This is a genomic window from Ruegeria sp. HU-ET01832 (genome assembly GCF_040371315.1).
Classification (GTDB): Bacteria; Pseudomonadota; Alphaproteobacteria; order Rhodobacterales; family Rhodobacteraceae; genus Ruegeria; species Ruegeria lacuscaerulensis_A.
The window spans coordinates 1015693-1058704 of sequence record NZ_BAABWL010000001.1 but is presented as its reverse complement, the minus strand read 5'-3'; the positions used below and the strand labels follow the sequence as shown (position 1 = coordinate 1058704).

Genomic DNA, 43012 nt, shown 5'->3' with positions numbered 1-43012 from the left:
TCAAATTGATGCTAAAATATTTCACATTGAAATGTTTGGATTGAAAAGGAACCTCAGGATGCCTTTAGCAATACGTTCGCTTTGTTTTGCCGCAGCAATTTCTTTTTCAGCCACTTGTGCGTTTACACAACAAATTGCCGATCGTATTTATTCAGGCGGCCCCATTGTAACGATGAATGATGCACTCCCTTCCGTCCAAGCGGTCGCGGTCAAGAACGGTCGTATTCTGGCGGTTGGATCTCTGTCTGATCTCTCTGTGCATGAAGGTGAGGGCACACAAACTTTCGATCTGAATGGGCGCGCACTTCTTCCGGGCTTTGTTGACAGTCATGGGCATGTTGTGATGGGCGGGCTGCAGGCATTGTCGGCCAACCTGCTTTCGCCACCTGACGGAGAAGTCACGGATATCGCCAGCCTGCAAGCCACACTGTCGAATTGGGCAGAAGAAAATTCAGAGGCCGTCGAACAGGTGAAAATGATCGTTGGTTTTGGATACGACAACGCTCAACTGCAAGAGCTGCGTCATCCCACGCGAGAAGACCTTGATGTAGTTTCCAGGGACTTGCCCGTCATAATTATCCATCAGTCCGGGCATCTGGGAGTCGCGAACACAAGGGCTTTGGAGTTGGCTGGCATTACAGCCGCTTCAGAAGCTCCTCCGGGTGGCGTGATTCAGCGCGATGAAGAAGGCGAACCCAACGGTGTTCTGGAGGAATATGCCTTTTTCTCGGTTCTTGTGCCGATGCTGGGAAATCTGGGTGAGGAAGGTCTGGTGGCCTTCGCCCGCGCCGGAGCCGACCTTTGGGCCAAGTTTGGATATACGACCGGACAAGAGGGGCGATCTTCTGGTGAGATCGTAGAGGTTCTAAGAAAGGTCGGTGCCACGGAAGGACTTCCCATCGACGTTGTCGCGTTTCCTGACGTATTGGAGGCCCGGGATTATATTCGCGATAACACCTCTGCGGACTACGTTGACCGGGTTCGGGTCGGCGGCTGCAAACTTACAATCGACGGGTCCCCGCAGGGTTTTACTGCTTTGCGGGATCGTCCCTACTATGATCCAGTCGGCACCTATGATGCCGGCTACGCAGGATATGCTGCAATAACAATGGATCAACTGCAGGACGCTGTGAACTGGTGTTATGAGAATGGGTTCCAGATCCTCGTGCATTCAAACGGAGAAGGCGCGTCGGACATGCTGATTGCCGCACTGGAAGAAGCGCAACTCAAATATGACGATCCGGGCAACCGCCCGGTTCTGGTGCACGGGCAGTTTCTGCGGGAAGATCAAGTGGCCAGCTTCAAGCGCCTCGGGGTCTTTCCATCACTTTTCCCGATGCACACTTTCTATTGGGGCGACTGGCACCGTGATCATACTGTTGGACCAGTGAACGCCGACAATATCTCGCCCACTGGATGGCTCCGCGAACGGGATATGATTTTTGGCACGCATCACGACGCGCCAGTCGCCTTTCCAGACAGTATGCGTGTTCTTGCGGCAACGGTGACCCGCCGCACCAGATCGGGTGATATTCTTGGGCCGCATCAGCGGGTTGATGTCTTGACCGCTTTGAAGGCGATGACGATCTGGCCCGCGTGGCAGCACTTTGAAGAGGACAGCAAGGGCTCAATTGAGGTCGGAAAAGTTGCGGATTTTGTGATCTTGTCCGATGATCCCACGTCTGTGAATCCAGAGACTTTGGCGGGCCTCAAAGTGCTTGTAACCGTCAAGGGGGACGAGATTGTCTACGAGGCTGAGGAAGGCGTCGAAGAAGGCAAACTGCAGTTTTTCCCGTTTTCAACAGACCCTGTCATTGCCCATCTTTTCATGCACGCAGTCTATCAAGGTCTGAGGGTCGAAGAGCCTTGGCTTGTAAAGAACTAAGGTATGGTTGATCGGTTTAACTGCAGAGGCGTCAACTCGAGTCTGGTTGCAGGGTAAGACTTGATGGCGCTCTCATTGCGATGACGGGCGAAGGAAGTCATTTCGACAGCGCCCGTATTGATTGTAGTGGTCTTGAGTATGCGGCGGCGCGTACGGGACTAATCGCCGAATAATCTCAGGCCCTGATGTTGATTCAACCGCTTATTCTGCTGCGTTTTGCAAATAGGTTATTTGGGAACGCATATTCCATTCCACCAACGAGATTCCCGATTGTGCTTTGTCAGTCATGGTGTTTCTTTAGCCGTGCCGTCGCATGGGATGCCTTCCCCGCGCATAGGAGAGCTTAAGAATGGACGACACCGAAATACGCTTGACCCGACGTCTGAAACGTCGAGGGTACCAAGTTTCCCCTGACAAAGAGACAGGCAGTTACATCGCAGGTCTGGGGTTCGATGTTGCGACAGTTTTCGATGTCGGTGTCGCCGGTGGGACGGCGCACCTGTACGAGGCTTTTCCGACGACAAAATTCGTGTTGATCGAGCCGATCTCTGAGTATGAGGACAAGCTGAGACGAAATTGGAGCGACAAGATCGACTTTGACTTTCATGCCTGCGGAGTCGGCTCCCAGGCCGGGCAAACGACGCTGCGTATTCCAACAGTCGGCCACCGTTCCATGGGCACGAGAGCTACCATGATGACGTTTGACGAGGCTGCGCGTGCCCAAACTAAGGCCATCGAGGAACGTCAGGTCCCGGTTCGGACGTTGGACGACATTGCCGTGGACTATCAGGGGCCCTATGGGTTGAAGATTGATACCGAGGGTTTCGAAGTCGAGGTGATCAAGGGCGCTTCAGAAATGCTGAAAAACTGCGCCTTTGTCTTGGCCGAGGTCTCGGTCCGGCGCCGTTATGAAGGTGGCTATAAGTTCAGTGATTTTGTAGCCGCTATGGCCGCGCATGGATTTGAACTACACGATTTTATTCGGCCACCTTCGCCCGAGGCGACCGACTGCGATGCAATCTTCGCACCATTTGAAGGCCCGAGATTTGATTATCGAGACGCCAAGCTGTCGCGCATCGTTCAGAAAAGCAAGTAAACCAAGAACACTCGACCGGGCAGGGTGTGGATCTGCTACCTGACTATCAAAATCCGGTCTGCCCCAGCCAAGGACTGGTGCTGTGCTAGATGACGTCAGCCAGCACCAGACGAATGATGTCTTCGCGTTTCAGGCCACGTGCGCGCAGCTCGTCGTCGTTCATCAACCAATATGCGCGAATTCGGCGCACTGAAGACCGGGCCGTGGCGACCCGGTTCTGTAACATGCGCAGTTTTTGGGGCAGGATGCCGACAAACCCGACCGGGTAGGCGGTATACGGGCGGGGTGTGGTTGCTTTAGCCATGGACGTGTATCGCAGGTTTTGAAATGGACCTTCGGCATCTAAACGATTGAAGGATGCTCAGGTAGCTCGGATTGTTCATATCCGATGTGCAGCACGCGCAATGAAGCGCCTTGTTAAAGCGCTGACTCTGCTGTCGCGCGCACATTGCGGATGTTTTCGCCATAGACGTCAGGGTTGGAAACCGAGCCACCCTTGAAGACTGCCGAGCCAGCGACCAGAACATCCGCGCCAGCGGCTGCTACCAACGGTGCGGTGTTTGGGTCGACGCCTCCATCAATCTCGATATGGACAGGTCGATCGCCGATCATCTGGCGCAGGCGGCGAACTTTGGCTGTCATATCAATGAATTTTTGACCACCAAAACCGGGGTTCACCGTCATGACGCAGACCAGATCGGTCAGGTCCAACAGGTGTTCGACCGCTTCGGCCGGGGTGCCGGGGTTTAGTGCAACACCAGCCTTCATGCCCGCAGCGCGGATCGCTTGCAGGGTTCGGTGAGTGTGCGGCCCTGCCTCAACATGCGCGGTCAGGATATCGGCCCCGGCGTCGGCATATGCTTGAATATAGGGGTCGACCGGAGCGATCATCAGATGGACGTCCATCACCGTCTTCACATGTGGGCGAAAGGCTTTGACCGCAGGCGGGCCGAAGGTCAGGTTCGGAACGAAATGGCCGTCCATCACGTCCACATGGACCCAATCGGCCCCCTGCGCTTCGATCGCCTGAATCTCGGCCCCGAAATTGGCGAAATCGGCGGAGAGGATCGACGGTGCGATCTTGATGCTTCGGTCAAAGGACATGTGTGGCCTCGTTTCAGTGTCTAAGAGTCGGCCCGCATATACCTGCGGTAGGCGCAGAAGTGTAGAGCCATCGATCATTGGCGCTGCGTTACAAAACTTTCACCCAAGTTACACATAGCCGTTGAAGATTGCCTTTAGCAGACCGCCAACACGAACTGGGGGTGGCCTGTGCTGCACATCAAGAAACTGACCAAGCGCTTCGGTGAAAACGTCGCAGTCGATTTAGCCACGTTGGAAATAGATAAACCCTGCATGATTGGCATCATCGGTCGTTCGGGGGCAGGGAAGTCGACCCTGCTGCGGATGATCAACCGTCTGACCAACGCGAGCGACGGAGAAATCCTTTTCGGTGGCCGTGATGTCACCAAGCTGAAGGGCCGCGACAAGCGTGCCTGGCAGGCCGATTGCGCGATGATTTTTCAACAGTTCAATCTGGTGCCGCGCATGGACGTGGTATCGAACGTTTTGCACGGTACGTTGAACCGCCATTCTACGCTGGCGACCATGTTCAACATGTTTCCTATGGCCGATATCCACCGCGCCATCGACATTTTGGATCGGTTGGGCATTGCAGAACACGCGCCTAAACGCGCCGAGGCGCTTTCAGGTGGGCAGCAACAGCGGGTCGCCATCGCGCGCGCGCTGATGCAGGACCCAAGCATCATTCTGGCGGACGAACCCATTGCCTCGCTGGATCCGATGAATGCGCAGGTCGTCATGCAGGCACTGCGCCGCATCCATGAAGAAGACGGCCGCACAGTCATCGCCAACCTGCACACGCTGGATACTGCGCGCCGCTATTGCGACCGCGTTGTCGGTATGCGTGACGGTCGCATCGTGTTCGACGGCCTGCCCGAGCAACTGACAACCGGCGTCGCCCGCGAGATCTATGGCGCTGATGCCAGCTTCTCGGAAGAGGCGACATCGACCGAGATTGAGACGCTGGATGCGACTCAGAAGGCCCTGATGGAAGCGGAAGCAACCATCTAAGCCAGCCACCCCTTTCATCGACCGGCCGATGAAAGGCCGGCATATCAAACCGGAGAGAGACAGATGAAAAAACTGATGGCAGCCTTGGTGGCCACAACTGCAATGGCCGCGCCGGCCCTGTCCGCGGATATCAACGAATTCCGCATCGGCATTCTGGGCGGTGAGAACGCTCAGGACCGTCTGAACAACAACGAATGCCTGCGCGAATACACCGAGGAAACACTGGGTGTTGAAACCAAGCTGTTCGCACCGGCGGACTATGACGGCGTGATCCAGGGCCTGCTGGGTGGCACCATCGACATGGCGTGGCTGGGTGCTTCGGGTTATGCGAAAACCTACCTGTCTGATCCCGAAGCGGTCGAGCCGGTTCTGGTCAAGGTCAACACCGATGGCGGTTATGGCTATTTCTCGATCGGTTTTGCGCGCAAAGACAGCGGCATCACCTCGCTGGAGGACATGAAGGGCAAGACCTTTGGTTTTGGCGATCCGAACTCGACCTCGGGCTACCTGATCCCGTCGATCGAAATCCCTGCGGCAACGGGTTCCACCATGGAATCGGGCGACTATTTCGGTGAGGTGAAATTCACCGGTGGCCACGAGCAGACCATCGTTGCCGTGAACAACGGTGACGTCGATGGCGGCGTGACCTGGGCGGACGGTCTGGGCGATTGGGAAGATGGGTATCAGTCGGGCGCGCTGCGTCGCGCTGTTGATGCCGGTCTGGTCGACATGAACGACATGGTCGAAATCTGGAAATCCAAGCCGATCCCCGAAGGCCCGGTTGTTCTGCGCACCGCGCTGCCTGCAGACGTAAAAGAGAAAATGACTGCTCTGATGGCTGGTCTGGCTGAGAAAGACCGTGAATGCTTCTACGGCGTTGCTGCTGGTGAAGCCCGCGCGTTCGAGCCGATCACCCACGAAGCCTACGAAGTCATTATCGAAGCACGCAAGCTGAAGTCCAACTAAGCCTGCACACCCCAAAGACCGGGGTCCGGTGTTCCAAGCCGGGCCCCGTTTTCCACTCAGGAGCATTCCATGACAGACCTGACCGCAGGGTCCCCGACCGTCGACCAGATCCGGGCCGACTATACCGAGATGACACGACGCAAGCGGGTCTACGGTGGTATTCTTCTGATTGTTTTCGTGGCCTTGATGGCCGCCGGGTTTCGTACGGCGGATGACCGCAACGCGGGCAGTTTCGCGGATGGTTGGCACCGTATCTTTGACTACCCGGCAGAGGTGCTGTCCGAAGCCTGGGAAAAGATCGACGCGCTGCCTGCCAATCTGGTCAAGTTTTTCCCGGCGCTGGTCGAGACGATCAACATCGCCGCTGCGTCCACACTGATCGGCACCATAGCGGGTACGTTCCTGGCGCTGATGTCCACACGCGGAATGGCGCTCTGGCCTGCGCTGATCCCTCTGTTCCGGCGTATCGCCGATATCTGCCGCGCAATTCCTGAAATCGTGATCGCTCTGGTCCTGATCTTTATTCTGGGTGGTGGCCCGGTTCCGGCGATGATCGCCATTGCAATCCATACGGCTGGCGCACTGGGCAAGTTGTTTTCTGAGGTAAATGAGAACGCCTCACTCAAACCTGTCGAGGGTTTGGCTTCGGTCGGCGCGAACTGGTCGCAGCGCATGTACCTGGGCGTGATCCCTCAGGTTGGGCCGAACTATGTCAGCTACGCGCTGCTGCGGTTCGAGATCAACATTCGCGCCTCGGCCATTCTGGGTTTCGTCGGTGCAGGTGGTCTTGGCTATGAGCTGCGCAACTCGATGTCCTGGGGGCAGGGCAAGTACGATCAGGCTGCCGCGATTTTCTTGCTGTTGTTCGTCACAATTGTGGTGGTCGACCAAATCTCGGGCCATCTGCGCGATCGCCTGACCCACGGAACCGAGAAAGGAGCGCGGGCATGAGCACCTTCGCCACTGACCTCACCCTTGATGAGTTGAAGGCCGAGGCTGATCGTCTGTTCAGCCGAAAGCGCCTGATCAATTTTGGATTGCCTGCGTTGGTGCTGGTCTATCTGACCTATGTGTTTTTCGCTTTCGACGTGCCCGGATTGGCCGGACGCGCCAACTGGGAAAACGGCAAGACGCTTGTGGCTGACAGCTACAGTTACAAAACCCACATCGAGCGTGACAATCGCACAGGTGAAGTCTCGGCCGCAATCGAAGGTGAGCGCAAGGGCGCTTATCCCGAAGGCCAAGCGCCGGATTGGGTCGCTCTGGGCGAGACCACGGTGATTGATTTGGAAGACGGACATATCGTGCGGTTTGGCCCTGAGACGGTGGAATATGACATCCCAGGGTATGGCACGGTGCGTGCAACGCCGACCCGTTCGGCGGGCGTTCAGGCCGAGCTACCCGCAGGCGACGTGCCCGATTGGATCAATGTCTCAAAGAACCGGATGGCGATCACCACGGATGCGGGCCGCCTGACTGTGACGCGCAACCGGTCCGAAGTGTTCCGCTATTTCAACGGGTGGGAGCTGTTCTTCTTCACCCTCGATAGCCCCTACTATGGCAAGTCGGTCCCGCAACTCATCGGGCTGGCCGCAAATGGTGAGGCGGGCGCGATCCTGAATGATTTCTGGACTAACAAGATGTGGCGCCATCAGGACGTGGCCTGGGCCATTTTCGAGACGATCCTGATGGCCTTCCTCGGAACCTTGGGGGCGGGCATGGTGGCCCTGCCGCTGGCTTTCCTTGCGACTCGCAACTTCAACCCGTTGGGAACGGTTCGGTTCCTCACGCGTCGAGTATTTGATTTTGTGCGCGGTGTGGACGCTCTGATCTGGACGGTCGTTCTGGCGCGGGCTTTTGGTCCCGGTCCGCTGACGGGTGCGCTGGCCATTCTGGTGACAGACACGGGGACGTTCGGCAAGATTTTTTCGGAAGCGCTGGAGAATGTGGATCAAAAACAGATCGAAGGCGTCCAATCGACCGGGGCCAACGCGCCGCAACGTTATCGGTTCGGGGTGATCCCGCAGGTGACGCCGGTGCTGCTCAGCCAGTTGCTCTATTTCCTCGAATCCAACACACGCAGCGCCACTGTGATTGGTGCGATTACGGGCGGTGGGATCGGCTTGTTGCTGACGCAGGCGATTATCACCCAGAAAGACTGGGAAGAGGTTGCCTACTACATCGTTCTGATCATCCTGATGGTGATGCTGATGGATTGGTTCTCGGGCTGGTTGCGCCGCCGATTGATCCAGGGCGAAACGAAATCCAAACGGGTAAAAACCAAGACCGCGTGAGTGTTGGTCCAGAGGAACTTTCATGCCAAGACTGCGAGCGGATCAGCCATTCATCCATCCCGATTGTGCGATCATCAACAGCACGTTTGGTGAATACGTCGAAATAGGTGCCGGGACGCGCTTGGCAAACGCGATCTTCGGGGATTATTCGTATTGCGACCGAACGTGTGACATTGCAAATGCGCGGATCGGCAAGTTTGCGAACATCGCCAGCTTTACTCGGATCGGTGCGACGGATCATCCTTATGCAAAGGCTTCCTTGCATCATTTTTTGTACCGCTCAGCAGACTACTGGGATGACGCCGAAGACGACGCGGATTGGTTCCAGCATCGCGCAAGCCGGGTGACGGAAATTGGCCATGACACATGGATTGGCCATGCAGCTATTATCAAGCCCGAAGTTACCGTGGGTCACGGAGCAATCATTGCTTCTGGTGCGGTCGTCACCAAAGACGTTGCGCCTTACAGCATTGTGGGTAGGGTTACGGCCGATCTGATCCGTCCACGCTACCCGGATGGCGTAGCAGAGCGTATGTTGACTTTGGCGTGGTGGGATTGGGACAACGCGCGTTTACGAGCTGCCTTGCCGGACTTTCGAATGCTCGACGCCGAAGCCTTTTTGGAGAAATACGAATAGGCCGAGGACCTGTTTGACATGTGCTCTCGCGCCCGCGTGCGCATCGGCTTCGCCGACGCGCTCTGGCGGCCTTGGACCGGGCGCCGCGCTTTGCGCGGCGCTACGCCCAACGGGATGAGACCTCCGGAAGGAGGGCGAAGACGGGCGGGAGCGTTCTGGTCGCCTACTCGTTGTCCATCGTAAGTGTGACTCTTTCGCCTGCAAAATAGGTTCGTCCGAATTCAACGGGAATTCCGTTCGTATCTGCGTTTACGCCCACTGAGTACAGGACCGGAGCGCCTTCGCTGAGTTGCAGATGCAGCGCTTGTGTTGGCGTCGCGGCGCGGGCCGTCAGCCGTGTCGATACACGAACGTAATCCTCGACCCCGCATTGCTGCAGCGCTTTGGTCACCGACCGGGTCTCTACCAGTGCGGCAAGAATGCCCGGCAGACGCCCAGCTGGAAAGACGCTTTGAAAAAGCCCGATCGGCTGACCGTCGGCCAGGGAAAGACCATCGTAGACATGAACGGCTTCACCTTCGGATAGTTCCAAAGCTTCAGCTTCGGCCACATCAGCCGTTCGAGTGGTAAGGGTAAGGATTTTCTTGCCAGGAATCTTGCCGCTGGCCGAAATGCTCTTGTGGTAACGTACGCGTTTCCCGATGGGGTAATCCGTCGGGCGCGCCGTCACGAAAACTCCGGCTCCTCGTCTCGAGCGTACCAAGCCTTGGTCAGACAGATCTGACAAAGCCCTGCGGACCGTATGGCGATTGACCCCGTATTTGGCAGCCAGCTGCGCTTCGGTCGGTAGGCGATCACCAGTGTTATAGCGGCCTTCTGCAATGTCGGTTGTCAGGCTAAGAGCGATGCTTTTCCAAACTGGCGATTTGCCCATGTCACTAAATCTTCACAAGTAAGCGGATTGCGGTCCGCGGGGTTAAGATGTATTATTTGTCTAGTTGTATAGTGCAAGTAGACAACCCAGCCAAGAGGGTTTGATGGCAGATCTCGATAAACCAACGGATGCAGAACGTCGGCAATGGATGGGCGTGTTGGCCCGCGCGCCCGAGGACGCGCTGATGGCCCTTTGGGACAAAGTCCAACTGCGCCCGACATTTGAATGGCTACGCGCGCCCGAGATTGGCGGGGTAATGGTTCGGGGGCGCACCGGCAGCACGGGGGCTCCGTTCAATCTTGGTGAAATGACCGTAACCCGGTGTTCGCTGGTGTTGCAGGGCGGTGCCGTCGGTCATGGCTATGTTCAGGGCCGGTCGAAGCCTAAAGCCGAAGTCGCTGCCCTTGTTGACGCGCTGATGCAGACAGCAACGGCCGAGACCATCCGCGCCGAAATTATCGCCCCTTTGTCAAGGCAGATGCAGGACGCACGAGCCAAGCGGGCGGCCAAGGCGGCGGCGACAAAGGTCGAATTCTTTACTCTGGTCCGAGGAGAAGACTGATGAGCGCGCATCTTCAATTCTCAGGTGGTTTTGCGAATGCCCCGATCGAGGCGGCCTACGCCTTTCGGGCCGCAATGACGGTCATGGCGCGACCTGGCCAAATCCGATCAATTGCTGGCGCGCGCCCACCCGAGCCATTGTCTCAAGCAGCGGGTACTTTGTTGCTGACCTTGTGTGACCCGGATACAAGGGTCTTTCTCGCGGGCGCAGCAGACACTGACGCAGTGCGCCAATGGCTGACCTTTCACACCGGCGCGCCGATTGTCGAAGCGTCCAGCGCGGATTTTGCAGTAGGGGCATGGGCGGACCTGCAACGCAATTCCAACTATCGCATAGGCACACCGGAATATCCTGACCGCTCGGCTACTCTGATTATCGAGTTTGAAACGCTTGCGCAGAACGGGGCAATACTGACAGGGCCGGGTATTCGGGACCGGTCAGAATTGTCTTTACCGGATGTCGCGGTCTTTCAGGACAATTCGGCTCTTTATCCTTTGGGATGTGATTTCTTTTTCACCTGCAGAGACAAAGTCGCGGCCTTGCCGCGCAGCACGCAAATAACGGCGGGATCATAAGAATGTACGTAGCGGTCAAGGGCGGCGAAAAAGCCATCGACAACGCGCATTCCTGGTTAGCAGAGGAGCGGCGGGGATCAACGGATATCACCGAACTGTCGATCGCCCAGATCCGAGAACAGTTGAGCCTTGCGGTAAATCGGGTCATGGCCGAGGGCTCTCTGTTCGATCCCGATTTGGCCGCGCTGGCCATCAAACAGGCGCGTGGTGATCTGATCGAAGCAATCTTTCTGATCCGCGCCTATCGCACCACGTTGCCGCGATTTGGCTATTCCAACCCTGTCCAGACGGGCGATATGGCCTGCGACCGTCGCATCTCGGCCACGTTCAAGGACGCTCCGGGCGGGCAGGTGCTGGGGCCGACTTTTGACTACACCCACCGGCTGCTGGATTTCAAGCTAGCTGCAGATGGCAACGACACGGTTGCACCCATGGCCGGGCCGCGTACCGAGCCTACGCCTCACATTACCGAGTTCCTAAAGGGTGAAGATATCATTCAGGACGAACCCACTAGCGACGACCTGCCGGGCGACTTGACCCGCGAACCGATGGAGTTTCCCTCTACCCGCTCGCTGCGCTTGCAATCACTGACACGCGGCGATGAGGGGTTCGTGCTGGGCATGGCCTACTCAACCCAGCGCGGATACGCCCGCAACCACGCTTTTGTGGGAGAGTTGCGGATCGGTAAAGTCGCGGTCGAAATGGACATCCCCGAGCTGGGCTTTGCCATCGAGATTGGTGAGGTTGAACTAACCGAATGCGAGACAGTCAACCAGTTCAAAGGCTCAAAAACCGAACCGCCGCAGTTCACTCGTGGCTATGGTCTGGTCTTTGGCCAGTCCGAGCGCAAATCCATTGCCATGGCTCTGGTCGACCGCGCCTTGCGCTGGAAGGAGCTGGGTGAGGACAATTTGGGCGCGCCCGCGCAGGATGAGGAGTTCGTCCTGAGCCACGCAGATAACATTCAGGCCACCGGTTTCCTCGAACACATCAAACTGCCGCATTACGTGGATTTCCAGTCCGAACTGGAACTGGTCCGAAAACTACGCCGCGAGGCCGAGGAACGGATTACGCCAAAGGAGGCTGCGGAATGAAGGTCGTTGTATTCGATATCGGCGGCGTATTGGTTGATTGGCACCCCCATCTTGCCTGGGTTGACGATCTGGGGTCCGAGGACGCCGCCCACGCCTTTATCGAACGCACCGGGTTCAAAGCCAAAAACGCGCGGGGAGACAATGGCGAGCTGTTCTCCGATATGGCCAAAGAGTTGGCGGACCCAAAGGATCAAAACCTGTTCGCCTCCTACGTGGAGCGATATACCCTCACCGTCCAAAACGCGGTGCACGGTACTTGGGATATCCTCGATCGCCTCAAGGCAAATGGAACCCCCGTCCACGCCATCACCAATTGGTCGGCTGAAACCTGGCCAGAGGGTTTGAAGGTGCACCCCCGGTTGGGTGAGGTGTTCGGCACGTTAGTGGTGTCCGGTCAGGAAGGCGTAATGAAGCCCGACCCGCGTATTTTTAGACTTCTTTGCGAACGTACCGCTGTCAAGCCCCAAGACTGCGTGTTCATCGACGATGGTTTGCACAATGTCGAAGGTGCGTGTGCCGTGGGAATGGACGCTATTCATTTTGTCGGCACCGAAGCACTGGAAGCCGAATTGTCCGAGAGAGGAATACTATGAGCGAGTACAATTTCGCCTATCTCGACGAGCAAACTAAGCGGATGATCCGGCGGGCGATCCTCAAAGGACTGGCTGTACCCGGATATCAGGTGCCTTTTGCCAGCCGCGAGATGCCGATGCCTTATGGCTGGGGTACCGGCGGGGTGCAGGTCTCGGCCGCGACGCTGACGCCGGATGATACGTTCAAGGTGATTGATCAGGGCGCGGACGACACGACCAATGCGGTCTCGATCCGTAAGTTCTTTGAGAATACCGCCGGGGTCGCGACCACCGAAGAAACCGAAAAGGCCACTGTCATCCAGACCCGCCACCGGATCCCCGAGGCGGAACTGACCGAGGATCAAATCCTCGTCTATCAGGTGCCAATTCCCGAGCCTCTGCGCTTTCTGGAACCGCGTGAGACGGAAACGCGCAAGATGCACGCGCTTGAAGAATACGGGCTGATGCATGTGAAGCTGTACGAAGATATTAGTCAGCACGGGGCAATTTCGACCTCATACGCCTATCCGGTAAAAGTGTCCGGGCGCTATGTGATGGATCCGTCTCCGATCCCTAAATTCGATAACCCCAAGCTGGAAATGGACGCGATCCAGCTGTTCGGCGCGGGGCGCGAGCAGCGCATCTATGCGGTGCCGCCGCACACCAAGGTCGTCAGCCTAGATTTCGAGGACTATCCGTTCGAGGCGACCAAAGCAGACCATCCCTGCGACCTGTGCGGGGCCGAAGACAGCTATCTGGACGAGGTGATCATGGATGACGCGGGCAACCGGATGTTTGTCTGCTCCGACACCGATTACTGCCGCTCGCGCCGCGCGGCGGGGCATGAGGGGCGTTTGGCCAAGGAGGATGCAGCATGATGCGTGAACACGTACTGGGAATTGATCATCTGGGCCTGACGGTTTCGGACCTTGAGGCGACCAAGGCGTTTTTTGTCGAGGCGCTGGGCTGGGATGTGGTTGGTGGACGGCCCGAGTACCCCTCGGCCTTTATCAGCAACGGTTCGGCGGTTCTGACCCTTTGGCAACAAAAGGGCGAAAATCAGCACGGCTTTGATCGTCATGCCAATGTCGGGCTGCACCATGTGGCGTTCAAAATCCCATCGCGCGAGTCTTTGGATGTGGTGTTTGCCGCTGTGAAAGACTGGCCCGGCGTTCAGTTGGAGTTTGCCCCCGAACCTTCGGGTGCTGGGCCAAAAATCCATTTCATGATCCGAGAGCCCGGAGGCAACCGGATCGAATTTGCCTATGATCCGAGGTAACCCCATGACCCCGCTGTTAAGCGTTCAGAATATCCGCAAAACCTATGGCACCCGGATCGGCTGTACCGGCGTCAGCTTTGATCTCTATCCCGGTGAGGTTATGGGGATCGTCGGTGAAAGCGGCTCGGGCAAGTCGACGTTGCTGAATTGTCTGGCCGGTCATCTGGAACCGGACGCGGGGCAGGTGATCTTTGACACCCGCGCCGACGGGCCGGTGGATACGGTGACCATGTCCGAACCCGAACGTCGGATGCTTGGGCGCACCGATTGGGCCTTTGTCCACCAGCACGCGCGCGACGGGCTGCGTATGTCTGTCAGCGCGGGCGGTAATATTGGTGAGCGTCTGATGGCCGTCGGTGACCGTCACTATGGTGACATCCGCGACAAGGCCATCGACTGGCTGGGCCGGGTCGAGATCGAAGCGAACCGAGTTGATGACCGCCCCACCGCCTTCTCTGGTGGGATGCAGCAACGCCTGCAGATCGCGCGCAATCTGGTGACCGGGCCTCGGCTGGTGTTCATGGATGAGCCGACGGGCGGGCTGGATGTTTCGGTTCAGGCCCGCCTGCTGGATCTACTGCGCGGGTTGGTGCGCGAGATGGGGCTGAGCGCCATCATCGTCACGCATGATCTGGCCGTGGTGCGCCTGCTGGCGGATCGGCTGATGGTGATGAAAGACGGTCACGTGGTCGAATCCGGCCTGACCGATCAGGTGCTGGACGATCCGCAACATGCGTACACGCAGTTGCTGGTCTCAAGCGTGTTGCAGGTGTGAGAGATGATTGAACTGAACAACGTCAGTAAAAGCTTTACCCTGCACAATCAGGGCAGCGCAGCGATCCCTGTGATGGAGGGAGCGACACTCAGCGTGGCCCCCGGGGAATGCGTGGCTTTGACCGGAGCGTCCGGGGCGGGCAAATCCACTCTGATGCGGGTGATCTACGGCAACTATCTGGCCGCCTCGGGGCAAGTCATGGTGGGCGGCGTGGATGTGGCGCAGGCTGAACCGCGCGAGATTCTGGCCCTGCGGCGGGACACTCTGGGTTATGTCAGCCAGTTCCTGCGGGTGGTGCCGCGCGTGCCGACGCTTGAGGTGGTGGCCGAGCCTCTGCTGGCCGTCGGATGCGACCGTCAGGCGGCGCTCGACAAGGCGGAAGGCCTGTTGGCGCGGCTGAACATTCCCGAACGCCTCTGGACGCTCAGCCCCACGACCTTTTCGGGCGGCGAGCAGCAGCGCGTGAACATCGCACGGGGCTTTGCGCACGACTATCCTGCGATGCTGCTGGATGAGCCCACCGCCTCGCTGGACGTGCATAACCGTGAAACCGTGCTTAGCCTGATCGAAGAGGCCAAAGCGCGCGGCGCGGCCATCATCGGCATTTTCCACGATGTCGGCGCGCGTGAACGGGTGTGCGACCGTGAGATCAACGTCTCGGATTTCACACCGGGACTGGCGGCATGACCCTTGCGCCTGTCATCGCGGTTGTCGGACCTTCTGGCGTTGGCAAGGACAGCGTGATTGAGGCGCTGGAGGCGCGCTCCGCACGCATTCACCGGATGCGCCGGGTGATCACCCGCCCCGAGGGCGAAGAGGGTGAGGATTTCGACCGGGTCTCCGAAGGCACATTTCAGCAGATGGTGGATGAGGATGCCTTTGCCCTGCACTGGCCCGCCCATGGGTTGCTGTATGGGGTGCCCCAAAGCATCCAGCAGCTGCGGGGGCAGGCGGATGCAGTTTTGGTGAACCTGTCCCGATCCGTGCTTTTGCGCGCGCAAGAGGTGTTTGGCGATCTGGTCGTGATCTCGCTGACCGCTGATCCGCAGGTGCTGGCACAACGCTTGTCGGCCCGCGGGCGCGAAAGTGCGACGGATCAGGCTCGTCGGCTTGAACGCGCGCAGATCACGTTGCCCGATGGATTGCGCCGGGTGGTGCAGATCGATAATTCCGGTCCGCTGGACCAGACGGTCAACGCCATCCTGACCAAGCTTCAGCCGGAAAGGGCATAGCGATGGATCAGGTGAAACCGCCCGTCCGCGGCCTCGCCCATCAGCGCCAGATCGGTGATGTGGAACGGCGTGGGCAGCAGGGGCGCAAGCCGCGTGTCCAGCGCATCCTGAACGGTGGCCAGCGTAGGTTTGTCCAACTTGCCGCTGAGGGTGATGTGAAAGCGGAACGAGTCCATCACGTAAGGGTATCCCCATTGCACCAGATTGGCCTCATGCGCGGGCGACAGCCCGGCGGCGCGACGACGCTGCAATTCGGCGTCGGATGCAGGCGCGCGGAAGTTATCCAGATCACGCACGCAGGCGGCGGCCAGTGCGTTCAGCGCCGCCTCGTCGCCTGTGGGGCGCAGGGCCAGGAACCGGCCCAGACGTGCGATCTCAAGCCCCTCCAACGTGATCGGGGCCTGCGCAGCAGCCATCTGGGCGCAAGCCTCGCGCAGCGCCTCAACTGTCTGCCCGTTGCGCAGTCGGAACGGAGGCTTCATCGTCGCGTGCAGCCCGTATTTGCGCGGGACCTGCGTGACGGCGGCCACATCCACGCCGGGGATATCGGGGTGTGCGACCGCAGCGCCGGCCTCTATGTCCCAACCCAGCCAGCTTGTGCCAAACCGGGTCCACTCGGCCCCGGCGGGTGGCGCAAAATAGATCGCGTATCGCGTGAATGTCACATTGGCCTCCTATGCGTGGCCTACCCAATAGCTCAGACCGTGTGAAGTTCAGATGACAGAAGAAATGATCCTTGCCAATGCCACGCTGGTTCTGCCCGATGAAACGGTCACAGGTAGCCTCCGCATCACCGGCGAAACCATTGCCGAGATCGCCACGGGCGGCACCGTGCCGCCCGGCGCAGTGGATTGCGGCGGCGACTATGTCTGCCCCGGTCTGGTCGAGCTGCACACTGACAATCTGGAACGCCATATTCAGCCGCGCCCCAAAGTCGACTGGCCCCACGCGGCGGCGATTCTGGCCCACGATGCGGAACTGGCCAGCACCGGCATTACCACCGTATTCGATGCGATGCGCATCGGTTCGATCCCGTCTGGCAACCGCTACAAGAAATACGCCCGCGAGCTGTCGCGCGAGCTGTGGGATCTGCGCGAACAGGATGCGCTGAAGATCAGCCATTTTCTGCACCTGCGGGCCGAGGTCTGCTCGGAAACCCTCGTGGCCGAGCTGGACGAGTTCGGCCCCGAGGATCGCGTCGGTCTGGTTTCGCTGATGGATCACACGCCCGGCCAGCGCCAATTTCGCGATATGACCCAGCTTGAGGCCTATATGAAGGGCAAGCATGGCATGAACGACGATGACTTCCTGCAGCACGTGGCACAACTGAAGGCGTTGCGCGATCGGTTTGGCGATCAGCACGAGGTCGAGACGGTCAAAGCCGCCAAACGGTTCGGGGCGATGCTGGCCAGCCACGATGACACGACGCAGGATCAGGTGGCCGTTTCGGCGGGGCATGGCATCACGCTGGCCGAATTCCCCACCACGGTCGAGGCCGCCCGGGCCTGCCACGATCACGGAATCAAGGTTATGATGGGGGCACCCAATGTGATCCGTGGCGGGTCTCATTCCGGCAATGTCGCGGCGCAGTTGCTGGCTGATCTGGGCCATCTGGATATTTTGTCGTCAGACTACGTGCCCGCCGCGCTGCTGCTGTCGGCAACCCGCCTGGGAGATATGTGGGGCAATATGGCGCGTGGCCTGCGCACCGTTACCCAGACGCCGGCTCAGGTGGTCGGTCTGGGCGACCGGGGCGAGCTGCGTTCGGGCACCCGCGCCGATGTTATCCGCTTTCGTATCCGCGAAGGCGCACCAGCGCTGAACGGGGTATGGTCGCGCGGGCGGCGTGTCGCCTAATAGGGCGCGTTAAATCACTACCAATTAGGCTCGGTAGAAAAGATATCGGTCCGGGGCAATGGTTTCCGGCCCTGCAAACTGATCAAAACCAACCAGTGGCTGACCCGATATCAATAGCCCTCCGGGCAGCATGACCTGCGCGATCAGCGGGCTGAGGCGAGCTGCCTCGGCCACATCGTCTTCCTTGATGCCACGCCCGAAATCATAATGTGCCAACGCAATTTTGGGGCCGCCTTGCGCCAGCTTTTCCAACATCGGCTCGGCCTCGCCTTGCAGGAAATCCTCGGCCGGCGGAGTGCTGGAGGGATGGCATTGTAGCACCCGGTCCATCACCCAGATTCGCCGGTCGGGCAGGATCTCGCGCAGGTGGTCATAGGTGCGGCCATTGCCCAGGCCCATGTCCAGAACATCGCCGGGGTGATCCGCGATCTGTTCTACGGCCCAGTTCAACCCATCGCGTTGGGCGGTCAGGCGGCGCAGCATTGAATCCAGTCGGCTCATTCGGGTCTCCGTATTTCGTTGGTCGCGACCCAGGGGACGCCGGGTCCATCCAGAAGAAGGTGCAAAAGGTCGTGGGTAAAGGCCCAGATCGCGTCATCATGCACGAGGTGGTGGGTCAGAACGCCGAAGGGTTCGGAATTATCGCTGCGGCCTTCTCGTCGATCTCGCAATAACGCGGTTGTCGTGTCAATCAGACGCTCGGGCGACACAAGCCCTCGTGTGCCGCGCCAATCAATCGGATCAAGATGCGTATTGACCTGGTGCAACTCGGGCGCGGCGTTGGGCGTAGCCCGAGGCGTGGCGGTGGACAAAATGCGATAGCCCAGTGCAGGCAGTTCCGCGACGACCTCGGGCGCGATACGGTTCCAGGGCGGCACGAACATGGGCGCCAAACGCTCGCCGAACAGATCCTGCAGCCGGTCCAACCCCTGCTGTGCGTCGCCAATGATCGTTGGCATCGACCGGTGCATCCGAAACTCGGATTTCTTTTCCTGCTTGGGCGCGTGGTTCAGATGCGCCCATCCATGCACGACAGGGATCAGGGTGCTGCTGTCGACCCGGGCGACAAGGCTTGTGTCGCAGGTTTTTGGAATGACAGCCAGGTGAACTGGTACCCCAAGTGTATCCGACAGGGCGATCAGTCGGTCAAGCTGCGGCGTTGCGGAGATAGCATCATCGTCACGCCACCATAGGGGCAAAGACAGTCTGTGCTGTTCCCACACGGCCAATTCGTCCTGTAGTGGGCGCCAGTTGGGTATCATATACGGCCCTCCAACAGCGTCTTCGCGATCTCGACGGTTTTGGCAGCCCCGTCAAACCCACGGTCGGGAACGGTTCGTTCAGGGCCCGATGTCGCACTTTCTATCGCCCGAGCCAGCAGTTCTGCATCTAGCATCTGGCTTGGAATGACTTCGATGGCTGGAAGGGCGGCCAGTGTTCGCGCGCGCAGTGTCTGCTCAACTTCGCTGCCGTCGTCGAAAGGGACGAACACGGATGGGGTTCCGGTCTGCAGAATATCCAGGGCGGTGTTGTATCCACACATGCTGACCGATGCGGCAGCGATTGGCAGCATTTGCCGAAAATCGGGCCTCACCGGTTCCAACGCAACCGACGCATCCTTGACCAAAGGCGTCAGCTGTCTGATGCGCGCTTGGGCATCCTGGCCTCCGACCAGCAGGCGCCAGCGCCTGTTGGGCATCTTTCGGGCAGCCTCGATGGCTGTCTGAAAGATCGGCTGTCCAACCGACCCTCCGCCTGCACTGACAAGGATTTCACCTTCACCGGTGCGCTGTGGGTGTGCGGTCGGCGCGCCAGGCGCAACGAACCCGGTATAGTGCAACCGCTTCTGAAGTTGCTCGGAAACCGGCCAGCTGACCTCAAGCGGGATGACTGTTTGATCCGAATGCACAAGGACACCGTCGTAGTGTTCGGATATGATCTGATCTGTCCGTTCAGCCTTGGAGGGCTTCGAGGGCGGCGCAAGAATGTCTCGGACCGATCCCAAGATGACAGGAGGCCGGGGCAACGCGCGGGCCGCGTCCAAGGCGGCGGTGAACTCGGCCGACAACGACCTGCGCCCGAACGGGTACAACTCGGTGATCAGTACGTCCGGTGAGAAGCTTCTGACAGCTTTGGTCAGGGCAACACTACGAGCGGACATGTAATCCGCATCTGCCACCTCACCTGATTGCGTCAGCAGGCGCGTAAAGTTGGTACCGTCTGACCGCAGTGGGGGCAGCCCCAGCAAAGACATCCCAGAACTGTCCAGTTGGGGCGCAGGCATGCCACCAGATACGGTCAGAACTTCGTGCCCCGCTTGCACAAAAGCGCGTCCAAGGGTCAAGGCGCGACTTAAATGTCCGGTGCCCAGCAGGTGGGTGACCACGATCATCACTTTCATGCGACGGGCTCCGAGCGGATCAGGCGCACGGGCTCAGGCCACGCGCGCAGAGGTTGTGTTTCAAAGATATACAGTCTGTTGCGCTTGATTTTAAAGGGGGGCGGCCCGTCGAAATTCCAACCCCATGCGCTGGCGAGAATGACCCGCATGATGCCTATGTGACAGACGGCCACCGTATCGGCCTGTAAGCCGTCAAGCCAGGGGCGCACGCGGTGCCAAAGCTCTGCGGGGCTTTCTCCGCCGGGTGGGCGAAACTGCCAACTCCAATCCTCGATGTGGCGATAACCGCTGTCAGGGTCCGCGATCAGGTCGACCCCGCGCAACCCTTCCCATTCGCCCCAGTTCATCTCAGTCAAAGCGTCGTGGGTGTCTGGGGTGCGCTCAGAGACCAGACGCGCTGTTTCAACTGCGCGTTGCAGCGGGCTGGACCAGAGCTCGGCTTTATCCCAAGGTTCGGGCAGGGCATAACCCGCAAGATCCTGACGGGCATCATCGTCCAACGGAATATCACTGCGTCCCTGAATCCGGCCTGCGCGGTTCCAGGGTGTATGACCATGGCGGAGCAGCGCAAGTCTCGTCATCCCCGACCCTCGATCAAGGGGCGGACAGCTTTCCAAAAAGTCTCGGTTGCGTTCGGCAAAAGGTGACGGGCAGCGACGTAGGCGCGCGCCTCGGTTCCGGTTTTCAGGCGCTGCGTGTGGTCACGCAGCAGGCTTTGTAAATGTGCCGCTAGCCCTGCTGGCCCTGTCTCGGTCGTGGGGTAGGTCGAGGGTAGCAAAACATCCCGCACGCCGGGTCTATCCTGCGCAACAACTGGAATACCACTGGCCTGCGCCTCAAGGTAGATCATCCCATACGCCTCATTCACGCCCGGCCACAGCAGGACCGACGCGGTGTCATAGCACATCTGAACGGCAGCACGGTCAAGTTGCCCCAGAAAGCGCACTTTGGACCCGAACCGGGCCATCATGGCCTCAACTTCGGGTCTGGCGGGCCCATCGCCGACAATGTTCAAAGCCCATTGGCCTTCCACATGCGCCAATGTTTGGGCCAGTATCTCGTAAGAAGCCAGCTTGTCGCCGTGGCGCATCATCGCGACCGTCAACATCGGCCCGTCACAAGAAGACGCCTCTGGCAAGTCTTCTGCGGGCAGAAACGGGGGCAGCTCGATCAGTTTCTGCGAGCCGAACCTTTCGCGCTCTAGGGTAATCAGGTCGTTCGCGGTGTGGTAAAAGATCGCGTCGGCCGCGTCACAAGCATTGTGTGCGGCTTTGGCGAAACCCGCCCAAGGGCCGGTCAAGCGGCTGGTCGCGCGCGTGCTTTCCAACTGAACATAGGGAATTCCTCGGGCGGCGCTGACACGTGGACCCAGCAAATCGGGGGCCTTGTAATAGTTGTGGTAGGTCACCCAAAGCGCGGTGTTTGTGGGCAATTCTGTTACAAGACGCTCTGCTTCGCGTTCCGCGGCTTCGTGCAATTGCGTCTGAACCAGCGTGTCCCCGGTTTTGTCGTAAAGGCGAAGGGACGAGGCCAGCTCGACCGTATCACCTTGCGCCGCGATTGCGGTCATCAGGTTCCGGGCCATTTCCCGATCGCCGGATGGCACCGGGCTGTCCGGGGATTTCATCGGAGCGTAGAACGCAACCCGCGCCATCAGCCCCGGTCCGCCCCCAGAGCGGTCAGACGTTTGGACAAAAGTGCGATTCCTGGGTCCATACGGAAGTCAGCGATCAACCTGTCATAGGCCGCTTTCGCCATGTTTTCAGTTGATTCAGGGTCGGCTGCCATGCTGGAAATGGCCGCCGCCAGCGCGGTGGGGTCATCGCTGGACAGCACACCGTGAGTTCCTGTTTCGATGAATTCGGGAATGGCCGAGACCGGGGTCGACAGGATCGGCAGCCGCTGAGACGCAGCCTCCATCAGCACATTGGGCAACCCGTCGCGATCTCCGTCCGTGGCAATGCGGCTGGGCAGCACAAACAAGTCCGCTTCGCGCATGGCGGCAATCACCTCGGGTTGGTCGCATGCGCCTTTCCAAGACAGGCGGTCCGCGATCCCTACATCTTGTGCGAGGGTGCGTAGCGCGTCTCCCAAAGCGCCGCTGCCGATATGGGTCCAGTGCCAGTCCAGGGTTGTGGGCAATAAGGCGAAAGCGTTGAGCAGGCGGTCAAAGCCCTTTTTCTCGACCAGACGCCCTACGGAGAGCATGTGGAAGGGTGCATCGGGCGCGCGTGGGTTACGTTTCGGAGGAGACGGAAAACGGCTCAGGTCCAACCCGTGATAGATCAGATCAACGCGCGCGGGGTCATCGGCAAGGCTGCGCAGATGGTCTGCGCCAACGGCGGTGCATGTGGCGCCAAAAGATGCACCATGCGTTTCAGCGTGCAGTTTCTCGGCCTTTTCCCATTCGGGCGAGGTCCAGATGTCTTTGGCATGGGCGGAAAAGCTCCACGGTAGGCCTCGCATGATGGCGGCATAACGTGCGACCGAGGACGGGGTGTGCATAAAATGCGCATACAGGACACGCGTATCCTGCGGCAGTTCGGCGGCCAGAACGCACGCCTGCCCAAAGCGTCGGATGCGGTTATGTGTGGGGTCGCGGCGCAGATCAGCGCGCCAGATTCGGTATGCTTCGCCATAGCCGGGCATGGCGCGTGCAACAGCGCGGGCGGCCCAAACGCGCTGGGGTTCCTGATACAGGTATTCGGGCAGGTAATGGACCTGCCCTGTTAACCTTTCATGCAGGGGATGACGTTTGACGTCAGTAGGATGGCGAAGCGACCAGATGTCAAACCGGTGGCCCGCATCCTGCAATGCTACCAATTCTTGCGCGATAAACGTTTCCGACAGGCGCGGCCATCCTTTGACCAGCACCGCTAGTTTCGGTTGTGTAAGGCTCATCCGGTGGCCCGTTCCTGCTCTCCGGTCAGCAAGGCGTGTACTCGACTTGTGACATAGTCCAGACCGTCCAGCAGCCCATCGCAGATGACCTCGGATGGAAGGGACTGATTGGGCAATGCTCGGATGGCATTGATCATCGCATCGGTCGTCAACCCATCGCGGCTTTCGTCGAGCATTCGAACAAGGCCCAGTTCTTCGGCGCGCGAGGCCCGGATCCATTGCTCCAGCCGGGGCGTGGTGCGGGGCACGATCACGGCACGCTTGTCAAATGACAGCACCTCGCAAAACGTGTTGTAGCCGCCCATACAAACCACACCCGCCGCACCGGCAAACAGGGTTTCGATCTGGGATTCAAATCCGACGGCCGTTACGCGACCGTTCAGGGCTGCGACGCGCGTTTCAAACTCTTCGCGCAGTTCTCCTGACAGGAAGGGGCCGTAAACCAGAACAGCTCGAGGCGAAAGCGTCGGGTCGTGCTCGTAGGCGGACAACACAAGGTTTACCATCGCCTTGCCATCGCCACCGCCGCCGGGCGTGATCAGGATGTAAGGCTGCTCGGGCGGTTCTGCGACCGGTCCCAGATCGCGGCGCAAATATCCGGTCCAGTGCATACGCGCTTGGGTGGCAGGGCTAAGAGGCAACCCCTGTGTTGGATCATAGATCGACCGCAACCCATAGACCCAAATCTCATCATAATAGGTCTCGGTGGCATCCAGGGCTTCTTTTCGGTCCCATTCAGCGGCCAGCACTTCGGGCTCGTCTAACACGTCACGCAAGCCCAGGACGATCTGGGTTCGTTTGGTTTTCAAAAGGCAGTCCAGCGTTGGCAAAAGTTCCCCGCGAAATCCGGTGGGTTCTTTGTCAACGATCAGAACATCAGGATCGAATTGTTGAACGGCAGTTTGGATAAGGCTCGAGCGCAACTCCGTCACGTCTTCAATCCCCATCCCCATCGTCTGCGAGGCATAAGACCCGTCGGCGCGCTTGGTAACCCCCGGCAGGCGTACGTGGTCGACGCGATGGGGAAAGGTGAAGCGGCCTGCAACTGGAGACCCGGTCAAGATCAACGCCGAAGCCGAAGGATCAGCCTGAGTTATTGCAGCTGCCAAAGCACGGGATCTGCGCAAATGCCCCAATCCGAACGTATCATGGCTGTAGAACAGGATGCGAGGCGCACGGCCGGTTTTGTCGTTTTGTTTTCCTAGGCTCATTCTTTCGCCCGTCTTAGTGTCTGAGTGCAGCTCCGCGCGCTTGCACGTCTATCGTATTTGTTTTTCGGCTGCTTGTAAAAAACTCTGCTTTGACCTGCCGAAACCGACAAACATGGCGATTTGGCTACATGTTGTAGATCCTTTCTGTGGTTCGCCGTGTTTTCCACCAATGGATACAACCATCTAAGCCGTGCAACGCACCGCGCTCCTCATATTCAGTTTTTGTCAGATTGGAAACACTCGACACGTGCCCATTGTACCGCGCACCCAGTAAAAAACCGTTCCCGAAAACAAGCGGTTGATGATTTGAACACGCAAATGTGCTTTTGTATTGTGCGTTGCAAATGTCGAACTGGATAGAATCCCCTATGAAACCAAGATTTGGTGCCATCCTTGCCCTGTTGATCTGGGCGACTACTTTGGTGTTTGCAGTCGGGGCCACAGCGCAGACCTCGCTTATACCTGGTTATACAACGAACTCTGATACTGCGGCATCTACGACCGAAGAGGGCGACCTGGCTACTGCTATCCGGTCGGCCACCGAGGCCGGAGCCAGTGTCATCGTTATCGACAGTGCGGGCAAAGTAGTGTCTTCGGGTCAACAAACAGTAGCGGCTGACGGTGCGGGCCCTTCAGACCCGATGTCTGATGGCTCTCAACTTATGAAAGCGCAGGAGAGGTTCTCTAAGTTCCGCGAGTCGATGCAATCCCGGCTCGAGGCGCTTCCCTATTCGATCTTCGAGGTCAAATACGTCCTGCGTCAGACCAGCCCCGATGGTCGGATACAGACCTATGTCGAGGTGCTGTTCTGGAACATCCTGTTCCTGCTGCTGGGGCGTTGGCTCTCAACCGAGATTTACGGCAAGCGCATTGCCAAAGGGATTGTCGTCGCGCGGTCCAAGGAAAACCCGCAAGGTTATCGCGAAAAAATGCCGTTTCTGGTGTTCCGCTTCCTTATGGGGATCGGGGGTACGATCTTTGCCATGCTGATGGCCCTGATCGTCGGGTTCCTGTTCTTTGGCGAGGCTGAGGACATCTCGATCCAGTTCACGGTAACCGCGATTTTCGCGGCCTTCTTCCTGTCGCGCACGGTCTCTGATCTTTGGCGCATGGTACTGTCACCTTATCTCAGCCAGTATCGGCTGCCGCCCTTTTCCGACCGGGACGCCAAGCGGCTTTATATCTGGGCATCGGCGATCGCGACTTACGACATTTCGGTCGTGATGTTTTCGACATGGGTTGCGGATTTCGGGTTGAACTACAACGTCTATGCCATGGTCTATGGCGGCCTGACTATGCTGGGCGCGTTGGGTAATGTTCTGATGATCCTGTTCAACGGTCGCGCAATCTCCAATGCCATCCGGGGCGGGCGAGCCAAAGAACAAGTGTCATGGATACTGCGCTTTATCTCGTTGGCGTGGGCACCAGTTTTGATCCTGTATATCGTTTTCAGCTGGTTCAAACTGGCCGTCGATCTGGTGCTGGAGAATGAAAACTCGATCCCTATCGTTGCCAGCAGCTATGCCATCTTCATGTCGGTCGTGATTGCTTATGGCGCAATGAACTATCTGCTCGAACGGTATTTTGACCGAAACCGTCAGATAGAAGAAATGAACGCCGAGGGTGAGGTCAGCCCAGTTGAGGAGGTTATAGAGACCCCTCTGGCCGAAAAACGCGCGCATTCGATTGTGACCTATGAGGATCTGGCCCGTCGTGTCGCGGGTATCCTGGCCTTTGTAGTCGGCCTTTATGCGCTGGTTGTCATTTGGAACCCGGATGCCAGCTGGAGCGAGGAACTGCCCATCGAACGGTTCCTGGATGTGATGGTCATCATGTTCATCGGCTATATCCTGTTCCATTTCTTCCGCATCTGGATCGATACGAAGATCGCAGAAGAGATTGACGATGGCGGTGCCGAGGCTGAGTTGGGTGATGAAGGAGGTGAAGGTGGGCAGAGCCGCCTTGCCACTTTGCTACCCCTGTTCCGGGGGGCCATATTGGCTGTGGTCGTTGTCACCATTGTCCTGATCGCACTGATGGAGCTGGGCATCAATGTCAGCCCGCTATTTGCTGGCGCGGGTGTCGTTGGTCTGGCCGTGGGATTTGGCTCTCAGACCCTTGTGCGCGATATCTTCTCGGGGGCGTTCTTCCTGATGGATGATGCGTTTCGCAAAGGGGAATATATCGACATTGGCGATGTGAAGGGCACGGTCGAAAAGATTTCGGTCCGGTCGTTCCAGTTGCGCCACCACTTGGGTGCGCTGAACACAATCCCCTTTGGCGAGATCAAAGTGCTGACGAACTATTCTCGTGACTGGGTGATTATGAAGCTGCCCTTGCGGGTGACCTATGACACCGATGTCGAGAAGGTGCGTAAGCTGATCAAGAAGCTGGGTCAGCAATTGCTGAGTGACCCTGTGATCGGGGACAATTTCATTCAGCCGCTCAAGTCTCAGGGTGTGATCGAGATGCAGGATTCAGCGATGATCATCCGCGTCAAGTTCATGACCAAGCCTGGCGATCAGTGGCTGGTACGCAAGAAGGTTTACCAGGAAATTCGCGAACTGTTCGCGCGCGAAGGTATCCGCTTCGCCCATCGAGAGGTGACAGTGCGCTTGGCCGATGAAAAAGTTACCGAAGATCTGACGCCGAAACAGCGCGAGGCAGTAACGGGCGCTGTTCAGGCCGCGATTGACGAGGACTATCTGGACGATATCGGCCCTGGTGGAGGGGATGACAGGTAGGACGCGCTCCCGCCTCTTTTGGACACGTATCTGACGAGACGCACTCAAAAGCGTTGGGCCGGGCCGCGCGTTCCGCGCGGCGGTTGCGCTATGGTTTAAGCGAAGGCCAGATGGGATCAGACGTTCCCAGTTTGGAGGCAGGCCGGGACCAGATCATATCCGTGCCACCCACGCGAAGGGCTGGTTTGAGGCGATGGCCGACACCCCAGTCGGATTTCTCAGGGGCCGGCGCATAATCGGTTGGGTTGGCGCGAGTGATTTCATTTGAGGTTTCGGCTTTACCCAACACGGCCAGCAACTCGGCCGTTCGGGCCAGAGACAGTCGCGCCTGCATGATCGAATTGCCCAAGGCTGCCTCGGACAGCGCCGACAGCGCTGCGGCCGCCATCAAATACCCAGTCGCGTGATCCAACGCCTGAACCGGCAGCGGCGTTGGTTTATCTGCTTTGGCCCAGCTTCGCCCGGCATCCGCGATGCCCGCGCTCATCTGCACAAGGCTGTCAAAACCGCGCCGATTGGACCAAGGTCCTTGCCAGCCATAGGCATTCAAGGTGACTTCAATGCGATTGGGTGCCAGCGCATCCCGTTTCGTCTGTGTCAGGCCAAGCGCGTCCAGTGCGCCGGGGCGATAACCATGCACGAACACATCCGCCTGAGAGAGAAGGTCTTGCACGGCTTCAAGGCCGGCGGGTGTTTTCATATCCAGATAGGCGCAACGCTTGCCCAGCGAAACATCGGGAATCACGCCGGGTTCGTCCCAGCTAGGGGGGTCGATGCGTAGAACTTCGGCGCCAAACCCCGCCAGGGCACGCGTCGCGATCGGGCCAGCCAGAACGCGGGTCATATCCAGAACGCGTAACCCGGCCAACGGACGTTCGGCTGTCGCTTGCGGTCGGTCGCGTAACGTAACTTGACGCGGATTATGCCAGCCGATCAACGGATCGCGGGAGACAGCCCGGCCCTGTGGATGTTCCAGCCATTCCGAGCGGCTGCGCATTGCGGCTGTTGCTCCTCCCTCGGCCACTATGGCTGCTTCTAAATCGACGATAGACCATGTTCTGACTACTTGGGTCACGGCATCCCTGTCAGGCTTGACCCTGAGAATTTTCAGGGCGGCCTGCCGATGGGCGGGCAGGTTCGTATGCAACCTGATCCAACCGTCGGATGCCTGATAGTCTCCGGCGATGGCGTCCCAGAGGCTGGGCATTTCCCACCCTTCCGGTTTGAACGAGAAACCGTACCAAAGCGAGGCCAAACGGTGATCAACCGTTAATTCGGGCGCGTCGCTGACAAGGTTCAGCGACTTCATCAATCGGATGAGTTCCTGACCGACGGCCGCAAAGCTCGCGGTTGCCAGCTCGGACACGGCAAAAGCGCTGGGCCGCGCCCCGCTGCCGGTCACGCGGTAGCTGTCGGAAGCGGGAAGCGCGGAGAGCAGGGTCATTGTTGATAGGGGTCCAAACTGTCACGCAGCCCGTCGCCAAGGAAGTTGAAGGCCAAAACCACCACGATGATTGGTAGCATCGGAATCGCTGTCCACGGGTAGATCTCGATCGACGCGAGGTTCTGGGCATCGTTCAACATTACGCCCCAACTGACGGCTGGAGCCCGCAAACCAAGTCCAAGGAAGGACAGTGCTGTTTCCCCAAGAATCATTGCAGGTATCGACAGCGTGGCCGACGCGATCAGATGGGACATGAAGTTCGGCAGTAGGTGCTTGCGGATCACGCGGCCCGAACTTGCGCCCATCATCTCGGCCGCGCGGACGTATTCTTCTTCGCGCAGCGACAGGAACTTGGCGCGCACGGATCGGGCAAGGCCGGGCCAGTCGAGTATCCCGAGGATGATTGAGATGATGAAGAACACCGCAACCGGGCTCCAATTTGAGGGCACCGCCGCAGACAAGGCCAGCCATAATGGCAGTTCGGGCAGGGACCGCAGAACCTCGATAACGCGGTTGATGACCCAGTCGATCTTGCCGCCGAAATAGCCCGCCATCGACCCGAACAGGATGCCCAGGAAGAACGACACCGAGATGCCGATGAGGCCCACGGTCAGCGACAGTTGCGCGCCATAGAGAATGCGGCTGAAGACATCCCGACCCAGACGGTCGGACCCCCACAGAAACAGCGTTGCCCCTTCGGGCGCACAGAACAAATGCGTGTCCGACTTGATCAGCCCCGCCAGCCTGTACTCGGCCCCCTCACAGAAGAACTGGAGCGGGCGCGGATCGCTGGTGTCGGTCACGGCTTTCCACTGGAAGGTCTCAAGGTCGGCCTCGATCACCGTCGGGTAGACAAACGGACCGACGAATTCGCCTTCGTGGAACCAGTTGACGCTTTGGGGCGGGGCATAAAGATGCTCGTCATTGCGTTCATTCGCACCATAGGGGGCAATGAACCCGGCAAAGGGCAGCATCAGGTAGCACAGCAGCAGGAAGATGCCCGAAATCAGGCCCAGTTTATGGGTGCGGAATTTGCGCCAGACCAGCAGCCAGTTGGGGGCGTCCAGATCGGCGCGCTCAAGCTGTTGCAGGGCGGCGTCTGGATCGAAGGGGGCATCGTCGACATAACGATCGTCAGAGCGTTTGGTCATGCTTCACGCCCCTCATACCGAATTCGCGGGTCCAGCATGACCAGCAAGATGTCTGAGATCATGGTCCCAATCAGCGTCAGCAGGGCCACAAACATCAGGATAAAGGCCGACAGGAACTGATCCTGCGTCTTGAGCGCCGTCAGTAGGGTCGGGCCAATGGTCTGCAAACCCAGCACCACCGAGACCAGGACCGACCCCGACACCATAGAGGGAAGCAGGTTGCCGATATCGGCCACAAACGGGTTGAAGGCCACGCGCAGGGGATACTTGGTCAACATCCGCGACGGAGCCATACCCTTCGCGATGGCGGTTTCCACATAGGGTTTGCCCAGCTCGTCCAGCATGTTCGCGCGTAGCCGCTGCATCATCGCGGACGCGCCCGAGGTGCCGATCACGAAGGTTGGAACAATCAGGTGGATCAGGATGGACTTCAGCTTGTCCCAGCTCATCGGCTGCCCCTCGTAGATCGGATCCATCAAACCCCCGATGGGTAGGTTGAAATATTGGTGACCGTAGTAGAACAAGATCAACGCCAGCAGAAAATTTGGCGTGGCCAGACCCAGATACCCTACGAAAGCCGAGGTATAGTCGATCCAGGTCCGTGACCGCGCCGCCGCGAGCACGCCCAGCGGCAGGGCGACGGCATAAACAAACAGGATCGCGGCAAGGTTCACCACAACGGTCAGCCACAGGGTGTCGCCCACGATCTCGGCTACGGGACGATCGAACTCGAAGGACCAGCCGTAGTTGCCTTGTATCAGGCCTTCAAACCCATGTGGCCCGGGCCAGAACCCCATCCAGATCAGGTATTGTTCCCACATCGGACGGTCCAGAGCGTATTCTGTGCGTAGAAATTCCGCCTTGGCTACACCTGCAGACTGACCCGATGCCTGAAGCTCTGCGATCTGGTTGCTGAGGTAATCTCCGGGCGGCAGGTTGATGATAACGAAGATCAGCACTGACACCACAAGCAGCGTCAGCAGCATCGTGAAAAAGCGATACACCACGTAGCGCAGCATTATCATTTAGCTGCTCCTGTCAGTCGGCGAAGAAGAACTCGTCGGGTCGGTGAATGCCAAAATGCGCGCCGGGTTCCCATGCCCACATGGCCTGTTCGGGTACGTTGCGCAGACGGTTCGATACTACGACGGGTTGTGGGGCACCATTCAGGATACCAATCGCATAAAGCTGGTCAGCGTGGATCTTCAGCATCTCGGTCCACACGGCTTTGCGCTCATCATCTGTGGTCGCGATTTCCCAGTCATGAGCCAGTTCCATCAGCCGTGCGGCTTCAGGCATATCAGGGGCTTCCCCTACATCACCACCGGTTTGATAATATTGACCCCATTTCGGCCAAGCCAGAAACACCTGATCCGTTGGGGCCAGATAGGCAGGTGATGTGTGGGCTTGCGGAATGCCGTCATCCCAGCCGAACCAGACCGAGGCCATGGTGTTGCCCGCAAATACTCGGTTGCGCAGGATGTCGCGGTCCAGTGGGCGCATTACCAGATCAACACCAATCTCACGCCACGTATCTGTCACGATCTGCAGGGCATTCTCGACCTCCTGACGCTCGCCTGCGGTTTCGATGATCAGCTCCATCGGGCGACCGTCAGGCAGAAGGCGAACACCGTTCTTGTCGCGTTTGGTCAGCCCGGCTTCATCCAGCAATGCGTTGGCCTTGTCGATATCATACTGCGCCCAAGCCTTGGCGTTTTCTTCGTTGTAGAAAGGAGAGGCCGGCAGGACCGACATCGCGCCCGGCTGTGCCAGTTTGAAATATAGCGCCTGATTTATCGTCTTGCGGTCGATGGCCAGCGAAAGCGCGCGTCGCACGCGCACGTCACGCAGTACATCACGCCAGCCTTCATCGGCATAATTCAAGTTTGGATAAATCGCGATCTGGGATGCAACACCAGTTTTCCAAAGCAGTGTCTTGTAGTCCCCGCCGGCTTCACCTTTTTTCAAGATCGACGCATCCCGGAACGCCAGCCCGCGACCTTGAAGATCGGTCTCGCCTGCGTTGGTTTTTGCGGCAACCAGACCGGGTGCCACGATCTCCATCTCGACCACGTCGATATAGGGCAGTTGGACGCCCTTGCTGTCGATACGGTGGTAGTAAGGATTGCGCACGAAATTGTGCCGGATCTTTTTACCCGAGCTGGCGTTCAGCCAGGGTTGCAGCGTCGGCAACTCGTGATTGTCGAACTTATAGAGGTTGTCGAGTTTGTTGTGCAGTGCAGCCCAGCTTTTGACGCGGGCGTCTTCAACCTGAAAGGCCAGCTCCTCTGCATCTGCGAACTTCTCGTGGTATTGTTTCAAAAACTCAGATGGGCGGTAGATAAACGGCGGGCGGGCCTGAGCAAGCGACTGCAGGAAATCCGGGTTTGGGTCTTCCCATTCAAAAACAACGGTCGTTTCATCCGGGAAGGTGACGGTCGGTGTCTTGCCTTCGACGATCAGAAAATCTGGTGGTCCCGACGGGCTGAGCAATTCATTGTTTGCCACGTCCTCCCACCAATACCGAAAATCCTCGGATGTGAAGGGGGATCCATCCGACCATTTGTGGCCTTCGCGTAGGTTCAGAGTGAATTTCCGGTTGTCTTCGGTTTCAAAGGATTCCAGCAGATCGGGCACGATTTCGTAGTTCTCATCGAACCCTACCAGCCGGGCGTAGCCATAGACGACCATCTGCCGGATGTCCTTCGAACGGGTAACCATGGTTCGCAAGGTTCCTCCCGGAGTGCCGAATTCGCGCCCCTTGGCGTTCAGATCGACGATCAATGGTTCGGCGGGTAGGCGTTCTTGCACAGGGGGGAGGTTTCCGGCAGCCACTTCGGCTTGCCAGAAAGCGCTTTCCTGCGGGGTGGGTGTCTCGGCCACGACGGGCGGAAACCAAAACGCAGACAGGGCGGCTGCCAGGATCAGGGGGCGAGGGGTCTTAAACATGGCATCGTACCTTATGGCCGGGCTCCATCTCTACCAACGAAGGTATCACGGAGTCCGTAAATCGGAAGGCGTCTTCCCAACTGTCGGGGGAACCGGCGCCCAAAGCAACCAAATTCAGGTCAATGGGCCGGTTGATGTCGGGTTCCGGTTGAGCGGCAATCAGCGCCTTTGTGTAGGGGTGGTGCGGGTTGTAGAACAGGGTCTCGGGCGGCGCTTGTTCCACCACAAGACCCCGGCGCATCACCGCAACTTCGTCGGCAATGCGGGCCACGACAGCAAGGTCGTGAGAAATAAAGAAGTAAGACAGGTTCAGGCTGTCCTGCAGGTTTTCCAGCAAGGTCAGGATCTGCTCTTGCACAGAAACGTCCAATGCCGAGGTCGGCTCGTCGCAGACAATCAGCTGTGGGTCCAGCATCATTGCCCGTGCGATCGACAGACGCTGTCTCTGGCCGCCCGAGAACGCATGCGGGTAGCGCTTTAGCATGTCGGCGTTCAAACCGACGCGTTTCAACATGTCTGCCGCTTTGTCACGTTGTTCAGCTGGTGAGCCGATATTGTGAATCTCAAGCGGCTCGGTCATGGCGTCCTGAATGCGCATGCGCGGGCTGAGTGAGCTGTAGGGGTCCTGAAACACCATCTGAGCCTTGCGCTGAAACGCGGTGCGCTGGGCGCGGGTCATTTTATGGACCGTGATCGGATCGGCGTCGGGCGCGGTGCGAAACAGCACCTCGCCGCCCGGATCGGGGGGCTCGGCCCCTAGTGCAATACGGGCTGCGGTGGTTTTGCCCGATCCGCTTTCACCGACGATGGCCAGTGTCTTGCCGCGCGCCAGATCCAGATCGACGCCCCGGCACGCATAGATCATTCGATCGCCCTGCCAACCCTTGCTGGAGCGCATCGTATAGGTTTTGGACACATCCTTCATTTGCAGGATGAGGTCCTCATGGGGCATGGGCAGCCCTACTGCGTCCTTTTCAGGAATCGCGGGCGCGGCATTGAACAATTGCTGCGTGTATGGATGCGCTGGCGCGGTCAGAATTGGCGCAGCGGCGCCGGCCTCCATGACGCGGCCTTTGTGCATGACGACCACTTGTTCGGCCATGTTCGCTACCACGCCCAGATCGTGTGTCACAAGGATAAGCGCCATGCCCGTCTCGCGCTGCAGCTCCTTGATTAGCCCCAGCACCTGAGCCTGAGTGGTCACGTCCAACGCGGTGGTCGGCTCATCCGCGATCAGCAGCTCTGGCTTGGCGACCATCGCCATCGCGATCATCGCGCGTTGCCGCATCCCGCCGGACAGCTCGAACGGATAAGAATCATAGGCACGCTGCGGGTCGGGGAATCCCACGCGTTCGAATTGGGTCAGAACCTCTTTGCGGGCTTGCGCCTCGGATGCGCCGCGGTGCAACCACAGAACTTCGCTGACCTGATTGCCGATTTTGTGCAGCGGCGACAGCGACCGCATAGGTTCCTGAAAGATCATCGAGACCCGATTGCCGCGAATGTCGCGCATCTGGCGCTCGCTTATCGCGGTCAGGTTTTCCATGCCTTTGGAATCATTCAGAGTAATGGTCCCGCTGCGAATTTGCGCCGTGCGTGGGAGGATCCGAAGTGCTGCGCGGCACGAGATGGTTTTGCCAGAGCCGGACTCGCCCACCAGTGCCAAAGTCTGCCCGGCCTCGACGTCAAAACTGACACCTTGAACAACGGCCTCACCAGCACCGAACCCGATGCTAAGATCCCTGACAGACAACAACGCAGTCATGCGGGTTTTCCACCCGTTCGGCCGTCACTCGGCATAGGCTTGATCAACTCCCCGTGTTTTTTGACGCAGTTTCGCGCGGTTGCCCCTGTTTAGTCAAACCCGTTCTTGTGTTGAAATGTCGCGGAAATATGAAACTGCGGCGAAATTGCCTACACAAACCCTTGATGATTTGTCATCACAGGTGGTGTCGTTGCCTTGTTATGCGTCGGCAACTATCAAGGAGAGATTTCCCAGTGTCCGATCCCCAAAGTCGTCTTGATCTGTTTATCGACCGTATGGTCTCGCAAAGGGCTTGTCTGGACTTTGCCATTGACCAGACCCAGGACATGCCGGGACCGGTGTTCGAATTGGGGCTGGGCAATGGTCGCACCTATCATCACATGGTGCAGTATGTGCGGAACCGACCGGTCTATGTGTTCGAACGCGCGGTCGCGTCGCACCCGGACTCGACACCTCCGGACGATCTGGTGATTCTGGGGGATGTCCGCGAGACGTTGCCGGCATCGCTGGACCGTTTTGGCGCAACCGCCAGCCTGATTCATGCTGACCTTGGCGGGCATAACCGCGAAAAGAACGACGCTTTCGCGCGGTTTGTATCCCCTCTGATCGAGCCGTTGCTGGCCGAGGGCGGACTGATGGTGTCTAGTGACCGTATGTATTTTGACGGATTGACCGAGTTGTCTTTACCCGACGGGGCCGTCGCGGGGCGCTGTTTCGTCTATCGCCGCTGAAGGGGATGCCAATGCTGTTTTATGATTGCTCGACCGCACCTAATCCGCGCCGTGCGCGGATGTTCATAGCTGAAAAAGGGCTTGAAATTGAAACGCGTGACATCTCGATCGCCAAAGGCGAGCAGATGAGCAATGAATTCCTTGCGGTCAATCCAAATGGCACTATTCCCGTACTGGTTACAGATGAGGGGACCGCGTTGACCGAAAACCTTGGCATCGCGGCATACCTCGAAGCCCGCTTCCCCGAGCCGCCGCTGATGGGCCGTACATCTGACGAAAAGGGGTTGGTTCTGATGTGGAACAGTATTGTCGAACAGCAAGGCGGTGCGCCGGTCGCCGAGGCGCTGCGCAATACCCATCCCGTTTTCGAAGGTCGCGCGATTCCCGGCCCGGCGAATTATGCGCAAATCCCGGAATTGGCCCAACGCGGGATCGAAAGGGTGAGGCGATTCCTCGACATGCTCGAAGGGCGCTTAGCGGAAAGTGCCTATGTCGCAGGTCCGGAGTTTACCCTGGCTGATATCTCGGCCTTTGTATTTGTAGATTTTGCGCGCGTCATAAGAATGCGAATTCCGCAAGAAAACAAAGCGACTCAGGCATGGTTCGATAAGGTCGCAGCGCGCCCCAGCGCCCAACTTTAATTTCGTTGAATTCAATCAACACAAACCGTCGTCACGAACTGTACATAAATGTCTAGACAGAAGTGAACAGTGCGTCTAGCGTCCCGTGTAAGTCATGCAGGGGAGAGCGGGATGAAGTCTCAGTATCGCGTTGTGGTTATCGGAGGCGGGGTCGTAGGCGCTTCGGTTTTGTATCATCTGGCCAAGTTCGGCTGGTCGGATGTGGTGATGCTTGAGCGACGACGGCTGGCCTCGGGGTCATCGTGGCACGCAGCGGGCGGTATTCACGCGCTGAATGCCGATCCAAACATGGCGGCGCTGCAAGCCTATACGATCGACCTGCTGAGTGAGATCGAGAAAGAATCAGGCCAGAATATCGGTTTGCACATGACCGGCGGTCTGACCTTGGCAGGTACGCCCGAACGGTGGGAGTGGTTGCAGGCGAATTACCGTATTTTCCAGTCCATCGGCATTGATGACTGCGAATTGTTGTCGCCGGAAGAGGCGCAGAAACGCTGCCCGATCATGTCCACCGATGGCGTCTTGGGCGCGATGTGGGCTGATCGAGAAGGCTATATCGACACGACCGGTACGGTCCAGGCCTACGCGACGGCGGCGAAAAAGCGCGGTGCGGAATACTATGAGGAAACCAAGGTCGAAAGCTTGACGCAGACGGCCGATGGGTGGGAGGTTGTGACCGACAAGGGCACGATCACCTGCGAACATGTGGTCAACGCGGCGGGGCTCTGGGCGAAGCAGGTCGGGCGCATGGCGGGGGTAGAACTGCCGGTTTCTCCGCTGAAACACCACTATCTGATCACCGATACCGTGCCCGAGGTCGCGCAGGCAGATTTCGAGATGCCGATGACCGTGGACCTAGAAGGCTTCACCTATATGCGGCAGGACCAGAAAGGCGTTCTGGTCGGTATCTACGAGGTCGAGCACGAACACTGGTCCATGGACGGTGCGCCGTGGAACTATGGCGAGGAACTGTTTCAGGAACAGCTGGATCGGATCGAGAATGAGCTGACGCTGGGTTTCGAACGCTACCCCTCGATCCAGAATGTGGGCATCAAGACTTGGGTGAACGGCGCCTTCACTTTTGCGCCGGACGGTAACCCTCTGGTCGGGCCGGTGCCGGGTAAACGTGGCTATTGGTCGGCCTGTGCTGTGATGGCCGGGTTCCTGCAGGGCGGCGGCGTTGGTAAAACACTGGCCGAGTGGATGATCCATGGTGAGCCCGAGGCGGATGCCTGGCCCATGGACGTGGCCCGCTTTGGCGATTTTGCGCAGAACAAACGCTATATCCGCGAAACCACGGGGCAGTTCTATTCACGCCGCTTCGTGATGACCTATCCGAACGAGCAATTGCCTGCGGGGCGTCCTCTGAAAATGGCCCCGGCGCATGATGCTATGACCGAAGCCGGGTGTAAGTGGGGCGTCAGCTGGGATCTGGAAGTGCCGCTCTATTTTGCGCCGAAAGGGTTCGAGGAAACGCCAACCCTGAAACGTTCCAATGCACACGACATCGTGGCTGAGGAGTGCAAGGTGATCCGCGAGGGTGTCGGTTTGATGGATATTACCGGCTTCTCGCGGTTCGAAGTCAGCGGCCCCAACGCGCAGGTTTGGCTGGACAGGGTGATGGCCTCGAAACTGCCTGCGCCGGGACGTGCCAAGCTGGCCCCGATGCTGGGTGAGAACGGGCGGCTGAAGGGTGACCTGACCGTTCTGAACTGGGGCGACGGGACGTGGTGGATCATGGGCAGCTATTACCTGCGCGCCTGGCACATGCGCTGGTTCGATGACCACATGATCGACGGCGTCTCGGTCCGCGATCTGGGCGAAGAATACTGCGGCTTCGCCGTGGTTGGCCCGAAATCGCAGGCGGTGGTCGAGAAGCTGGCCGAGCAGGATATCTCGGGTCTGAAATTCATGGGCTGCGGCGAGTTCGATATCGGTCTGGTCCGCGCCCGTGTGGCCCGAATGTCGGTAACAGGCGAGAAAGGGTACGAGATCAACTGCCGTTATGGCGACCACATAAAACTGCGTCGGATTTTGCTGGAAGCCGGGGCCGACGAAGGCATCCGAGAATGTGGCTTCAACGCGATGCTGTCCACGCGGCTTGAGAAGAGCTTTGGCATCTGGTCGGCGGAATTCACACAGCTTTATACGCCGGGGATGACCGGAATGGATCGCTGGATCGACTGGGATAAATCCTTTGTCGGCAAAGAGGCTGCCTTGGCGGAACGCGACGGCAACGGACCGGCCCAAGTGCAGGTCACGCTGGAGGTCGACGCATTGGACGCTGACGCCAGCGGGTACGAGCCCATCTGGGCGGACGGCGAACGCGTGGGCTTTGTGACCTCGGGCGGCTACGGCCACTATACCGGCAAATCGCTGGCAATGGCGCTGGTCAACCGAGACAAGGCCGAGCCGGGGACCGAGTTGTCAGTGCATGTGGTCGGTGTCGAACGCTCTGCACGGATTGTTGCGCCATCACCGTACGACCCGCAAGGCAAAGCGATGCGAGGCTGAACATGGAAGCTCAACGTGGCAGACGCAGGCGGGGACGGGGGACCGAGGCCGCCCCCGCGCCCAAACGGGATGTGAATTACCGCCAGCTCAGAAACCCGTTTCCGCCGATGGAGGTGTTCTCGGCGGATCAGATCGCCGACATGCACGCGTCGTCCTTACGTCTGTTGCAGGAACTGGGCATCAAGGTGCTGCTGCCCGAAGCGCGGACGTTGTTCGCCAAGGCAGGGGCCAAGGTCGATGAAGACACCGAGATGGTGTTTATTGGCAAGGATATGGTCGAGGCCGCTGTCGCCTCGGCCCCCAAATCCATCGCTTGCCGGGCAGGGGCGCGGCATCGGGATTTCACGCTGGAACTGGGATCGTTGGTCTTTCAACCTGGTGCTGCGGCCCCCAACGCCACCGATCTAGAACGCGGGCGGCGGCCGGGATCGGGACGCGACTATCTGGAATTCCTGAAGCTCACCCATCATTTCGACGTGTTCCAGATGATCTCGCCCCTGGTCGAACCGCAGGACGTGCCGACCAACGTGCGACACTACTTCACGACGCGCGCGCAGATGGAGCTGACGGACAAGTTCCCTTTCTTCTTCTCGCGTGGAAAACCGCAGGTTTTGGACAGTTTTGAGATGCTGTCTATCGCACGAGGGCTTTCGGATGACGAATTCCGGGGTAACGCGCATTGTTATACGATCATCAACACCAACAGCCCGCGCACGCTGGATATTCCGATGGCGCAAGGGTTGATCGACTTTGCGCGGCACGGCCAAATCTCGATCATCACACCGTTCACGCTAATGGGCGCGATGGCTCCGATCACCGTGGCGGGCGCTATCACTCTGTCCCATGCCGAGGCGCTGGCCGCGCTGACCCTGACGCAGCTCGCCAACCCCGGCGCACCGGTGTGTTATGGGACGTTCACAAGTAACGTAGACATGAAATCGGGCGCGCCTGCCTTCGGGACGCCTTCGCACTTTCAGGCGTCCTTGGCGGCGGGGCAGTTGGCGCGGCATCTGGGCCTTCCGTGGCGCTCGGCTGCAGGCTCGGCCTCGAACATCAACGACGTACAGGCGGCGAATGAAAACCAGTTCGGCCTGTGGGGCTGTCTGATGGCCGGGGCAACCGTGATCATCCACTCGGCCGGGTGGCTCGAAGGCGGCTTGACCGTATCCTACGAAAAACTGGTCAGCGATGCCGAAGTGCTGAACATGGTGGCCGAGCTGTGCAATGGCGCGCAGGCCGGTGCCTCCGAGATCGGGTTCGAAAGTGCCCTGCGTGAGGTCGACCCCAGCGGGCATTTCTTTGCCACCAGTCAGACAATGGAGCGCTATAACACCGAGTTCTACCAACCCCATCTGCACGACTATGCCAATTTCGGCACCTGGACGGAACGCGGATCGGTCGATGCCAACCATCGCGCGACCGGGGTCTGGAAGGACATCCTTGCCAATTTCGAATCCCCCGTTCAGAACTCTGACCGGCTGGGCGATCTGCACGACTTCATTGCCCGACGCACAGAGGAGGGCGGCGCGCCGCCCGAGAGTTGAATGAGCAAACCGATCCTGCACCGCGACGACCCCGAGGCCGAGCCTCTGGTGGGTAACATAAAGGTCACGCGCGACGACTGGTTGAACGTGGCGATGGACGTCCTGATCTCGGACGGGATCGACCAGATCAAGGTGCTGAATCTGGCCGAGCGGATGGCGGTATCGCGGTCTTCGTTCTATTGGTATTTCAAATCGCGGCAAGAGCTGCTGGACGCGTTGTTGGCACGCTGGCAGGCGACCAACACCGCTGGGTTGATCCGTCAGGCCGAGGCCCCGGCAGACACGATCACGGGCGCGGTGTGCAATGTGCATCGCTGCGTGGTGAACACCGATCTGTTCGACACCGCGCTGGATTTCGCCATCCGCGACTGGGCGCGTAAATCGGGCAAAGTGCGTCGTGCGCTGGATCAGTCGGATGCGCGGCGGCTGGAGGCTTTGCACGCCATGTTCGCGCGCTATGGCTATCCCGAGGTCGAGGCTGAGACCCGAGCCCGCGTGCTGTATTACATGCAGATCGGATACGATCTGGCGCAACTGAACGAACCCATGTCTGTGCGGATCGCCATGGTGCCGCATTATTTGTTTGTCTTCACTGGGGTTGAGCCGCGCCGTGAAGAGATCGAGGAATTCAGCGCCTATTCCCGGCGCTACTGGACAGGAGATCCGTCATGACCCAACCAGAAGCAATCATCATCGGAACAGGCGTGATCGGCGCAGCTATCGCGTTCGAGATGGCCAAGGCCGGGTGGAAAACCTTGTCACTGGATCGCAATACGCAGGTTGGGCATGGCTCAACCGCTGGGTCATGCGCGATTATTCGGATGCATTACTCCACCTTTGATGGCACCGCTTTTGCGTGGGAGGGCTATCACTATTGGCGCGACTGGGCCGCGTATCTGGGCTTGCCAGAAAACGCCAATCTGGCGCAGTTCCGCGAGACCGGGTGCCTGGTGATGAAGACCGAGGCCAACGGGATGTTGGAAAAACACATGGTTAACAGCGCGGATCTGGATTGCCCGTTCGAGGAATGGACACCCGAGAAGATCACCGAGCGCTTGCCCGTCTATTCCATGGACAGTTTCACACCGCCAAAACGCATGGACGATCCTGAGTTTGGCCAGTCCAACGGACGGAAGATGCAAGGCGGAGTGTTTTGGCCACAGGCAGGCTATGTGACTGATCCGGCATTGTCGGCGCAGAACCTGATGGATGCCGCCAAACAGCACGGGGCCGAGGTGCGAACGGGGGCCGAGGTGGTTGAAATTCTGACGGAGGCCGGGCGCGTAGCTGGGGTCAAGCTGGCCAATGGTGAGGAGATCCGTGCCAAGGTGGTAGTGAATGTGGCCGGGCCGGGGTCGGCCATCATCAATGGTATGGCAGGGGTGCTGGATGATATGACCATCGAGACGCGCCCTCTTCGGCAAGAGGTCGTGCATGTGCCTGCGCCCGAAGGGTTCGATTTTGAAAACGATGGCACCATCGTCTCGGACAGCGACATCGCGCTGTATTGCCGCCCCGAGCATGGCAACCACATCCTTGTGGGCTCGGAAGACCCGGAGTGCGATCCGCATCAGTGGTGCGAGGATGATGTCAACTACAACCGTGATTTCACCGACCAATGGACCACGCAGGCGATGCGCTATGCCCAGCGGGTTCCTAGCCTGGGCATCCCGTCTAAGACGCGTGGTGTGGTGGACCTATATGACGCCTCGACCGACTGGATTCCGATCTATGACAAATCCAGCCTGCCGGGGTTCTACATGGCCTGCGGCACAAGCGGGAACCAATACAAGAACGCGCCGATTGCCGGCAAGATGATGGCTGCTCTGATAGACTATGTCGAAGGTGGCGCCGATCATGACGCCCAACCGCTGCAGTTTACGTTGCCCTATATCAATCGCGTGATCGACGTGGGGTTCTATTCCCGGAAACGCCCGATCAACGAGGAAAGCAGTTTTTCAGTTTTGGGGTAGTTTAACGCGTAAAACGCTCTAACCTTTCTGGGGACTGCAACAAGGCGGACCCCAGAATGACCGATACTCAGACCCGAGTTTTGATTCTTGGAAGCGCGCCGGCTGCCGTTGCAGCGAAAGATTGGGAGCGTTCGCCATTTACGCACATAGTTGCGATCAACAACGCCTGGCGTATTCGTAATGATTGGGATGTACTGATCCACCCCGAGGACTTCCCGGTCGAGAACCGACCCGCCGCGGCGCTTAGCAGTCAATCCATTGTTGGTGCCGCAGACTACGTACCTTTGCAAAATGACTATGGTGGGTTCGTCTACGCGGGCGGCACGATGGCCTTTACCGCAGGGTACTGGGCACTGGCTGCGCTTCGACCCTCTGTGTTGGCATATTTCGGCTGTGATATGGTATACCCCAGCGCTGGAAAGACACATTTCTATGGAACCGGGGCGGCCGATCCTTTGCGCGCTGACGTTTCGCTCAGGTCGCTTGAAGCAAAGTCGGCTCGGCTTGGGTTGTTCGGTGCTGCTCAGGGATGTCGGATCGTGCGGCTTTCCAACGGGGAAAGCAGGCTGGTCTATCCTTCGGTCGCTTCGACATCGCTTGGTTCGGTCGATCTTCCGTGCACGCATGGGATGAGTGCGGCATTGCAGCGTGAAAAAGAGCTGGGTTACTACGTGCCGTCGGGTCGCTATTGGGAGCATTCGGATGCGTTTGACACCGACCGAATAGATGAACTGGACAAGATGTGGCTGTCAGCTTACCGGCAGAGTGCGTTGGGTAAGGTCGCCTAAGCTGCGAATTTCACCCAGGCCCAGACCATTGCGACATAGGTTAGATTGTGCAGGCACTGATCCAGCCCGGCCGCGCGCCAAAAGGCCGCTTGCGTTGGCATTAGTTGCTTTTTGTCGGAATAGCTGGCCTTTGCGAAATCAATATTGAAATGAACGATCCATTCCAGCGCGGCGATGATAAGAATAAATGCCCAAGGCGAGCCAAATAGTAGGAAAACAATGACGGACCCCACAACATGCACTGCCGCATGTTGTGCGCGTCCCATATGAAAATATTCCCCGCGTCCCGCCAGCATTTTCGGCGTTTGGAGGTAATAGTCCGCAAACATATGTTTGATCTGCAATAAGCAGAGCATCAAAAACACTGCGCCTAAATTGGCAGGCAAATTAATCCTCCCGACATCGTCCTGATATAAACACTAGGCGGTAACTTGTGGTTGCGCAAATGAACTTGTTCACATTC

42 protein-coding genes are annotated in these 43012 nt (G+C 58.6%); 25 read left to right on the top strand and 17 right to left on the bottom strand.

Going from position 1 to position 43012, the window contains the following annotated elements; translation table 11 throughout:
* Positions 1-172 precede the first annotated feature (172 nt).
* Complete coding sequence (locus tag ABWV79_RS05305) at positions 173-1885, top strand: amidohydrolase (protein WP_353390776.1); 1713 nt, start codon at positions 173-175, stop codon at positions 1883-1885.
* A gap of 349 nt (positions 1886-2234) precedes the next feature.
* Complete coding sequence (locus ABWV79_RS05300; RefSeq protein ID WP_353390774.1) at positions 2235-2981, top strand: FkbM family methyltransferase; 747 nt, start codon at positions 2235-2237, stop codon at positions 2979-2981.
* An 85-nt stretch (positions 2982-3066) separates the two neighbouring features.
* Here ABWV79_RS05300 and ABWV79_RS05295 read toward each other — a convergent pair whose 3' ends face one another.
* On the bottom strand, positions 3067-3285 hold the full coding sequence (locus ABWV79_RS05295; protein WP_353390772.1) for a hypothetical protein: 219 nt from the start codon (positions 3283-3285) through the stop codon (positions 3067-3069).
* Between the two features lie 113 nt (positions 3286-3398).
* Entirely contained in the window at positions 3399-4085 is a 687-nt protein-coding gene (gene rpe, locus ABWV79_RS05290; RefSeq protein WP_353390770.1) for a ribulose-phosphate 3-epimerase, read from the bottom strand.
* A 168-nt stretch (positions 4086-4253) separates the two neighbouring features.
* Between rpe and phnC the strand changes: the two genes are divergently transcribed.
* The 5 genes from phnC (at position 4254) to ABWV79_RS05265 (ending at position 8972) form a co-directional block, all read left to right on the top strand.
* Positions 4254-5075 (top strand): phosphonate ABC transporter ATP-binding protein, encoded by an 822-nt coding sequence (gene phnC / locus ABWV79_RS05285; protein ID WP_353390769.1) that lies wholly within the window; start codon positions 4254-4256, stop codon positions 5073-5075.
* A gap of 63 nt (positions 5076-5138) precedes the next feature.
* Entirely contained in the window at positions 5139-6041 is a 903-nt protein-coding gene (phnD, locus tag ABWV79_RS05280; protein WP_353390768.1) for a phosphonate ABC transporter substrate-binding protein, read from the top strand.
* Positions 6042-6110: 69 nt separating this feature from the next.
* Positions 6111-6992 carry a phosphonate ABC transporter, permease protein PhnE gene (phnE, locus tag ABWV79_RS05275; RefSeq protein WP_353390767.1) on the top strand — a complete coding sequence of 294 codons (882 nt, stop codon included), beginning with the start codon at positions 6111-6113 and terminating at the stop codon, positions 6990-6992.
* Complete coding sequence (gene phnE, locus ABWV79_RS05270; RefSeq protein ID WP_353390765.1) at positions 6989-8335, top strand: phosphonate ABC transporter, permease protein PhnE; 1347 nt, start codon at positions 6989-6991, stop codon at positions 8333-8335. The genes phnE (ABWV79_RS05275) and phnE (ABWV79_RS05270) overlap by 4 nt, the downstream gene beginning before the upstream one ends.
* A gap of 22 nt (positions 8336-8357) precedes the next feature.
* On the top strand, positions 8358-8972 hold the full coding sequence (locus ABWV79_RS05265; protein ID WP_353390763.1) for an LbetaH domain-containing protein: 615 nt from the start codon (positions 8358-8360) through the stop codon (positions 8970-8972).
* A 163-nt stretch (positions 8973-9135) separates the two neighbouring features.
* Here ABWV79_RS05265 and phnF read toward each other — a convergent pair whose 3' ends face one another.
* Positions 9136-9846, bottom strand: a complete 711-nt coding sequence (gene phnF, locus ABWV79_RS05260) for a phosphonate metabolism transcriptional regulator PhnF (protein ID WP_170354798.1) — start codon at positions 9844-9846, stop codon at positions 9136-9138.
* Positions 9847-9949: 103 nt separating this feature from the next.
* Here phnF and phnG point away from each other — a divergent pair, with 103 nt between their 5' ends.
* From phnG to phnN, 9 genes are read left to right on the top strand one after another with little or no spacing between them, the layout of a single operon-like run.
* Entirely contained in the window at positions 9950-10408 is a 459-nt protein-coding gene (phnG, locus tag ABWV79_RS05255; protein ID WP_170354800.1) for a phosphonate C-P lyase system protein PhnG, read from the top strand.
* Positions 10408-10983, top strand: coding sequence for a phosphonate C-P lyase system protein PhnH (gene phnH / locus ABWV79_RS05250; RefSeq protein WP_353390762.1), 576 nt, complete (start codon positions 10408-10410; stop codon positions 10981-10983). Before phnG ends, phnH begins: the two co-directional genes overlap by 1 nt.
* Positions 10984-10985: 2 nt before the next feature.
* A complete protein-coding gene (locus tag ABWV79_RS05245) occupies positions 10986-12077 on the top strand; it encodes a carbon-phosphorus lyase complex subunit (RefSeq protein ID WP_353390760.1) in 1092 nt (363 codons plus the stop codon).
* Positions 12074-12670: an HAD family hydrolase gene (locus ABWV79_RS05240; RefSeq protein ID WP_353390758.1), complete on the top strand. Its 597-nt coding sequence runs from the start codon at positions 12074-12076 to the stop codon at positions 12668-12670. Before ABWV79_RS05245 ends, ABWV79_RS05240 begins: the two co-directional genes overlap by 4 nt.
* A complete protein-coding gene (locus tag ABWV79_RS05235; protein ID WP_170354806.1) occupies positions 12667-13527 on the top strand; it encodes an alpha-D-ribose 1-methylphosphonate 5-phosphate C-P-lyase PhnJ in 861 nt (286 codons plus the stop codon). The genes ABWV79_RS05240 and ABWV79_RS05235 overlap by 4 nt, the downstream gene beginning before the upstream one ends.
* Positions 13524-13928, top strand: coding sequence for a VOC family protein (locus ABWV79_RS05230; RefSeq protein ID WP_353390756.1), 405 nt, complete (start codon positions 13524-13526; stop codon positions 13926-13928). The genes ABWV79_RS05235 and ABWV79_RS05230 overlap by 4 nt, the downstream gene beginning before the upstream one ends.
* Before the next feature lie 4 nt (positions 13929-13932).
* Complete coding sequence (gene phnK, locus ABWV79_RS05225) at positions 13933-14703, top strand: phosphonate C-P lyase system protein PhnK (protein WP_353390755.1); 771 nt, start codon at positions 13933-13935, stop codon at positions 14701-14703.
* 3 nt (positions 14704-14706) lie between these two features.
* Positions 14707-15390, top strand: a complete 684-nt coding sequence (gene phnL, locus ABWV79_RS05220; RefSeq protein ID WP_353390753.1) for a phosphonate C-P lyase system protein PhnL — start codon at positions 14707-14709, stop codon at positions 15388-15390.
* Entirely contained in the window at positions 15387-15935 is a 549-nt protein-coding gene (gene phnN / locus ABWV79_RS05215; RefSeq protein WP_353390751.1) for a phosphonate metabolism protein/1,5-bisphosphokinase (PRPP-forming) PhnN, read from the top strand. Before phnL ends, phnN begins: the two co-directional genes overlap by 4 nt.
* Here phnN and ABWV79_RS05210 read toward each other — a convergent pair.
* Complete coding sequence (locus ABWV79_RS05210) at positions 15917-16600, bottom strand: DUF1045 domain-containing protein (protein ID WP_170354811.1); 684 nt, start codon at positions 16598-16600, stop codon at positions 15917-15919. The genes phnN and ABWV79_RS05210 overlap by 19 nt on opposite strands.
* A gap of 52 nt (positions 16601-16652) precedes the next feature.
* On the opposite strand from ABWV79_RS05210, the gene ABWV79_RS05205 reads away from it, so the two are divergent.
* Positions 16653-17792, top strand: coding sequence for an alpha-D-ribose 1-methylphosphonate 5-triphosphate diphosphatase (locus ABWV79_RS05205; protein WP_353390749.1), 1140 nt, complete (start codon positions 16653-16655; stop codon positions 17790-17792).
* Between the two features lie 24 nt (positions 17793-17816).
* Here the strand turns inward: ABWV79_RS05205 and ABWV79_RS05200 are convergent, their stop codons facing one another.
* Genes ABWV79_RS05200 through ABWV79_RS05170 form a run of 7 tightly spaced genes read right to left on the bottom strand, consistent with a single transcriptional unit; the run spans position 17817 to position 24305 of the window.
* The gene (locus ABWV79_RS05200) at positions 17817-18293 is read right to left on the bottom strand and encodes a class I SAM-dependent methyltransferase (RefSeq protein ID WP_170753580.1); all 477 of its coding nucleotides are present in this window, start codon (positions 18291-18293) and stop codon (positions 17817-17819) included.
* The gene (locus ABWV79_RS05195) at positions 18290-19054 is read right to left on the bottom strand and encodes a polysaccharide deacetylase family protein (RefSeq protein WP_353390747.1); all 765 of its coding nucleotides are present in this window, start codon (positions 19052-19054) and stop codon (positions 18290-18292) included. The genes ABWV79_RS05200 and ABWV79_RS05195 overlap by 4 nt, the downstream gene beginning before the upstream one ends.
* The gene (locus ABWV79_RS05190) at positions 19051-20193 is read right to left on the bottom strand and encodes a glycosyltransferase family protein (protein ID WP_353390745.1); all 1143 of its coding nucleotides are present in this window, start codon (positions 20191-20193) and stop codon (positions 19051-19053) included. Before ABWV79_RS05190 ends, ABWV79_RS05195 begins: the two co-directional genes overlap by 4 nt.
* Complete coding sequence (locus ABWV79_RS05185; RefSeq protein ID WP_353390743.1) at positions 20190-20774, bottom strand: histidine phosphatase family protein; 585 nt, start codon at positions 20772-20774, stop codon at positions 20190-20192. Before ABWV79_RS05185 ends, ABWV79_RS05190 begins: the two co-directional genes overlap by 4 nt.
* Positions 20771-21847 (bottom strand): glycosyltransferase family 4 protein, encoded by a 1077-nt coding sequence (locus tag ABWV79_RS05180; protein WP_353390742.1) that lies wholly within the window; start codon positions 21845-21847, stop codon positions 20771-20773. The genes ABWV79_RS05185 and ABWV79_RS05180 overlap by 4 nt, the downstream gene beginning before the upstream one ends.
* Positions 21847-23094 carry a glycosyltransferase gene (locus ABWV79_RS05175; protein ID WP_353390740.1) on the bottom strand — a complete coding sequence of 416 codons (1248 nt, stop codon included), beginning with the start codon at positions 23092-23094 and terminating at the stop codon, positions 21847-21849. The genes ABWV79_RS05180 and ABWV79_RS05175 overlap by 1 nt, the downstream gene beginning before the upstream one ends.
* Positions 23091-24305, bottom strand: a complete 1215-nt coding sequence (locus ABWV79_RS05170; protein ID WP_353390738.1) for a glycosyltransferase family protein — start codon at positions 24303-24305, stop codon at positions 23091-23093. Before ABWV79_RS05170 ends, ABWV79_RS05175 begins: the two co-directional genes overlap by 4 nt.
* Positions 24306-24673: 368 nt before the next feature.
* Between ABWV79_RS05170 and ABWV79_RS05165 the strand changes: the two genes are divergently transcribed.
* Positions 24674-27049 (top strand): mechanosensitive ion channel domain-containing protein, encoded by a 2376-nt coding sequence (locus ABWV79_RS05165; protein WP_353390737.1) that lies wholly within the window; start codon positions 24674-24676, stop codon positions 27047-27049.
* 88 nt (positions 27050-27137) lie between these two features.
* Here the strand turns inward: ABWV79_RS05165 and ABWV79_RS05160 are convergent, their stop codons facing one another.
* From ABWV79_RS05160 to ABWV79_RS05140, 5 genes are read right to left on the bottom strand one after another with little or no spacing between them, the layout of a single operon-like run.
* Positions 27138-28493, bottom strand: a complete 1356-nt coding sequence (locus ABWV79_RS05160; RefSeq protein ID WP_353390736.1) for a CoA transferase — start codon at positions 28491-28493, stop codon at positions 27138-27140.
* Complete coding sequence (locus tag ABWV79_RS05155) at positions 28490-29644, bottom strand: ABC transporter permease (RefSeq protein WP_353390734.1); 1155 nt, start codon at positions 29642-29644, stop codon at positions 28490-28492. Before ABWV79_RS05155 ends, ABWV79_RS05160 begins: the two co-directional genes overlap by 4 nt.
* On the bottom strand, positions 29641-30669 hold the full coding sequence (locus tag ABWV79_RS05150; protein WP_170354823.1) for an ABC transporter permease: 1029 nt from the start codon (positions 30667-30669) through the stop codon (positions 29641-29643). Before ABWV79_RS05150 ends, ABWV79_RS05155 begins: the two co-directional genes overlap by 4 nt.
* A 13-nt stretch (positions 30670-30682) precedes the next feature.
* Entirely contained in the window at positions 30683-32593 is a 1911-nt protein-coding gene (locus ABWV79_RS05145) for an ABC transporter substrate-binding protein (protein WP_353390733.1), read from the bottom strand.
* Positions 32586-34358 (bottom strand): ABC transporter ATP-binding protein, encoded by a 1773-nt coding sequence (locus ABWV79_RS05140; protein WP_353390731.1) that lies wholly within the window; start codon positions 34356-34358, stop codon positions 32586-32588. The genes ABWV79_RS05145 and ABWV79_RS05140 overlap by 8 nt, the downstream gene beginning before the upstream one ends.
* Positions 34359-34558: 200 nt before the next feature.
* Here ABWV79_RS05140 and ABWV79_RS05135 point away from each other — a divergent pair, with 200 nt between their 5' ends.
* The 7 genes from ABWV79_RS05135 (at position 34559) to ABWV79_RS05105 (ending at position 42549) form a co-directional block, all read left to right on the top strand.
* On the top strand, positions 34559-35089 hold the full coding sequence (locus tag ABWV79_RS05135) for a class I SAM-dependent methyltransferase (RefSeq protein ID WP_170354826.1): 531 nt from the start codon (positions 34559-34561) through the stop codon (positions 35087-35089).
* Positions 35090-35100: 11 nt separating this feature from the next.
* Positions 35101-35730 (top strand): glutathione S-transferase family protein, encoded by a 630-nt coding sequence (locus tag ABWV79_RS05130; RefSeq protein WP_353390728.1) that lies wholly within the window; start codon positions 35101-35103, stop codon positions 35728-35730.
* Between the two features lie 111 nt (positions 35731-35841).
* Positions 35842-38244 carry a GcvT family protein gene (locus ABWV79_RS05125; protein WP_353390726.1) on the top strand — a complete coding sequence of 801 codons (2403 nt, stop codon included), beginning with the start codon at positions 35842-35844 and terminating at the stop codon, positions 38242-38244.
* Positions 38245-38246: 2 nt separating this feature from the next.
* The gene (locus ABWV79_RS05120) at positions 38247-39788 is read left to right on the top strand and encodes a trimethylamine methyltransferase family protein (protein ID WP_353390725.1); all 1542 of its coding nucleotides are present in this window, start codon (positions 38247-38249) and stop codon (positions 39786-39788) included.
* Positions 39789-40460: a TetR/AcrR family transcriptional regulator gene (locus tag ABWV79_RS05115; RefSeq protein WP_170354830.1), complete on the top strand. Its 672-nt coding sequence runs from the start codon at positions 39789-39791 to the stop codon at positions 40458-40460. It begins immediately after the preceding gene.
* A complete protein-coding gene (locus ABWV79_RS05110) occupies positions 40457-41761 on the top strand; it encodes an NAD(P)/FAD-dependent oxidoreductase (protein WP_353390723.1) in 1305 nt (434 codons plus the stop codon). The genes ABWV79_RS05115 and ABWV79_RS05110 overlap by 4 nt, the downstream gene beginning before the upstream one ends.
* Positions 41762-41817: 56 nt before the next feature.
* Positions 41818-42549, top strand: coding sequence for a hypothetical protein (locus ABWV79_RS05105; RefSeq protein WP_353390722.1), 732 nt, complete (start codon positions 41818-41820; stop codon positions 42547-42549).
* Here ABWV79_RS05105 and ABWV79_RS05100 read toward each other — a convergent pair.
* Positions 42546-42905 (bottom strand): DUF3307 domain-containing protein, encoded by a 360-nt coding sequence (locus tag ABWV79_RS05100; protein ID WP_170355054.1) that lies wholly within the window; start codon positions 42903-42905, stop codon positions 42546-42548. The genes ABWV79_RS05105 and ABWV79_RS05100 overlap by 4 nt on opposite strands.
* Positions 42906-43012 lie beyond the last annotated feature (107 nt).

Bases quoted from the DNA above. Each gene is read 5' to 3' on its own strand.
- ABWV79_RS05305 (WP_353390776.1), top strand. From the start codon at position 173: ATGAATGATGCACTCCCTTCCGTCCAAGCGGTCGCGGTCAAGAACGGT.
- ABWV79_RS05300 (WP_353390774.1), top strand. From the start codon at position 2,235: ATGGACGACACCGAAATACGCTTGACCCGACGTCTGAAACGTCGAGGG.
- ABWV79_RS05295 (WP_353390772.1), bottom strand. From the start codon at position 3,285: ATGGCTAAAGCAACCACACCCCGCCCGTATACCGCCTACCCGGTCGGG.
- rpe (WP_353390770.1), bottom strand. From the start codon at position 4,085: ATGTCCTTTGACCGAAGCATCAAGATCGCACCGTCGATCCTCTCCGCC.
- phnD (WP_353390768.1), top strand. From the start codon at position 5,139: ATGAAAAAACTGATGGCAGCCTTGGTGGCCACAACTGCAATGGCCGCG.
- phnE (WP_353390767.1), top strand. From the start codon at position 6,111: ATGACAGACCTGACCGCAGGGTCCCCGACCGTCGACCAGATCCGGGCC.
- phnE (WP_353390765.1), top strand. From the start codon at position 6,989: ATGAGCACCTTCGCCACTGACCTCACCCTTGATGAGTTGAAGGCCGAG.
- ABWV79_RS05265 (WP_353390763.1), top strand. From the start codon at position 8,358: ATGCCAAGACTGCGAGCGGATCAGCCATTCATCCATCCCGATTGTGCG.
- phnF (WP_170354798.1), bottom strand. From the start codon at position 9,846: ATGGGCAAATCGCCAGTTTGGAAAAGCATCGCTCTTAGCCTGACAACC.
- phnG (WP_170354800.1), top strand. From the start codon at position 9,950: ATGGCAGATCTCGATAAACCAACGGATGCAGAACGTCGGCAATGGATG.
- phnH (WP_353390762.1), top strand. From the start codon at position 10,408: ATGAGCGCGCATCTTCAATTCTCAGGTGGTTTTGCGAATGCCCCGATC.
- ABWV79_RS05245 (WP_353390760.1), top strand. From the start codon at position 10,986: ATGTACGTAGCGGTCAAGGGCGGCGAAAAAGCCATCGACAACGCGCAT.
- ABWV79_RS05240 (WP_353390758.1), top strand. From the start codon at position 12,074: ATGAAGGTCGTTGTATTCGATATCGGCGGCGTATTGGTTGATTGGCAC.
- ABWV79_RS05235 (WP_170354806.1), top strand. From the start codon at position 12,667: ATGAGCGAGTACAATTTCGCCTATCTCGACGAGCAAACTAAGCGGATG.
- ABWV79_RS05230 (WP_353390756.1), top strand. From the start codon at position 13,524: ATGATGCGTGAACACGTACTGGGAATTGATCATCTGGGCCTGACGGTT.
- phnK (WP_353390755.1), top strand. From the start codon at position 13,933: ATGACCCCGCTGTTAAGCGTTCAGAATATCCGCAAAACCTATGGCACC.
- phnL (WP_353390753.1), top strand. From the start codon at position 14,707: ATGATTGAACTGAACAACGTCAGTAAAAGCTTTACCCTGCACAATCAG.
- phnN (WP_353390751.1), top strand. From the start codon at position 15,387: ATGACCCTTGCGCCTGTCATCGCGGTTGTCGGACCTTCTGGCGTTGGC.
- ABWV79_RS05205 (WP_353390749.1), top strand. From the start codon at position 16,653: ATGACAGAAGAAATGATCCTTGCCAATGCCACGCTGGTTCTGCCCGAT.
- ABWV79_RS05200 (WP_170753580.1), bottom strand. From the start codon at position 18,293: ATGAGCCGACTGGATTCAATGCTGCGCCGCCTGACCGCCCAACGCGAT.
- ABWV79_RS05195 (WP_353390747.1), bottom strand. From the start codon at position 19,054: ATGATACCCAACTGGCGCCCACTACAGGACGAATTGGCCGTGTGGGAA.
- ABWV79_RS05190 (WP_353390745.1), bottom strand. From the start codon at position 20,193: ATGAAAGTGATGATCGTGGTCACCCACCTGCTGGGCACCGGACATTTA.
- ABWV79_RS05185 (WP_353390743.1), bottom strand. From the start codon at position 20,774: ATGACGAGACTTGCGCTGCTCCGCCATGGTCATACACCCTGGAACCGC.
- ABWV79_RS05180 (WP_353390742.1), bottom strand. From the start codon at position 21,847: ATGGCGCGGGTTGCGTTCTACGCTCCGATGAAATCCCCGGACAGCCCG.
- ABWV79_RS05175 (WP_353390740.1), bottom strand. From the start codon at position 23,094: ATGAGCCTTACACAACCGAAACTAGCGGTGCTGGTCAAAGGATGGCCG.
- ABWV79_RS05170 (WP_353390738.1), bottom strand. From the start codon at position 24,305: ATGAGCCTAGGAAAACAAAACGACAAAACCGGCCGTGCGCCTCGCATC.
- ABWV79_RS05165 (WP_353390737.1), top strand. From the start codon at position 24,674: ATGAAACCAAGATTTGGTGCCATCCTTGCCCTGTTGATCTGGGCGACT.
- ABWV79_RS05160 (WP_353390736.1), bottom strand. From the start codon at position 28,493: ATGACCCTGCTCTCCGCGCTTCCCGCTTCCGACAGCTACCGCGTGACC.
- ABWV79_RS05155 (WP_353390734.1), bottom strand. From the start codon at position 29,644: ATGACCAAACGCTCTGACGATCGTTATGTCGACGATGCCCCCTTCGAT.
- ABWV79_RS05150 (WP_170354823.1), bottom strand. From the start codon at position 30,669: ATGATAATGCTGCGCTACGTGGTGTATCGCTTTTTCACGATGCTGCTG.
- ABWV79_RS05145 (WP_353390733.1), bottom strand. From the start codon at position 32,593: ATGTTTAAGACCCCTCGCCCCCTGATCCTGGCAGCCGCCCTGTCTGCG.
- ABWV79_RS05140 (WP_353390731.1), bottom strand. From the start codon at position 34,358: ATGACTGCGTTGTTGTCTGTCAGGGATCTTAGCATCGGGTTCGGTGCT.
- ABWV79_RS05135 (WP_170354826.1), top strand. From the start codon at position 34,559: ATGCGTCGGCAACTATCAAGGAGAGATTTCCCAGTGTCCGATCCCCAA.
- ABWV79_RS05130 (WP_353390728.1), top strand. From the start codon at position 35,101: ATGCTGTTTTATGATTGCTCGACCGCACCTAATCCGCGCCGTGCGCGG.
- ABWV79_RS05125 (WP_353390726.1), top strand. From the start codon at position 35,842: ATGAAGTCTCAGTATCGCGTTGTGGTTATCGGAGGCGGGGTCGTAGGC.
- ABWV79_RS05120 (WP_353390725.1), top strand. From the start codon at position 38,247: ATGGAAGCTCAACGTGGCAGACGCAGGCGGGGACGGGGGACCGAGGCC.
- ABWV79_RS05115 (WP_170354830.1), top strand. From the start codon at position 39,789: ATGAGCAAACCGATCCTGCACCGCGACGACCCCGAGGCCGAGCCTCTG.
- ABWV79_RS05110 (WP_353390723.1), top strand. From the start codon at position 40,457: ATGACCCAACCAGAAGCAATCATCATCGGAACAGGCGTGATCGGCGCA.
- ABWV79_RS05105 (WP_353390722.1), top strand. From the start codon at position 41,818: ATGACCGATACTCAGACCCGAGTTTTGATTCTTGGAAGCGCGCCGGCT.
- ABWV79_RS05100 (WP_170355054.1), bottom strand. From the start codon at position 42,905: ATGCTCTGCTTATTGCAGATCAAACATATGTTTGCGGACTATTACCTC.